We start from the raw sequence: 57,671 nt of genomic DNA on the forward strand, positions 1-57,671 counted from the left end.
ACCTGGGTAACCGCGAGCCCAACGTGCAGATCTACAGCATCGATGTGCGCGGCGACCGCTCGCTGACCTTGCGTCACCAACAGCACGACCGCAAACCCCTGGGCGAATCCACCGAGGAAGTACTCAAGCACCTGCACCGGTTGTGGGGCTTCGATATTCACCTGGAAACCCTGCAGGGCGACCAGGTGATGAAAACCCATCACGTGCCTCCGCGCACCGATCACAACGACAACGACTACGGCCGGCTGGACCTGGCCGTCGTTCATCTCTGAAACAGCAAAGCCTCCATTGGCCAGGCACAGGCGGTATCCTGTGCCCCTAATGGAGGCTTTTTCATGAAAATCTACAAAGTCGGCGGTGCGGTGCGGGATCGCCTCTTGGGTATCCCGGTTACCGATATCGACCGAGTCGTGGTGGGCACGACGGCCGAAGAGATGCTCGCCAAGGGCTACAAGCCGGTGGGTTCTGACTTTCCGGTGTTCCTCGACCCAAAAAACGGTGACGAGTACGCCCTCGCCCGCACTGAACGCAAAAGCGGCCGGGGGTATGGCGGCTTTGTGTTTCACGCCAGCCCCGAGGTGACGCTGGAAGAAGACCTGATCCGCCGTGACCTGACGATCAACGCCATGGCGGAAGACGATGACGGCAACTTGACCGATCCTTATCACGGTCAGCGCGATCTTGAAGCTCGCACGCTTCGCCATGTTTCTCCGGCGTTCGCCGAAGATCCGCTGCGTGTGTTGCGCGTTGCACGCTTCGCCGCACGTTACGCATCACTGGGTTTTACCGTCGCACCAGAAACACTTGAACTGATGCGCCAGCTCAGCGAATCCGGCGAACTCGAGGCGCTGACGCCTGAGCGCAGCTGGAAAGAAATCTCCCGCGCGCTGATGGAAGACCAACCCCACGTGTTCATCCAGGTACTGCGCGACTGCGATGCGCTGAAAACCTTGATGCCAGAAGTGAACGCGCTGTTCGGCGTCCCACAACCCGAGGCCCATCACCCGGAAATCGACACCGGCATTCACACCTTGAGCGTCCTGGAACAGGCGGCCTTGCACCAACAGCCCCTGACCGTACGCTGGGCCTGCTTGCTGCACGACTTGGGCAAAGGCACGACGCCTGTGGATAAGTTGCCGCAGCACATCGCCCATGAACATCGGGGCTTGAAGCTGATCAAGGCAGTCAATGAGCGCTTCAAGGTGCCAAGGGATTGCCAGGAATTGGCGTTATTGGTGGGCCAGTACCACACCCATGGCCATCGCGCGCAGGAGCTGAAAGCCTCGACCTTGCTGGAGTTGCTGCAAAGTTTCGACGTTTACCGTCGGCCACAGCGCTTTGAGGAATTCATCGTCGCTTGCGAGATGGACGCCCGAGGCCGCAAGGGCCTGGAGCAGAGAAGTTATCCACAAGCGGATTATTTACGCGGGGCGGCGAAGGCAGCTCGCGAGGTTGCCGTTGCGCCGCTGCTGGAGAAAGGCTTCAAAGGCCCGGAGCTGGGCGAGGCACTTAAGCGCGAACGGCTCAGGGCCCTGAAAGCCTACAAGGAACAGCACACCCTATAGGAGTGTGCCTGGTGTCAGCTGCTGGCCCTTCCATTCAAACCCGACAGGCGCCAGCACCTGGTCAATTTGTGCATCGCGCCATAGCTCGGCCAGGGTCTTGCCCACCTCCGGGTGCACACGCTCCGGCGCCATCAGAGACAGCGGCCAAAGCACAAAGGCGTTCTTGAGAATTTCCGCACGCGGCAGGATCAAACCATCGAAATTGCCCACCAGATCGCCATACAACAGCACATCGATATCCAGCGGCAAGCCCTTGCGATCCGGCGCATAGCGACCATTGTCGGCCTCGATGAATTTCAACCGGCGGTCCAGCTCCATCAACGGCAGGTCGGTGTGGGCCGACACCACCAGATTGAAGAACGGACCGCTCTTGATGCCCACCGGCTGGCTTTCGAACACCGCCGAACAGCGCAGATCGGTCAAGAAACTCGCCAGCGCATCCAGGCCAGCGCGCAGATGAGACTCGCGCTCGATATTGCTGCCTAGGCCGAGGTAAACCTGAGTTAGCGACATCCGCGCTCGATCTCCACGCCCACACCCTTGGCAGCCGGCACGGCGCCTGGCTTGGTCAGCTTGAGGTGCAACCAGGGAATCTGGAATTCACTCATCAATACTTCGGCCAGGCGTTCGGCAAAGGTTTCCACCAGCTGGTACTGGGATTGCTCGGCAAAGGCCTGGATACGCGCGGACACACTGGCGTAATCCAGCGCCAACGTCAGGTCATCACCGGCCGCGGCCGGGCGGTTATCCCAGGCGAAGCTCAGGTCCAGGCGCAGGCATTGGCGGATTCCGCGCTCCCAGTCGTAGGCCCCGATGACGGTGTCGACTTCCAGGCCTTCGATAAACACTCTGTCCAAGCACTCTTCTCCGCAGCACGACAAGGGCGCGATGCCCCGTTAGAATCAGGGCGTCCTCGCCCGGAATAGTTAGCATGTTTTGGTTACTGGCGATTTTCGCCTACCTGCTCGGCTCGCTGTCCTTCGCTATTTTGCTCAGCCGCCTGACGGGAAATCCCGACCCGCGAATGAGTGGCTCAGGCAATGCCGGCGCCACCAATATGTTGCGCCTAGCTGGCAAGAAACTCGCCGTACTGACGCTGCTCGGCGACCTGTGCAAGGGCTTGTTGCCCGTACTGATCGCCAGCCTCGCCGGCCTGACCCTGCAACAGCAGGCCTGGATCGGCGTATGCGCGGTCCTCGGCCATCTGTTTCCCTTGTACTTCCGCTTTCGCGGTGGCAAAGGCGTCGCCACGGCAGCTGGCATGTTGCTGGGGATCTACCCGCCAGCGGCCTTGCTGGCCGTACTCGCCTGGCTGCTCACCTTCTACCTGACCCGCACCAGCTCGCTCGCCGCGCTGATCGCCACCCCGCTCACCCTGCCACTACTGGCCTGGCAAGAACCGGCGGCACTGCTGCCGATGAGCGTGCTGACGCTGCTGATCGTCTGGCGCCACCGGGGCAATTTACGCGACCTGTTTGCCGGGCGCGAACGGCATTTTTAAATACAGTCGATGCGCCCGGCCCATTTCGCGGCCTTACAACGGCGACAACTGCTCCATCGGCCAGCGCGCCTGCACGCTGATTGCCAGGCTTTCGTGCTGCCCAGCCTGCAAACGCTGGCAACCGGCATAGGCAATCATCGCGCCGTTGTCGGTGCAGAACTCGGGGCGCGCGTAGAACACGTCGCCCTTCATGTCGCCGAGCATTTTTTCCAGCGACGTACGCAAGGCCTTGTTGGCGCTGACGCCGCCTGCAATCACCAGACGCTTCATGCCCGCCTGTTTCAGGGCGCGCTTGCACTTGATGGTCAAAGTCTCCACCACGGCCTGCTGGAACGCCAGCGCGATGTCGCAACGGGCTTGCTCGCTGTCGTCTCCGGCGCTGACGCTGTGCTGCCAAGTGTTCAGCGCGGAGGTTTTTAAACCACTGAAGCTGAACATCAGGCCAGGGCGATCACACATCGGGCGCGGGAAGGTGTAGCGGCCCGCCACGCCTTTTTCGGCGAGACGCGCGATTTCCGGGCCACCGGGATAATTGAGGCCCATCATCTTGGCGGTCTTGTCGAAAGCTTCACCGGCAGCGTCGTCCAGGGACTCACCCAAAAGGGTGTATTGACCAATGCCATCCACCTGAACCAACTGCGTATGGCCGCCCGAAACCAACAATGCGACGAACGGGAACTCTGGGGGTGTTTTTTCCAGCATCGGCGCCAATAAATGGCCTTCCATATGGTGTACGCCGAGGGCCGGAATGCCCCAGGCAAACGCCAGCGCCTGGGCGCAAGAAGCCCCAACCAGCAGGGCTCCGACCAATCCGGGGCCTGCGGTGTAGGCGATGGCGTCGATCTCGGTCGGCACGCAGCCGGCTTCATCCAGCACCTGACGGATCAGGGGCAGCATGCGTTTGACGTGATCACGGCTGGCCAGCTCCGGAACCACGCCACCATAGGCGCGGTGCAGGTCGATCTGACTGAACAGCGCATCGGCCAAGAGCCCGCGTTCACTGTCGTAAAGTGCGACACCGGTTTCGTCGCAGGAGGTTTCAAGTCCCAGTACTAGCATGGGTTTGCGCCTTGTAGAGGCTGAATTCGAAGGCGCGCATAATAGTCGTCACTCCCCCTCCCGACTAGCGGTTTTCGATCAGAGGCTTTGCATTCCGGGCAATGAGGGGTTAACATCCGCAACCCTTAAAAACCGACGACCTCAGCCGCGAATTTTTTGCGACGAGAACGTTGATCCCGGTAATGAAAGAAGGTAGCTCTGGATGCCAGCCGTCAAAGTTAAAGAGAACGAACCCTTCGACGTAGCTCTGCGTCGTTTCAAGCGCTCCTGCGAAAAAGCCGGTGTACTGGCTGAAGTTCGTAGCCGCGAATTTTACGAGAAGCCAACTTCTGAGCGTAAGCGTAAAGCAGCAGCCGCTGTTAAGCGTCACGCCAAGAAAGTTCAGCGCGAACAGCGCCGCGCCGTTCGTCTGTACTAATACACAGACGTTCGTAGCAAGCTTCTGCCAAGCCCGGCCCTCAGCCGGGCTAATGGCATTTGCGGATATCGCTTGATGCTTCACTGTTGACGCCGCAGACGCGACCGAGACAACTGCTTCACACGTCAGGACTGGCTCTTTTGCCAGCGGTGCACGTCTTCTGACGAGCCTATCAAGGCTACTGACGAGCACACTTATTCTTCAAACAGGCGATCAACTGTATCGACTGTGCCCGACGATGAGCTTCCGAGGCCGCCATTGGCCAAGACCGGATGCCGGGGCAACATTTCCATGCCAAAAACCTGATTGAAACTAACGTCAGTGAATGAACGGCAGATACACTTCCTGAATGCCCAAGCAGACAACTGATGATCGAGCCGCGCAACGCGTGCGCTTGAGCAATCATTGGGCCCTCATTGACACGCAGTGATGACGAGAACGCCATGGCCGGGCTGATTCCCCAGAGCTTTATTGACGACCTTCTGAACCGCACCGACATCGTCGATGTTGTCAGCTCGCGCGTGCAACTGAAAAAAGCCGGCAAGAACTACACCGCCTGCTGCCCGTTCCATAAAGAGAAAACCCCATCGTTCAGCGTCAGCCCGGACAAGCAGTTCTATTACTGCTTCGGCTGCGGCGCGGGCGGTAACGCCCTGGGCTTTCTCATGGACCACGACAACCTGGACTTCCCCCAGGCGATCGAGGACCTGGCAAAAGCGGCGGGCATGGAAGTCCCACGCGAAGAAAGTGGCCGTGCGCACAAGCCGCGCCAACCCACCGATTCGCCGCTGTACCCGCTGCTGACGGCCGCTGCCGATTTTTACCGTCAGGCGCTTAAAAGCCATCCGCAGCGCAAGGCCGCCGTCGACTATTTGAAAGGTCGCGGCCTCACCGGGGAAATCGCCCGCGATTTCGGCCTGGGGTTCGCCCCGCCCGGCTGGGACAACTTGTACAAGCACCTGAGCAGCGACACCCTCCAGCAAAAGGCCATGATCGACGCCGGCCTGCTGGTGGAAAACGCCGAAACCGGCAAACGCTACGACCGCTTCCGCGACCGCGTGATGTTCCCGATCCGCGACAGCCGGGGCCGCATCATCGCCTTTGGTGGCCGTGTGCTCGGGGACGACAAGCCCAAGTACCTGAACTCCCCGGAAACCCCAGTATTCCACAAGGGCCAGGAGCTCTACGGCCTGTTCGAGGCGCGCAAGAACAACCGCAATCTCGATGAAATCATCGTGGTTGAAGGCTATATGGACGTGATCGCGCTCGCCCAACAGGGCCTGCGCAATGCCGTCGCCACACTCGGCACCGCGACCAGCGAAGAACACATGAAACGCTTGTTTCGCGTGGTACCCAGCGTGCTGTTTTGCTTCGACGGCGACCAGGCGGGCCGCAACGCCGCCTGGCGCGCACTGGAGGCAACTCTTTCCAGCCTGCAAGATGGACGGCGCGCGCGCTTCCTGTTCCTGCCCGAAGGCGAAGACCCGGACACCCTGGTTCGCTCTGAAGGCACCGATGCATTCCGCGCACGCATCAATCAACACGCTCAACCGCTGGCAGACTACTTCTTCCAGCAACTGACCGAGGAAGCCGACCCGCGCTCCCTGGAAGGCAAGGCCCATATGGCCACCCTTGCGGCGCCGCTGATCGACAAGGTCCCCGGCGCCAACCTGAAATCACTGATGCGCATGCGCCTGCAGGAAATCACCGGGCTAAGCGGCGAAGCCGTCAGCCAGCTGGTGCACAACGCGCCGCATGATGCGCCGCCACCGGCCTACGACCCAGGCATGGACTACGACGCCATGCCGGACTATTCCGATTTCCATCAACCGCAGGAGGCTTACGCGCCCCAGCAGGAGTGGACACCGAAAAAGTCTGGCAACGACGGCAAGAAATGGGAAAAGAAACCGTGGAGCAAGAACGGCAAGCGCGGTGATCGCGACGAGCCCTATGCCCCACGAACGCCGGTTGCTGTAGAGGCGCCGACGCTCATTGCCCTGCGCACGCTCATCCACCACCCGCAATTGGCGGAAAAGGTCGAGAGCGCCGATCACTTTGCCAACGCAAGTAACACTTATGCCCAGGTACTGATCGCCTTGATCGAGGCGGTACAGAAAAATCCTAAGCTAAACTCCATTCAGTTGATGGCGCGTTGGCATGGCACCGAACAAGGCCGGTTATTGAAAGCACTCGCAGAAAAGGAGTGGCTAATTGACGGCGATAACCTTGAACAACAGTTTTTAGACACCATTACTAGGTTATCCGCGGGTCAGCACACGCAGACCCTCGACGAACTCATCAAGAGAGCAAGGCAGCCTGGATTATCGGCTGAAGAGCAAATTCAGATAGCAAAACAGATGCGCGACCTCTTAAAACAGAATGTTTCCGCATCAAACCCGACCTCAGCTGGCGTGTGAGGTCATAGCTCGGGTATAATCCTCGGCTTGTTTTTTGCCCGCCAAGACCTTCAGTGGATAGGGTGTTATGTCCGGAAAAGCGCAACAGCAGTCTCGTATCAAAGAGTTGATCGTTCTCGGTCGTGAGCAGGGTTACCTGACTTACGCGGAGGTCAACGACCACCTGCCTGAGGATATTTCAGATCCAGAGCAGGTGGAAGACATCATCCGCATGATTAACGACATGGGGATCAACGTATTCGAAGCTGCGCCAGATAAGGATTCCCTTATGCTGGCGGACGCCGATACCGACGAGGCTGCCGCTGAAGAAGCGGCTGCCGCGCTGGCTGCTGTGGAGACCGATATCGGTCGTACCACCGACCCTGTGCGCATGTATATGCGTGAAATGGGTACCGTCGAGCTGCTGACACGCGAAGGCGAAATCGAAATCGCCAAGCGTATCGAAGAGGGCATCCGTGAAGTGATGGGCGCAATCGCGCACTTCCCTGGCACGGTTGACCATATTCTCTCCGAGTACACCCGCGTCACCACCGAAGGTGGTCGCCTGTCCGACGTACTGAGTGGCTACATCGACCCGGACGACGGCATTGCGCCGCCAGCCGCCGAAGTGCCGCCGCCAGTCGATGCCAAGGCTGCGAAAGCGGACGACGACTCCGAAGACGACGACGCTGAAGCCAGCGGCGACGACGAAGATGAAGTTGAAAGCGGTCCAGACCCGATCATCGCTGCGCAGCGTTTCGGTGCGGTTTCCGATCAAATGGAAATCACCCGCAAGGCCCTGAAAAAGCATGGTCGCGCCAACAAGCTGGCAATCGCCGAGCTGCTGGCACTGGCTGAGCTGTTCATGCCGATCAAGCTGGTACCGAAGCAATTCGAAGGCCTGGTTGAGCGTGTTCGCAGTGCCTTGGAGCGTCTGCGTGCACAAGAGCGCGCAATTATGCAGCTCTGTGTCCGTGATGCACGCATGCCGCGTGCCGACTTCCTGCGCCAGTTCCCAGGCAACGAAGTAGACGAAAGCTGGACCGACGCACTGGCCAAGGGCAAGGCGAAATACGCCGAAGCCATTGGTCGCCTGCAGCCGGACATCATTCGTTGCCAGCAGAAGTTGCAAGCATTGGAGACCGAGACCGGTCTGACGATTGCCGAGATCAAGGACATCAACCGTCGTATGTCGATCGGTGAGGCCAAGGCCCGCCGCGCGAAGAAAGAGATGGTTGAAGCGAACTTGCGTCTGGTGATCTCCATTGCCAAGAAGTACACCAACCGTGGCCTGCAATTCCTCGACCTGATCCAGGAAGGCAACATCGGCTTGATGAAGGCTGTGGACAAGTTCGAATACCGTCGCGGTTACAAGTTCTCGACTTATGCCACCTGGTGGATCCGTCAGGCGATCACTCGCTCGATCGCCGACCAGGCCCGCACCATCCGTATTCCGGTGCACATGATCGAGACGATCAACAAGCTCAACCGTATTTCCCGGCAGATGTTGCAGGAAATGGGTCGCGAACCGACCCCGGAAGAGCTGGGCGAACGCATGGAAATGCCTGAGGATAAAATCCGCAAGGTATTGAAGATCGCTAAAGAGCCGATCTCCATGGAAACCCCGATTGGTGATGACGAAGACTCCCATTTGGGTGACTTCATCGAAGACTCGACCATGCAGTCGCCAATCGATGTCGCCACCGTTGAGAGCCTTAAAGAAGCGACTCGCGACGTACTGTCCGGCCTCACTGCCCGTGAAGCCAAGGTACTGCGCATGCGTTTCGGCATCGACATGAATACCGACCACACCCTTGAGGAAGTCGGTAAGCAGTTTGACGTGACCCGCGAGCGGATCCGTCAGATCGAAGCCAAGGCGCTGCGCAAGTTGCGCCACCCGACGCGAAGCGAGCATCTGCGCTCCTTCCTCGACGAGTGATACCAAAACCCCCGGCCCAGGCCGGGGGTTTTGTTTTGTCTCGATAAAATCCTGCGCCCCTCCTCCTCCCCCGCAATGCCCGTCTACACTCGAAACATTCCCCGTGCCATAACGAGACCGTTATGCCCAGATTGCCGACTGTGTTGCTGCTGTCGCTGCTGACCTGGACCGCAACGGCTGGCGCGTTGACTCTTACTGATGATGAGCGTGGCTGGCTGGCGGACCATCAGGAGTTGCGCCTCGGGGTGGATGCGTCATGGCCACCCTTTGAATACCGTGACGAGAATGGCCGCTACCAAGGCTTGGCAGCGGATTATGTGCGCCTGATCCAGGACCGCCTTGGCGTGCGCGTCAAATTGATCGAGCCGGCGAACTGGAGTGCGGTACTAGAACAGGCCCGTAACAATCAGCTCGATCTGCTGCCAGGCATCATGTCCACGCCGGAGCGCCAGGGCTATATGGCGTTCACACGGCCTTACCTGGACTTTCCCATCGTCATCCTGGCCCATGAGGGCGGCGCCAAACCACTTACCCTGAAGGACCTCTACGGCTTGAAGATTGCCGTGGTGGAAAATTACGCCCCCCATGAGCTGTTGCGCACCCATCACCCGGATCTCAACTTGGTGGCCATGCCGAATGTCAGCTCGACGCTGCAAGCCCTGGCGACCGATGAAGTGGATGCGGTCGTCGGCGACCTGGCCTCCAGCGTCTGGAGCCTGCGCCAACTCAAGCTCGACGGCTTGTACGTGAGCGGCGAAACGCCCTATCGCTACCAACTGGCGATGGGTGTACCGCGTGACAATAAAATGCTGGTGGGCATTCTGGACAAGGTGCTCGCCGACCTCAGCCCGCAAGAAACCGACGCCATCCAGCAACATTGGGTCGGCAGCTTTACCGATCACCGCACCTTCTGGACCGACCTGCTGACTTACGGCCTGCCCGCAGTGCTCTTGCTGAGTACCGTATTGGCCGTGGTGATTCGGATCAATCGCCGGCTCAGTTCGGAAATCTCCCGCCGTGTAGCCCTCGAACAGGAACTGCGCAGCAGCGAGTACCATTATCGCGGCTTGGTCGAGAGCCTGTCCGCCATAGCCTGGGAAGCCAGTATCACCGACTTCACCTACAGCTATGTGTCGCCCCACGCTGAAGATTTGCTCGGTTACCCGCGTGCGCACTGGCTGATCCCAGGCTTCTGGCGCAACATCATTCACCCCGCCGACCTGATCCGCACCGAAGCCTACTGCTATCGCGAAACCCGTGCCAACCGCGACCACAGCATTGATTACCGGGTGATCACCGCTGACGGCCGTTGCTTGTGGGTGCGTGACATTGTCAGCCTGATCGAACACGGTCATGAGCCGGTTCTGCGCGGTTTGATGATCGATATCAGCGAGGCCAAGCGCACCGAGGAAGCCTTGCAGCTGTCCGAGCAAAAGTTCGCCTCGGTGTTCCAGCAGTGCCCGGACATGCTGGTGATCGCACGACTGTCTGATGGCTGCCTGCTGGAAGTGAACAAGGCGTTTGAAGACCAGATTGGTCTGACGGCCGAACAGGTCGTCGGTAAAACCGCTACCGAGTTGAATATCTGGGGCATCAAGGGCGTCGGTCCCGACCTGCTGCAACGGGTGCAGACCACCAGCATCCGCAACCTGGAAATGCCCTTTCTGCGCAGCAACGGTCAGGCCTTCACCGGGCTGATTTCCGCCGAGCCGTTCCAACTCGACACCACAGAAGCCATCGTCGTGGTAGTGCGTGACATCACCCAACTCAAGGAAACCCAGCAGCAACTGCAAACCTCCGAGGAGAAATTCGCCAAGGCCTTCCACGCCTCCCCCGACGGCTTGTTGCTGAGCCGGCAACGCGATGGCCTGTTGATTGAAGTGAACGATGGTTTCAGCCGGATCACCGGCTTCGCCAGCGCCACCTCCCTCGACCAATCGACCTTGGACCTGGGCATCTGGGTTGACCTCAACGAACGCAAGCACATGCTGGAAATGATGCAGCGCGATGGCTTTGTGCGTGACTTCATCTGCCATATCCGCCGCAGCGATGGGCAGATCCGCCTGTGCGAACTGTCCAGCCGTCCGTTGCCGATTGGCGATGAAGACTGCATGCTGACCATTGCCCGAGACATCACAGAGCGCCAACTGATGCAGGAAAAACTGCAACAGGCCGCCACGGTGTTCGAGAGCACGGCCGAAGGCGTCTTGATCACAGATACCCGCCAGAACATCAGCGCCGTCAACCGCGCCTTCACCGAGATTACCGGCTACAGCGAGGCCGAAGCCCTCGGCCACACCCCGCGCCTGCTGGCTTCCGGCCTGCATGACAGCGCCTTTTACGCCGCCATGTGGCACCAGTTGACTGCCCAGGGCCACTGGCAGGGCGAGATTTCCAACCGTCGCAAGAACGGCGAAGTGTACCCAAGCTGGCTGACGATCAGTGCCGTGCGCAATCGCGACCAGTTGATCACGCACTTCGTCGCAGTGTTTGCCGACATCTCCAGCCTCAAACTTGCCCAGGCCCGCCTCGACTACCAGGCGCACCACGACCCATTGACCGGCCTGCCCAACCGCACGCTGTTCGAAAGCCGGCTGCAAGCGGCCCTCAACGGCCATCAGGAAACCGGCAAACAAGGCGCCGTGTTGTTTCTCGACCTGGACCGCTTCAAACACATCAACGACAGCCTCGGCCACCCGATTGGCGACCTGCTGCTCAAAGACATCGCCGTACGCCTCAAGGAACAACTGCGCGACATCGACACCGTCGCCCGCCTGGGCGGCGACGAATTCATCATCCTGCTCCCCGGCTTGCAGCACGCCAGCGACGCCCAGTACTTGGCGAATAAACTGCTGGCCTGCTTCACACCGCCGTTCCAGGCGGGTGAGCACGAGTTTTTTATCAGCGCCAGCATCGGCACCAGCCTGTACCCCGAGGACGGCACCGACGTTGCCACGCTGGTCAAGAACGCTGACGCGGCGATGTACCGCTCCAAGGCCAAAGGGCGCAACCGGGTCGAAAGCTACACCCGAGACCTCACCGCCCAGGCCAACGAACGCGTGGCACTCGAACACGAACTGCGCCGCGCCATCGAGCGCGATGAGTTGAGCCTCTACTACCAGCCCAAACTAAGCCTGGCGACCCACGAACTGATCGGCGCCGAAGCCTTGATCCGCTGGCGCCACCCCACCTTTGGCGACGTCCCCCCCGAACACTTCATCGCCCTGGCCGAAGAAAACGGCATGATCCTGCAAATTGGCGACTGGGTACTGGAACAAGCCTGCCGGCAAATGCACGCCTGGCAAGGCCACTTCGACGACTTCGGCCCACTGTCGGTCAACCTGGCTGGCGCGCAGTTACGCCACCCCGGCTTACTGGGCCGTATCGAACAGTTGCTGCATGACTACCAACTCGACCCCGGCCGCCTGCAATTGGAAATCACCGAAAACTTCATCATGAGCCAGGCCGAAGAAGCGCTGGAGGTATTGCACCAGCTCAAAGACCTCGGCGTACAGCTGGCCATTGACGACTTTGGCACCGGTTATTCATCCCTCAGCTACCTCAAGCGCCTGCCCCTGGACTTCCTCAAGATCGACCAGTCCTTCGTCCGCGGCCTGCCCGACGACCCCCACGACGCCGCCATCGTGCGCGCCATCATCGCGCTGGGCCACAGCATGCAATTCACCATCATCGCCGAAGGCGTGGAGAACCCCGCACAGCAAGCCTTCCTGGCGGCCGAAGGCTGCGAACAGATGCAAGGCTACATCGTCAGCCTGCCGCTACCGCCGGAGCTTTTTGCTGCTACGTTTCTTCGTATGCGCATTGAGGATTATTCGGATGGCACAGCGGGGAAACCATCGTTATAATCCGCGACCTGTTACAGGGCCTATAGCTCAGTTGGTCAGAGCAGAGGACTCATAATCCTTTGGTCCACGGTTCAAGTCCGTGTGGGCCCACCAATTCGAAAGCCGCGCATTGCGCGGCTTTTGTGTGTCTGGCAGCCTCATTTCGCAAACAACTGCCCAATATCCCTGAACGCCTTGAACTCCAGCGCATTCCCGCACGGATCAAATAGAAACAACGTTGCCTGTTCCCCCACCTGCCCCTTGAACCGAATATGCGGTTCCAGCACAAAACGAGTTTCCCTGGCCTGCAGACGTTCCGCCAATGCATGCCAATCGTCCCAGCCCAGCACCACGCCAAAGTGCGGCACAGGCACGTCGTGGCCGTCTACGGCATTAGTGTGGGCGGCCTCCTGCGAGGTGGTTTTCGGGTGTTCGTGGATCACCAATTGGTGGCCGAAGAAGTTGAAGTCGACCCAATGGTCGCTGGAGCGACCTTCTTCCAGGCCGAAGACGTCGCTGTAGAAGTGCCGCGCGGCGGCCAGATCGAATACCGGAATTGCCAGGTGAAAAGGCGCAAGTGTCATCAGGTCAAACCTCTATGGGCGTTAAGTGCATCGAGTTTAGCCTTGCTCCTGACGATGAAAAGACGATAGTTTTTGCGTCGAGCTCAAATTATTTCGATCAATCGAGAGGCCCATGCTGCGCGAACTGAAAACCTTTATTGCGGTAACCCGGCACGGTACGTTTGCGGCGGCGGGTATGCATATCGGGCTGACGCAGTCGGCGGTCAGTGCACAAATTCGTCAATTGGAGCAGGCCCTCGGCGTGCCGTTGTTCGACCGCACCGGACGCCAGGCCACGCTGAATGCTGCCGGGCTACGCGCACTGCCGCTGGCCAAGGAGATTCTGGAAACCTTCAACCGCATGGCGGTACCGGTGGATGCCAACGAGTACCGGGGCGAGTTGAAAGTCGGCGCCATCACCACCGCGCAAACCGGTTTGCTGCCCCAGGCGCTGGTGCGTTTGCGCCAGGCGGCGCCGGCGGTGGAGTGCAAGCTGATACCGGGTGTGTCCCTGGATCTGTTGAGCCAAGTAGATGCAGGCGAATTGGACTCGGCCATCATCATCCGTCCGCCCTTCGACCTGCCCAAGGAGTTGCATGTGCAGGTGCTGCGCAAGGAGCCGTTTGTGCTGATCGTGCCTGACAGGCTAGCGGGTGATAACCCTCTGCAACTGCTCGCGACGCAGCCTCACGTGCGTTATGACCGGGCCTCATTTGGTGGTCGGTTGGTCAGCCGATTCCTGCGTGAGCAGAAGCTTGACGTGCAGGTGGCGCTGGAGTTGGACGAGTTGGAGGCCATCGTCAAGATGGTCGAGTGCGGCCTGGGTGTATCGCTGATTCCTCAGGCCGGGTTGTGGCTGGAACGCTCGCCCAAGGTACGAATTATCCCACTGGGCAGCCTGACCTTTTACCGCGAAATCATCCTGCTCAGCCGCTACAACCAGCGCCAACTCCCTGTACCGCAACTGTTTGCCCGCTGCCTGCTCGCGGACGCCAGCCTGTAAGATGCCTGTTTATTGCCCCCGTTTCGGAGCCCTCACCTTGCCCGCCCTAGATGAAATCGATCGCCAACTGATCGCCGCCTTGCAGATCAACGCCCGCGAAAGCGTGGCCATGCTCGCCCGGCAGTTGGGCATCGCGCGCACCACGGTGACCTCTCGCCTGGCGCGCCTGGAGAAAACCCAGGTGATCACCGGCTATGGCGTGCGCCTGAGCCAGCGGGTGTCGGACGGAGGTTTGCAAGCCTACGTGGGCATCACCGTGCAACCGCGCTCTGGCAAAGAGGTGTTGCGCCGGTTAAGCGCCATGGCCCAGGTGCAGCAGCTGTGCGCTGTGAGTGGCGAGTTCGATTACGTCGCCTGGCTGCGCACGGATTCGCCTGAGCAGTTGGACCAATTGCTCGACCAGATCGGCAGCGTGGACGGCGTGGAGAAAACCACGACTTCGATCATCCTCAGCAACAAATTGGATCGCGGTCAGCCAGTTTGACCACAAGCTTCGTCACTCTGACTAAAAATAGATCAATCCGACGACACATTGCGTCTTATTAACGTACGCAACGCCCCCTAAACTGGCTGCCATCTTTTCCTATACTCAGCGGGTCGTGCCCCGCCGGGTATCCAGCAAGGTCAGCCATGAACACGTTCAACAAAAACAATCGCCACCCTGCAGACGGTAAAAAGCCCATCACCATCTTTGGCCCAGACTTTCCGTTTGCCTTTGATGACTGGATCGAACATCCGGCCGGCCTCGGCAGCATCCCCGCCGCCAACCACGGTGCCGAAGTGGCGATCGTCGGCGCCGGGATCGCGGGCCTGGTGGCCGCCTACGAGTTGATGAAGCTCGGTCTCAAGCCGGTAGTATACGAAGCCTCGAAAATGGGTGGCCGCCTGCGCTCCCAAGCCTTCGAAGGTGCCGAAGGCATCATTGCCGAGCTGGGCGGCATGCGCTTTCCGGTGTCGTCCACTGCGTTCTACCACTATGTCGATAAGCTGGGGCTGGAAACCAAACCTTTCCCCAACCCACTGACCCCGGCGTCCGGCAGTACGGTCATCGACCTTGAAGGCCAGACCCACTACGCGCAAAAACTCTCCGACTTGCCGGTGCTGTTCCAAGAAGTGGCGGACGCCTGGGCCGATGCCCTGGAAGCCGGGTCGCAGTTCGGCGATATCCAGCAGGCCATCCGCGACCGTGACGTGCCGCGCCTCAAGGAGCTATGGAACAAACTGGTGCCACTGTGGGATGACCGCACCTTCTACGACTTCGTCGCGACCTCCAAGGCGTTCGCCAAGCTGTCATTCCTGCACCGCGAAGTCTTCGGCCAGGTCGGTTTTGGCACTGGCGGCTGGGACTCAGACTTCCCCAACTCCATGCTGGAAATCTTCCGTGTGGTGATGACCAACTGCGACGACCATCAACACTTGGTGGTCGGCGGTGTGGCCCAGGTGCCGATGGGCATCTGGCGCCATGTACCGGAGCGCTGCGCCCACTGGCCGGCCGGCACCAGCCTGAGCTCGCTGCATCGCGGCGCGCCACGGGCCGGGGTGAAGCGCATCGCCCATGCCGCCGATGGCCGTTTCGCCGTCACCGACAACTATGGCGACACCCGCGAATACGCCGCAGTGCTGACCACCTGCCAAAGCTGGCTGCTGACCACTCAGATCGAATGCGACGAAACCCTGTTCTCGCAAAAGATGTGGATGGCCCTGGACCGCACGCGCTACATGCAATCGTCGAAAACCTTCGTGATGGTCGACCGCCCGTTCTGGAAAGACAAAGACCCTGAAACCGGCCGCGACCTGATGAGCATGACCCTCACCGATCGCCTGACCCGTGGCACCTACCTGTTCGATAACGGCGACGACAAGCCAGGGGTGATCTGCCTGTCTTATTCGTGGATGAGCGACGCCCTGAAAATGCTGCCGCAGCCCATCGACAAACGCGTAAAACTGGCCCTCGACGCCCTGAAAAAGATCTACCCGAAAGTCGATATCAAGGCGCGCATCATCGGTGACCCGATCACCGTGTCATGGGAAGCCGACCCGCATTTCCTCGGGGCCTTCAAAGGCGCGCTGCCGGGCCACTATCGCTACAACCAGCGCATGTATGCGCACTTCATGCAGAAGGACATGCCCGCCGAACAACGTGGGATTTTTATCGCCGGTGATGATGTGTCGTGGACCCCAGCCTGGGTCGAGGGCGCAGTACAGACTTCGCTGAATGCGGTGTGGGGCATCATGACCCACTTCGGTGGCAGCACTCACCCAGAGAACCCTGGGCCGGGTGACGTATTCGATGAAATCGGGCCGATCGCCCTGGCCGACTAAGGAGTTGAACATGCGCGTCGCCCTGTACCAATGCCCACCGTTGCCGCTGGATGTGGCCGGCAACCTCAAGCGCCTGCACACTTTGGCGCATGAGGCGTCCGGCGCCGATGTGCTGGTGCTGCCGGAGATGTTCCTCACCGGCTATAACATCGGCGCCGAGGCGGTTGGCGCCTTGGCCGAAACGCAGGATGGACCGTCGGCACAGGCGATCGCCGAACTGGCCAAACGTGTAGGGCTGGCGATTCTGTACGGTTACCCGGAGCGGGCCGAGGATGGCCAGATCTACAATGCTGTGCAGTTGATCGACGCCCACGGCCAGCGCTTGTGCAACTACCGCAAGACCCACCTGTTTGGCGATCTGGACCACTCGATGTTCAGTGCCGGCGGCGATGATTTCCCGCTGGTGGAGCTCAACGGCTGGAAGCTGGGTTTCCTGATCTGCTATGACCTGGAGTTCCCGGAAAACACCCGGCGCCTGGCCCTCGCCGGTGCCGAACTGATCCTGGTGCCCACCGCCAATATGGTGCCGTTCGACTTTGTTGCCGACGTCACCGTGCGGGCACGGGCGTTCGAGAACCAATGCTATGTGGCCTACGCCAACTATTGCGGGCATGAAGGCGAGATCCAGTATTGCGGGCAAAGCAGCATCGCCGCGCCGAATGGCCAGCGCATTGCCCAGGCGGGCCTGGATGAAGCCTTGATCGTCGGGGAGTTGGATCGTCAGTCGATCCTGGATGCCCGTGCCACCAATCACTACTTGCAGGACCGTCGCCCAGAGTTATACGGCGTGCTGCACAAGCCCTGATCCAGCCGGTTTGTTAGCATAGGCACATCCCACGTTTCGGAAGTGCCCATGCCTGCGCCGGCCCCCCCTCATCAGCTTCACCTGACCCTCGCCAATGGCTTGCGGGTTTCCTTGCAGCATGCGCCACGCCTGAAACGTTGCGCCGCCGTTTTGCGCGTAGCCGCAGGCAGCCATGACGTGCCGCTGGCTTGGCCGGGGTTGGCGCATTTCCTGGAGCATTTGCTGTTCCTGGGCACCGATCGTTTTCCCACGAACGAAGGGTTGATGGCCTACGTGCAACGTCATGGGGGTCAGATCAATGCCAGTACCCGTGAGCGCACCACGGAATTTTTCTTTGAGCTGCCAGTTGCACTGTCTGCCGGTGGATTGGAGCGTTTGGCTGACATGCTGAGCCACCCGCGCCTAGCGCTGGAGGACCAGTTGCGTGAGCGCGAGGTGCTGCACGCCGAGTTTGTCGCCTGGTCCCGCGATGCCAAGGCGCAGCAGCAGGTCGCGTTGCTGGAAGGGCTGGCGGCGGATCATCCGCTGCGGGGTTTCCATGCAGGCAACCGCGACAGCCTGCCGGTGGAGCGTGAGGCATTTCAGCAGGCGTTGCAGGAATTCCACACACAGTTCTATCAGAGCGGGCAGATGACCTTAAGCCTGGCGGGTCCGCAGTCACTGGAAGCGTTGGAAGCCTTGGCACAGTCGTTCAGCGAGCAACTCACCTCAGGACCGCTACGCCCACAATCCGCTCCACCGGCATTGATGCAGGGCGATGCGCGGAGCTATCAGCACACCACCCACCATCACCTGCACTACGTCATCGCCTGCAATGCGCCACGGGAAGCATTGGCGTTTCTCTGCACCTGGCTTAACGCCTCGGCACCCGGCGGATTGCTGGCTGAATTGAAGACGCGGCAACTGGCGGCTACCCTGCAGGCGTCTGTGATTTATGACTTCGTCGGGCAGGCTGTGTTGGATATCGACTTCACCACCCCAGGCGAATCGGCTACGCAAATCGAGGCGTTGCTGCACGACTGGTTGAGCTTTTTCGCACACAGCGACTGGACCTCACTGCGGGAAGAGTTCGCGCTGCTGGCCGCTCGTCAACAGCAGGTCCAAGGCGCCCTGGCCTTGGCTCGAAACGACAGCAAAGGCCTGTCGGAACAGGACGTCGTCGCCCTCAAGGCCCTGCTTGATTCGCTGCACCTGCCGCCCTCCGAGCACTCATGGCAACTGCCACCGAACAACCCATTCCTGCGCCCACCGGCCAAGGAAGAACGCGCCGGCCTGATTCGCGGCCAGACCAGCGCTCACCGGGGCTTGCGCACCTTTGCGCAGGATCGCTCCCGTGGACGTAGGGAAGTGTCGGCGCTGGCATTCAGCCAGGCATTGGCAGGCGACGGTGATGAGGGTGCGCTGTATCTGCAATGGCGATCAGCCCCCTCCGGCCTGGAAAACGCTTTGCAGCCGTTACGCGAGCATGCCCGTCAGGCGGGCGTCGAATTGTCGTTCGAAAGCCTGGGCCAAGACTGGCAGGTGAAAATGATTGGGCTGCAGGAGCCCATGCCGGCCGTGCTGGACGCGTTGGCGCAAAGCCTGAATCAACCGCAAGAAGCCCCACCCGCCTTACCGCCGATGATCGCCATCCGTGAATTGCTCAAGGCGCTCCCCGCGTGCTGCAACGGTCACAATCCCGAATCGGCATCCTGGCCTACTTCGCGCTGGCACGGCCTGGGACTGGGTTTCTCCCCAGCGCATGAAGCCGCGATCAAGAGCGCAGCGGCCCGTCTGCCAGGGCAGCCTGCACACCTCGATCATGTTCTGGCCTCTCTCAGCGGCCAGCGTATCTGGCATGAGATTAAAACCGACGCTGATGAAGCCGCACTGCTGCTGTTTTGCCCAACGCCAAGTCAGTCCCTGGCGGATGAGGCCGCCTGGCGACTGCTTGGCCATCTGCTCCAAGGCCCGTTCTACCAGCGCCTGCGCGTCGAGTTGCAAATCGGCTATGCCGTGTTCAGCGGCATCCGACAGATCAACGGCCAGACCGGCCTGTTATTCGGCGTGCAATCCCCCAGCGTGTCGTTGGAAGGCATCGTTGATCACCTGCACGTATTCCTGAAACAACTGCCAGCCCTGATCGATAGCAGCGCCGACTTGGGCAACATGGCTTTGGCACAGCAATTCTCAGCACAGGAACTGCCCAGCGCCCAAGCCGCCGAACTGCTGTGGCACGCCCATGTGGCGGGCCATCCGTCGGGTTATCTGGATCAATTGCAATCCTACATCCAAACCTGCGCCCGCGAAGCGTTACAGCTCACCGCCCAGCAATTGAACGACGCCGCAGGCGGCTGGCGTTGCGTGGCCAACGGCCCGCGTATCTCGAAAATCTGGCAAGCGGCAGACTGATCATTGCCGCCCCTGCAAAAGGCTTTTTCCACCAAGACAGCGCTAACTTGAAAAGAATTGCGTAACATTCCTACGCACACATCTGAACATCTCCGACTGGAGGTGGACTATATGTATTACTTGGTAGTAAACGTCCCATCCATTCGTAGGAGTAAGAATATGACCTGGTCCAAACCTGCTTACACTGATCTGCGCATCGGTTTCGAAGTCACCATGTACTTCGCCAGCCGTTAATCCGCTGGGTAATACAACGCCTCGGTTCGCCCGGGGCGTTTTTGTTTTGAGCTTGATGGAGCTGCCATGTTTGTCCAGATTCTAGGTTCCGCCGCCGGCGGTGGGTTCCCGCAGTGGAACTGCAACTGCGTGAACTGCGCGGGTTTTCGTGATGGCAGCCTGCGGGCCCAAGCGCGTACCCAGTCGTCCATCGCGATCTCCGACGACGGTGTGAACTGGGTCCTGTGCAACGCCTCGCCGGATATCCGCGCGCAACTCCAGGGCTTTGCACCGATGCAACCCGGCCGCGCCCTGCGGGACACCGGCATCAGCGCAATCATCCTGATGGACAGCCAGATCGACCACACCACCGGCCTGTTGAGCCTGCGCGAAGGCTGCCCGCACCAGGTGTGGTGCACCGACATGGTCCATGAAGACCTGAGCACCGGCTTCCCGCTGTTCACCATGCTCACCCACTGGAACGGCGGCCTGGCCTGGAACCGCATCGAGCTGGACGCCAGCTTCACCATCCCGGCCTGCCCCAACCTGCGCTTCACCCCACTGCCACTGCGCAGCGCCGCACCGCCCTACTCGCCGCACCGCTTCGACCCGCACCCCGGCGACAACATCGGCCTGATCGTCGAAGACCTGCGCACCGGCGGCAAACTGTTCTACGCGCCGGGGCTGGGCAAGGTCGACGCGCCATTGCTGGAGATCATGGCCGGCAGCGACTGCCTGCTGGTGGACGGCACGATGTGGGACGACGACGAAATGCAACGCCGTGGCGTGGGCACCCGCACTGGCCGCGAAATGGGCCATCTGGCGCAAAACGGCCCCGGCGGCATGCTGGAAGTGCTGGAGAAATTGCCCGAGCAGCGCAAAGTGCTTATCCACATCAACAACACCAACCCGATCCTCGATGAAGACTCCCCCGAGCGAGCGGAACTGGTGCGACGCAATGTCGAAGTGGCTTACGACGGCATGAGCATTGAATTGTAGGAGCGACCGACATGACTGACACGCCATTGACCACCACCGAATTCGAAGCCGCCCTGCGTGCCAAGGGCGCCTTCTACCATATCCATCACCCGTACCACGTGGCGATGTACGAAGGCCGCGCGACTCGCGAGCAGATCCAGGGCTGGGTTGCCAACCGTTTCTACTATCAGGTGAACATCCCCCTGAAAGACGCCGCGATCCTGGCCAACTGCCCAGACCGCGAGATCCGCCGCGAGTGGATCCAGCGCCTGCTCGACCACGACGGCGCCCCCGGTGAAGACGGCGGTATCGAAGCCTGGCTGCGCCTGGGCCAGGCTGTGGGCCTCGACCCGGGCCAACTGCGTTCGCAGGAATTGGTACTGCCCGGCGTACGATTCGCGGTAGACGCCTATGTCAACTTCGCCCGCCGCGCCAGTTGGCAGGAAGCCGCCAGTAGCTCGCTGACCGAATTGTTCGCGCCGCAAATCCACCAATCGCGCCTCGACAGCTGGCCGCAGCATTACCCGTGGATCGACCCGGCCGGTTATGAATATTTCCGCACCCGCCTGGGCCAGGCCCGTCGTGATGTGGAGCACGGCTTGGCGATCACGTTGCAGCACTACACCACCCGTGAAGGCCAGGAACGCATGCTGGAAATTCTCCAGTTCAAACTGGATATTTTGTGGAGCATGCTGGACGCCATGAGCATGGCCTACGAACTCAAACGCCCGCCGTATCACAGCGTGACCGACCAACGGGTGTGGCATAAAGGGATCCCCCTATGAGCTTTGATCGCAGCAAGAAACCCACCTGGCGCCAGGGCTATCGCTACCAGTACGAGCCCGCGCAAAAAGGCCATGTGCTGCTTTATCCCGAGGGCATGATCAAGCTCAACGACAGCGCTGCGCTGATCGGTGGTTTGATCGACGGCGAGCGCGACGTGGCGGCGATCATCGCTGAGCTGGATAAACAGTTCCCCGGCGTGCCAGAACTCGGTAAAGACATCGAGGACTTCATGGAGGTCGCCCGTGCAGAGCACTGGATTACCCTTGCCTGAAAAACCGCCGGTTGGCTTGCCGCTGTGGCTACTGGCCGAGCTGACCTACCGCTGCCCGTTGCAATGCCCGTATTGCTCCAACCCGTTGGACTTTGCCGAGCAGGGCAAGGAGCTGAGTACCGAGCAATGGTTCAAGGTGTTTCGCGAAGCCCGCGAGATGGGGGCCGCACAATTGGGGTTTTCCGGCGGTGAGCCGTTGGTGCGTCAAGACTTGGCCGAGCTGATCGCCGAAGCGCGCAGGCTGGGGTTCTACACCAACCTGATCACCTCCGGCATCGGCCTGACCGAACAGAAAATCAGCGACTTCAAGAAAGCCGGCCTGGACCATATCCAGATCAGCTTCCAGGCCAGCGACGAACAGGTGAACAACCTGCTGGCCGGCTCGAAAAAAGCCTTCGCGCAAAAGTTGGAAATGGCCCGTGCGGTGAAGGCACATGGTTACCCGATGGTGCTGAACTTCGTCACCCATCGGCACAATATCGACAAGATCGACCGCATCATCGAGCTGTGTATTGCGCTGGAAGCGGACTTCGTCGAACTCGCCACCTGCCAGTTCTACGGTTGGGCCCAGCTCAATCGTGTCGGACTATTACCGACCCAGGCGCAACTAGTGCGCGCCGAACGCATCACCAACGAATACCGCGCCAAGCTGGAAGCCGAAGGTCACCCGTGCAAGTTGATTTTCGTCACCCCGGATTACTACGAGGAACGCCCGAAAGCCTGCATGAACGGCTGGGGCAGTATCTTTCTGACGGTGACCCCGGACGGTACCGCCCTGCCCTGTCACGGCGCCCGACAGATGCCGGTGCAATTTCCCAACGTGCGCGACCACAGCATGCAGCACATCTGGTACGACTCGTTCGGCTTCAACCGCTTTCGCGGCTACGACTGGATGCCCGAGCCATGCCGGTCATGCGATGAAAAGGAAAAGGACTTCGGCGGCTGCCGATGCCAGGCCTTCATGCTCACGGGGGACGCAAGCAATGCCGACCCGGTGTGCAGCAAGTCCGAGCAGCACGGCATCATCCTGCAAGCGCGGGAAGAAGCCGAACACGCCACCCAGACCATCGAGCAGTTGGCCTTTCGCAACGAGCGCAACTCACGGCTCATCGCAAAAGGCTGACGGCCTCAGCGCTTGGCGATGATGTACACCGCGTGGATGATGCCCGGGAAGTAACCGCACAAGGTCAGCAGAATATTCAGCCAGAACGCGCCGCCGAAACCCACTTGCAGGAACACACCCAGTGGCGGCAGCAGAATGGCGATGATGATACGAATGATGTCCATGGGTAAGCTCCAGAAAATCGGCTCGTGTGAGCCGTGTAGCTAATCGACCTTGGGCGTTCGTGAGGGTTCAGTGGGATCTGGCGTTGGGCCATCCTTCATTACACGCTCAAAAAAACGCCCCCAGCCAAAAGAATCAGGCCGGAGGCGCCGCGTAGACCGCGAGACGGTTCAGGAGTAGGGGGTTAAACGGCGATGCCCTTGCGGCATTGCAGTTGGGCGGTACGCACGCGGGAGAAGGCGCGGGCCAGGCGCAGGAGCATTTCGTCGATGTTGCTTTTGCTCACAGTCAGGGCCGGGGTGAAGCGCAGGCAGTTGGGTTGCGGAGCTTGGAGGATCAGACCTTCGTGCAGCGCCGCTTTTACAACAGCATCCGCAGAATCATCCGACAACGTAAGGCCCCACATCAGGCCGTGACCACGCAATTGACCGTGGTCGTAGCGGTAGGCCAGGCGCGCAAGACCTTCGCCCAGGTACACGCCGGACTCACGCACGTGATCCATAAAGCCGGGCTCCAGCACGGAGTCGAGTACTGCCAGCCCGGCCGAAGCCATCAGCGCATTACCGTGGTGAGTACCTCCCAACTCGCCCACGTCGAAGCAACAGGCTTTGCCCCGTGCCAGCAGCGCTGCAAGGGGCACCCCGCCGCCCAGGCCTTTGCCGAGGGTGATGATGTCGGCACGTACGCCGTATTGCTGCTCGGCGAGCAAGGTGCCGCAACGGCCCAGGCCGGTTTGCACTTCGTCGAGGATCAGCAGGATCCCTAGTTCACGGCACAAGCGCTCGACGCCTTTGAGGTAATGCTCGGTCGCAGGGATGACGCCCGCTTCGCCCTGGATCGGTTCGAGCAGGATCGCGACAGTTTGCGCGTCGACGGCCGCATGCAGCGCCGGCAGGTCGTTGAAGGGCACATGGCTGAAGCCGGGCAATTGCGGTTCGAAACGGTTTTCTGGACCACCCGCCGACGCCGACATCGCTGCAAAACTGCGGCCGTGGCAACCAGCGCTGGCACTGAGGATGCGATACGCTCCCCCGCGATGCAGCTGGCCCCATTTGCGCGCCAACTTGATCGCGGCTTCAACGGCTTCCGCACCGCTGTTAAGCAGGTATGCCTGATCGCTGCCGGTGCGATGGCACAGGCGTTCAGCAAGGTTGAGTTGAGCGCGGTTATGCAGGCCGTTGCCGGGGTTGATCAGCGCCTGGGTCTGGTCAGACAGCGCCTTGATCAGCGCCTGAGGGCTGTGGCCGAGGCTGTTGGCCGCGTTGCCCTGACTGAAATCCAGGTAGGCACGGTCGTCGCTGTCCCATAGCCAGGAACCCTGGCCGCGTACGAAAACTTGCGGCGGGCGAGCGACGGAGGGCATCAGGGATTCGCTGGAAGACGTATCGCCGGGCGCCTCGAGAATCAAATCGTCCAGGCTCGGCGCGGGGCGACGGAACAGATTCATAGCTCACCCCCAATAGCAATCGGACCTTGGTCGGTGCGATACGCCTGTGCTGCCTTGAGGTTTTTTGCCTTGCCTATGTAAACGCTATCAACATAAACGCTGTTCATTGCCCGATCCGGCCCTGTAAGCCCTGCGAATAGGCGCTAGACTAGGCGCCTCAAGGGCCAACAGCCATTTCGTTTTTCCAGCTTTTTCGATAAGTAAGTCTTATGGATTTCAAGCAACTGCGTTATTTCGTCGCGGTGTATGAGGAGGGCCACGTAGGCCGTGCCGCCGAGCGTCTGTCGATCTCCCAACCGGCGCTGTCCCAGCAGATTCGCCAACTGGAACAGAACCTGGATGTGAGCCTGTTCGAACGCAGCAGCAAGCGCCTGCTGCCGACACTGGCGGCGCACACGCTGTACAACCACGCGCTGCCATTGATCGACGGCATGCAACAGGCGGTTGAAGCCTTGCGCAACTTCAAGGGTCAGGCGATGCGCACGCTGGCTATCGGCGTGCTGCAAACCGTGCACACCAGCCTGGTGCCGCAGATGCTGGAGCGCGTGCGCAAAGCCCAGCCACATCTGGTGGTACAGATCTACGAATTGACCGGGCTTGAGATCGAGCGCCGACTGCTCAACGGCTCGCTGGATATCGGCATCAGCTACTTGCCGCCGCGCCAGCCGGGGCTGCATGGCGTGTTGCTGTATGAAGATGAACTGAAGGTGGTCATCCCCGAGGATCACCCGTTGCGGGAATTCAAGAAAGTCTCGCTGAAGCAGGCGGCGGAGCTGCCGATGTTGCTGCTGGGGGAAGAGTTCCAGGTCCGGCAGATCTGGCAAGGACAGCTGTCCAACCTCGGAAGGCGCCCACAAGTACAGGCGGAGTTGAACACCATGGTGGGGATTCTCGACAGCCTGCCCCACACAAAACTGGCGACGGTGCTGCCGGGCCGCTCTCAGGACGAACACAACAGCCAGTCGCTGCTGTGGAAACCCTTGAGTGAACCCAGGGTGCCGCTGAAAGTCGGCCTGGTGTGCCGCGATGTGCAGCGCCAGCAAGCGACGGTGGCGTTGCTGCGCACCCTGCTGGAAGACGTGATGAACGCCCCGCAGGCGCAGCCCTGAACTCAAGAGGCTGACTTTTTCGCGGGCAAAAGAAAACCCCGCCGAAGCGGGGCTTTGCAGACTGTTTCCCTGACATCCATTTCACTCCGCCGTCCTGGCAGAATCCTACGTGTCCGTGTTGTTGCTTTGCGCTTCCTGCGCGACGTCCATGTGAAGTAGATTATCCGTGGATCCAATCTGGCGATAGAGGACGATTAGCAGCACGTCATGTAAGAGAATGCTTACACGCCCTCCAAGCCCTTAGAACAGGGTCTCATCCAGCAGGAACAGCGATTCGCTACCGGCTTTTACCGACGCACTCAGCGAGTGGATGCGTGGCAACAAGCGCGCGAAGTAGAAGCGTGCAGTGCCCAATTTGCTGGCGTAGAAGTCTTCTTCAGATTCCTTGCCCAACGCAGCCTTGGCCATGCGCGCCCACATGTAGGCGTAGGCCATGTAGCCAAAGGCGTGCAAATACTCCACCGACGCCGCGCCGATTTCATTCGGGTTGGTCTTGGCGCGGTCCAGCACCCAGGCCGTCAACTCATCCAGGTTATCTACTGCTGCGCCCAGCGGCTTGGTGAACTCCGTCAACTCGGCACCCGCCGAGGCAATGAAAGCACGGATCTCATCGGCAAACAGGGTGTAGAACGCCCCGCCGCTGCCGACGATCTTGCGCCCCATCAAGTCCAGTGCCTGGATGCCGTTGGTGCCTTCGTAGATCTGGGTGATGCGCACATCACGCACCAGTTGCTCCTGGCCCCACTCGCGAATGTAGCCATGGCCGCCGAACACCTGTTGGCCGAGCACAGTGGTTTCCAGGCCCAGGTCGCTCAAGAACGCCTTGGCTACCGGGGTCAACAGCGCGACGAGGTTATCGGCACGCTCACGCGCAGCAGCGTCGTCGCTGAACTTGGCGATGTCCAGCTGCGTCGCCACATAGGTGGAGAACGCCCGGCCACCTTCGTTCGCGGCCTTCATGGTGAGCAACATGCGGCGCACGTCGGGGTGCACGATGATCGGGTCGGCCACTTTGTCTTTGTGCTGAGCCCCGGTTGGCGCACGGCTTTGCACGCGGTCGCGCGCATAGTCGATGGCGTTCTGGTAGGAACGCTCGCCGGATGCCAGGCCCTGGATGCCTACACCCAGTCGCTCGTAGTTCATCATGGTGAACATCGCCGCCAAGCCCCGGTTCGGTTCGCCCACCAGGTAACCCACGGCCTCGTCGAAGTTCATCACGCAGGTCGCCGACGCCTGGATCCCCATCTTGTGCTCGATGGAACCACAACTCACGGTGTTACGTGCGCCCAGGCTGCCGTCGGCATTGACCATGAACTTCGGCACCAGAAACAGTGAGATGCCCTTGGGACCGGCCGGTGCGTCCGGCAGCTTGGCCAGCACCAGATGGATGATGTTGTCGGTGAGGTCGTGTTCACCGCCGGTGATAAAGATCTTGGTGCCGCTGACTTTGTAGGAACCGTCCGCCTGTGGCTCGGCCTTGGTGCGGATAATCCCCAGGTCAGTACCGGCATGGGCCTCGGTCAGGCACATGGAGCCAGCCCATTCGCCGGAATACATCTTCGGCAGATAAGCGGCTTTCAGTGCTTCGCTGGCGTGGGTGTTGATCGACACGCAGGCGCCGGAGGTGAGCATCGGGTACAAACCAAACGCCAGGCTGGACGAGTTGATCATCTCTTCAACCTGGGCCGACACCGCCTTGGGCATGCCCATGCCGCCAAACATCGGGTCACCACCTACACCCACCCAGCCGCCTTCGGCATAGGTTTTGTAGGCCTGTGGAAAACCATCCGGCGTAAACACTGCGGTGTTGTCCCAGCGGCAACCCTGTTCATCGCCACCGCGGCTAAGCGGGGCGATGGATTTGGCGGTGACTTTGCCGGCTTCTTCGAGGATGGCCTCTACGGTTTCGGCGTCAACGGTGTCTGCCAATGCCGGCAATTGGGCCCAGGTGGTGGCGACCTCAAAGACTTCGTTGAGGACGAAGCGCATATCACGCAGCGGCGCTTTGTAATCAGCCATGGCAAACCTCGTGAGAACGTGAAAAGTAATTCGGTAAGAGTCGGTTTTACAGGCTCAGAGTGTACCCGAACAACTTTTCAGACACATAGGGTCCACTTGTGACTGATTGGTATTTTTAAGTCATTACAGCGCAAATGCCTCCGCAGGCAGACTCATCAGGCATTCGCTGCCCGCTTCCACCGCAGCGCGGTGGGTGGCGGTACGTGGCAGCAGGCGCTTGAAATAGAAGTCGCAGGTCGCAAGCTTGGCCTTGGAAAAATCCGAGTCCGGTTGCTCAAGGGCAGCCAGCGCCATACGCAGCCACAGGTAGGCAAGGATCACGTAGCCGCTGTACATCAAATAATCCACGGCCGCCGCACCCACTTCATCGGGGTTCTTCATCGCGGCCATGCCGACTTTAGTGGTCAGTTCGCCCCACTCTCCGTTCAGCTGGCTAAGCTGCGCCACATAGGCCTTGAGCTGCGGATGCTCGGCATTCGCCGCGCACAACTTATGCACAATCTTGGTAAAGCCACGCAGCAACTTGCCCTGGCTGCCCAGCACCTTGCGCCCCAGCAGGTCGAGGGCCTGAATGCCGTTGGTGCCTTCATAGATCGGCGCAATCCGCGCATCGCGAGCCAGTTGTTCCATGCCCCACTCGCGGATGTAACCGTGACCGCCGAAGATCTGCATACCGTGGTTGGTCACCTCAAGGCCGGTGTCGGTCATGAAGGCTTTGCAGATCGGCGTGAGGAACGCCAGCAGGTCTTCAGCGTCCTGACGCTGGGTGGCGTCGTTGCTCAGGTGCGCGGTGTCGAGCAACTGTGCGGTGAAGTAGGTCAGTGCGCGATTGCCTTCGTTGAAGGCCTTCATGGTCAGCAGCATGCGGCGCACATCGGGATGCACGATGATCGGGTCGGCGGCTTTATCCGGAGCCTTGGCACCGGTCAGCGAACGCATCTGCAGGCGGTCGTTGGCGTATTTGATCGCGCCCTGGAAGCTCGCCTCACCATTGCAAAGGCCCTGCATGCCGGTGCCCAGGCGCGCGTGGTTCATCATGGTGAACATGCAGTTGAGGCCTTTGTTCGCCTCACCGATCAGGAAGCCCTTGGCGCCGTCGAAGTTCAGCACACAGGTGGCAGAGCCCTTGATGCCCATCTTGTGTTCGATGGAGCCGCAGTGCACCGCGTTACGCTCACCCGAATCCGCATGGAACTTGGGCACGATAAACAGCGAGATGCCCTTGGTGCCCGCCGGTGCGTCCGGCAGTTTGGCCAAGACCAAGTGGATAATGTTGGCGCTCATGTCGTGCTCGCCGGCCGAGATGAAGATCTTGCTGCCGGTGACCGCATAGCTGCCGTCCGCCTGGGGCACGGCGCGGGTCTTGATCAGGCCCAGGTCGGTGCCGCAATGGGCTTCGGTGAGGCACATGGTGCCGGTCCATTCGCCGGCGGTGAGTTTGCTGAGGAACGTGTCTTTCTGCTCGGCGGTGCCGTGGGCGTGGATCGCCGACATCGCGCCGTGGGTCAGCCCTGGGTACATGCCCCAGGAGGTGTTGCTGGAGCCGATCATCTCGCTGAGCACCAGGCCCAGCGACGACGGCAAGCCCTGGCCGCCGTAGGCCGGGTCTGCCGCCACGCCGTGCCAGCCACCCTCCACGTACTGGGCGAAGGCTTCCTTGAAACCCTTGGGCGTAGTGACGACGCCATTGTCGAAATGGCAGCCTTCTTCGTCGCCGCTGCGGTTGAGCGGCGCGAGTACGTTTTCGCAGAATTTGGCGCCTTCTTCGAGAATCGCGCTGACCATGTCCGGGCTGGCATCGGTCGCGCCCAAGGCGGCGTAATGGCCGTGGAAATCAAACACGTTGTCGATCAGAAAACGCATGTCACGAAGGGGGGCTTTGTAGTCAGGCATGGCAATGTCTCCGTCAGCAGATGGTTTCAACCTACTGCCGGGCATTGCCTCGGACAATCACTGTAGCGCTGCTGAATACAGCGCCATCACTCAACCGGCAGCGCCCTCTGTGCGCACCGCGCCACGACGGGTTTGCCCGGCGGCGACCACACAGTTGCGTCCGGCGCCCTTGGCGGCGTACAGCGCCTGGTCGGCGGATTTGAGCACCTCTTCGGGCGTGCGCTGCTCGGGCCTGGCGCTCGGCCACGCCGATGCTGATGGTCACCGAAACACTCGAGGCACCACTGCCCGCACGGCGCTGACGGCCTTGGTGATCGTCCTGGGGGCGGTCCGAATTGCGCAGCTTGATATCGTAGTCCGCGATGATCTCGCGGATCTCCTCCAAGTGCGGCATGCATTCTTCCACCGTCTTGCCGGCGAACACTACGGCAAACTCCTCACCACCATAGCGATAAGCGCGCCCGCCACCGTTGACCTTGGACAGCTTGCTCGCCACCAGGCGCAGCACCTGGTCGCCGACATCATGGCCGTGGGTGTCGTTGAAGCGCTTGAAGTGGTCGACGTCGCTCATCGCCAGCACGTAGTTGCGCCCCAACCGCTGCATGCGCTCGTTCAGCGCGCGACGCCCCGGCAAGCCAGTGAGTTCATCGCGAAAGGCCATTTGATAAGCCTCATGGGCCACACCGGCTGCGATCATCAGCATCACCTGGCTACACATGATGTTCAGGGTGAACGGCAGGATGAATGTCTGCGGCAACATCCAGAACAGCCCCAGCAAACCCACCAGTTGCGCCGCGTGCAGCGGACGTGGCTGATACCAGTACTGCGCCGCCAGGGTCAGGAAGCCGATCAGGAACATCGGGTATGACAGCTGGATCAGGCTCATCCAGCTGCCATGCAGCGCCGGCCAGCGAATCTCCGCCAGCCAATTGAGCACCGCCTGGGGATAACTCTGCTCCAGCGCCAAGGCCACGCTGCCGATCGCCAGCAACACCGCGCCACGGGCGACGAAGTCGCGGAACAGGTGGGTCTTCTCCTGCCATAGCGCGTAGATGCTGAACAACAACGGCAGCAACAAACAACACAGATGAAACACCACCGCCGCGTCTTCGCGCACGCGGCCGTTGTCGCGGTAAAAATCGGTCTGTGTATCCAGCAGGAAGTAGGCGATGTACACCGTGATCATCAGGAACAGTTCACGCTGACGGCGATACACCGCGCAGTACGAGCCACCGAGCAACAGCACCAGGGTCGGCAACACATTGAACAGCGACGTGAAGAAGACGTTGAGGTCCTTGACGTACGCAGCCGAGAGCCCGGCCAGCAGAAGCAGCAACGAAGGTAAAAAGTGACTGAAACGTACAGCGGACACGCGCGACAAGGGTAAAACTCCGACCCGCAAAAAAATGATGGCACTGTGCCTTTATGCCGACAGTTAAGCACAACCTGGCACGCATGTATCACATTGCCATCACTGTAACGGCAGCCAGCGGTAATCCCTGAGCGCTTTACTGTGGTTTTTTATCGCCCACAAAAAAGCCGCCGCTCCCATGAAGAAGCGGCGGCTCTTGAAGTGAACCCGGTAAGGCTTAGTAAGCCAGGCCGAAGTCTTCTTCTTTCATGTCCATCAGGTTGTTGGCGCCCGACAGCATGGTGGCTTTATGGGCCAGGGTACGCGGCAGGATGCGCTGGAAGTAGAAGCGCGCAGTCTGCAGCTTGGCGGTGTAGAACGCCTCTTCGGTGGTGCCGGCAGCCAGTTTTTCGGCAGCCAGGCGCGCCATGTCGGCCCAGAAGTAAGCCAGGCACGCGTAACCGGAGTACATCAGGTAATCCACCGAGGCGGCACCCACTTCTTCGCGGTCTTTCATCGCGGCCATGCCGACCTTCATGGTCAACTCGCCCCACTCTTTGTTCAGAGCCGCCAGCGGTGCAACGAACTCTTTGACCGCTTCGTTGCCTTCGTTGGCCTGGCAGAACTTGTGCACGATCTTGGTGAAGCCCTTGAGCGCTTCGCCCTGGGTCATCAGCACTTTACGGCCCAGCAGGTCCAGGGCCTGGATGCCGGTGGTGCCTTCGTACAGCATCGAAATGCGGCTGTCGCGAACGTTCTGCTCCATGCCCCACTCGGCGATGAAGCCGTGGCCGCCGTAGATCTGCACACCGTGGTTGGCCGATTCAAAACCGACTTCGGTCATGAACGCCTTGGCGATTGGAGTCATGAAAGCCAGCAGGCCGTCAGCCTGTTTCTTGGCTTCGTCGTCGGTGCCGTATTTGACGATGTCCACTTGCTTGGCGGTGAAGTACACCATCGCACGGTTGCCTTCGGCGAAGGCTTTCATGGTCAGCAGCATGCGGCGCACGTCGGGGTGCACGATGATCGGGTCGGCGGCTTTGTCCGGCGCTTTCGGCCCGGTCAGGGAGCGCATTTGCAGGCGATCGCGAGCGTACTTCAGGCCGCCCTGGAAGCCGATCTCGGCGTGGGACAGGCCTTGCAGCGCGGTACCCAGGCGAGCAGTGTTCATAAAGGTGAACATGCAGTTCAGGCCTTTGTTCGCCGGGCCGATCAGGAAACCGGTGGCCGCGTCGAAGTTCATCACGCAGGTGGCGTTGCCGTGGATGCCCATCTTGTGTTCAAGGGATCCACAGGTCACGGCGTTGCGCGCGCCAATCGAACCGTCAGCGTTCGGCAGGAACTTCGGCACGATGAACAGCGAGATACCTTTGGTACCGGCCGGTGCATCCGGCAGGCGGGCCAGTACGATGTGGACGATGTTGTCGGCCATGTCGTGTTCACCGGCCGAGATGAAGATCTTGGTACCGGAGACTTTGTAGGAACCGTCGGCCTGAGGCTCGGCCTTGGTGCGCAGCATGCCCAGGTCGGTGCCGCAGTGTGGCTCGGTCAGGCACATGGTGCCGGTCCATTCACCCGACACCAGCTTGGTCAGGTAAGCCTCTTGCTGCTCGGGAGTACCGTGCTCGGAGATGGTGTTCATCGCACCGTGGGACAGGCCAGGGTACATGCCCCACGACCAGTTGGCGGCGCCCACCATTTCGCTCACGGCCAGGCCCAGGGATTCCGGCAGGCCTTGGCCGCCGTGCTCCACGTCGTGGGCCAGGCTTGGCCAGCCGCCTTCGACGAATTGTTTGTAGGCTTCTTTGAAACCGGTTGGGGTTTTAACGCCCGACTCACTCCAGGTGCAGCCTTCGATGTCGCCCACGCGGTTCAGCGGTGCCAGTACTTGCTCGCAAAACTTGGCGCCTTCTTCAAGGATGGCGTCAACCATGTCCGGGGTAGCGTCCTGGCAAGCCGGCAGGCTCTGATAGTGCGCTTCATAGCCAAGCAGTTCGTCACGAACGAAGCGAATATCACGCAAGGGGGCCTTGTAGTCAGGCATAGCGATAAACCTCTGCTGATGTATCTGGAATGAACAACCGCGTGGAATTGTTGTGGCGGTCAAACAGGTGTTTGAAACATACGTTTACCACCTGGGGATGTCAAGCGTCGTCCGGATGCCGTTTGTCATGACATGAATCAAAGGCGCGCACGGCGACGCCTGCGGCGGGTTGCCACAAGGAGTTCAGAAGGGAATCAAGAATTGTGCAAGCACAACCGACCTCAGTAAGAGGCCGGTGGGAGTCAGAGGGGGTTAAGCGTAGGTGTCGATCAGGGTGCCGAGCATCTCATCCGAAGCCTTGGCGACTTTGGCGCCGAGCTCCACTTGAAATTTGCCTTGGGCCATTTCGACCATGTTGCTGGCCGAGTTGGACGGCTGGGCGCGGTCGTTGGCTTGCAGACGGTCGCTTTGCGCATCCGAGGGCTGGGTCGTCGCAGCGCTGGCGATTTTGCCGGCCGCCTGGTCGACACGGCTCTGCCCGGTCTGAATGCTGCTCAGGCCCGAATAAAACGCGCTGCTTCCGGAGATTTCCATGGCGTAAGCCTGCCTTTAGAGAATCGTGAACCGTGATTGAAGCAGAGTTGCCCGCAAAACGCCCGTCAAAAACACTAATGGCATAATGCCTTAGCGATAGCCAAAATCAGTCAAGCAAGTCCAGCTGCAAGTATTCCGCCACCGCTTCAGCCCCCGCCTGCTTGAGTTTCGGCACACGGCCCAGACAGGGCGCAGGCAGCCGTTCGGCCAGGGTGGCGAGGTTCTCTTCCAGACGGGAGGTCTTGGGGTCGATGATATTCGCCACCCACCCGGCCAGCTGCAAACCGTCACGGGCGATGGCTTCGGCGGTGAGCAAGGCATGGCTGATGCAACCCAGGCGCACGCCCACCACCAGGATCACCGGCAGCTTGAGCGCCATGGCCAAATCCGACAGGTTCGCCTGATCGGCCAGAGGCACCCGCCAACCGCCTGCGCCTTCAATCAAGGTGAAATCTGCTTCGCGCGCCAGAATCTGCTGCATGGGCTTGAGCAACGATTGCACGGTCAGAGAGACGCCCGCCTCCCGCGCCGCCAAATGCGGCGCGATGGCCGGCTCGAACGCCACCGGGTTGACCTCGGCATACGTCAGGGGCAACGAACATTCGGCCAGCAACGCCAGTGCATCGGCGTTGCGCAAGCCTTTGGGCGTGACCTGGCAGCCGGAAGCCACGGGTTTGCCGGCGGCAGTGCTTCTGCCGGCTTGTCGTGCTGCGTGCAGCAGGCCAGCAGCGACGGTGGTCTTGCCGACATCGGTGTCGGTGCCGGTGATGAAGTAGGCGGCGCTCATAGAGGTTTCTCCAGTACGGCATACACCACTTGGTAAGTCGCCGGCAGGCCCTGGGCCTGGCGGAACCGCTCATACGCCTGCACCAGTGCAACAATCCGCGCGCGCCCCGTCAACCCTCCCGGCCGGCCGGGGTTGAGGTTGTGCGCACCCAGGGCCTTCAATTCATGGGTGAGGCTGCGCACGTCCGGGTAATGCAACACGTGGGCGCGGCGCTCCAGGCTCACTACCCGCAAGCCGCTGGCTGCGCACAGATGCTGATAAGCCTCGAACGTACGAAAGCGGTTGACGTGAACCAGGCCATCCGCCGCGCGCCAGCTTTCGCGCAGCTCTTCCAGGGTGCCCACACACAGGCTGGCAAAAGCGAACGTGCCACCCGGTTGCAGCACGCGGTAGGCCTCGCTGAGCACCGCCTCAAAGTTGGCGCACCACTGCACCGCGAGGGAGGAGAAGATCAGCGCCACGCTGTCAGCTTTAAGCGGCAAGCGCTCGGCATCGCCTGCGACGAAGTGCTGCGCCCCCCCCAGCGGACGCGCGTGATTGAGCATGCCTTCGGCGATGTCCAGTGCAATGCCTTGGCTGGCGGGCAAACGTTCGGCCAGCACGCGGCTGAAATAACCGGTGCCGCAGCCCATGTCCAGCCAGCGTTGCGGCGCAATGTCGGCCGGCAAGCGTGCCAGCAATTGGCTGCCCACTGCGCGCTGCAACTCGGCAACGCTGTCGTAACTGGCGGCTGCGCGGGAAAAGGACGCCGCCACCTGGCGCTTGTCCGGCAAGGCAGCCGGCAGCGGGGCGTGGGATAAATCAGTCATCGACGCACTCATGCAAAAAAGCCTGGATGGCCCCCGCGACACCGTGGGGGTCTTCCAGAAGAAACGCGTGGCCGGCCTGTTCAATCAGGCCGATTTCAACATCGGGCAGCAACGCCAGCAGGTCGCTGGCGGCTTCGGCGGGGACCAACCCGTCCAGCCCGGCGAACAGGTGCAACTGCGGGCCGCGATACGCCAGCAAGGCTTCGCGGGTGTCGAGTTGGGCGAGCAGTTCGAGGCCGGGCATCAGCACACTGGAAGGCGAATTCGGCGCGCCACTGACCAGCAAGCGCGATAACCCACGCGGGTCTTCGGCGCCTTTGGCACACAACAAACCGAAGCGCTTGAGGGTCACTTGGGAGTCGGCGTGGCAACCGGCGAGAAACGCATCGAAGGTCTCGGCGGGCATCGCACTCGGCCAACCTTCATGGGCGACAAAACACGGATTGCTCGCCAGCGTCAGCAAGCCGCAGCAACGTTCGCCACGCCGCGCCGCCAGCTCCGAAGCGAGCATGCCACCCAGCGACCAACCGCCCAGCCAGGCGTTGTCCGGCAGCGTGGCGTCGAGTTCGTCGAGCCATTCATTCAGGTCGCTGGAATCCAGTGCGGGCAACGGCTCGATCTGCACCTGCAGGTGTTCGTCCAGGCCTTGCAATGCAGCGGCCAACGGTTCCAGCGGCGATACACCGAGGCCCCAGCCCGGCAGCAATATCAGTCGATCACGCATGGTCGGGCTCCGTGGCGCCTAACAAGCGGAAACATTCTTCCAATGCGTTTAACAATAGCTGCACCTGCGCCTCGGTGTGGGCCGCCGTCAAGGTCACGCGCAAACGCGCGCTGCCGGCCGGCACAGTGGGTGGGCGAATGGCGGTGACCATCAGGCCGCGCTCGCGCAGCATCTGCGACAGGCGCATGGCCTTGGCGCTGTCGCCGATCACAATCGGCTGGATCGGCGTGAAGCTGTCCATCAGGTCCAGCCCGAGCTGCTCGGCGCCGTGACGGAACTGGCGGATCAGGTCGTTGAGGTGCTCGCGTCGCCAATGTTCGGTGCGCAAAAGCTCCAGGCTTTTCAAGGTGGCGCAGGCCAGTGCCGGCGGTTGGCTGGTGGTGTAGATGTACGGGCGCGCGAACTGGATCAGGCTTTCGATCAGTTCTTCACTGCCCGCCACAAAAGCGCCTGCCGTGCCGAACGCCTTGCCGAGGGTGCCGACCAGTACTGGCACGTCGTCCTGGCTCAGGCCGAAGTGCTCGACGATACCGCCGCCGTTGGCACCCAGTGGGCCGAAACCATGGGCATCATCCACCATCAACCAGGCGCCCTTGGCCTTGGTTTCACGGGCCAGCGCGGGCAGGTCAGCCAGGTCGCCGTCCATGCTGAATACGCCATCGGTGACCACCAGGGTATTGCCGGTGGCTTTCTCCAGGCGCTTGGCCAGGCTTGCAGCGTCGTTATGCAGGTAGCGATTGAAACGCGCCCCCGACAGCAAGCCCGCATCCAGCAACGAGGCATGGTTGAGCCGGTCTTCCAGCACCGTATCGCCCTGCCCCACCAACGCCGTGACCGCACCGAGATTGGCCATGTAGCCGGTGGTAAACAGCAGCGCACGCGGACGGCCGGTAAGGTCGGCCAGCGCTTCTTCCAGCTCATGGTGCGGCGCCGCATGCCCGACCACCAAGTGCGAAGCACCGCCGCCCACGCCCCAGCGGGACGCACCGGCGCGCCAGGCTTCAATCACTTGCGGGTGATTGGCCAGGCCCAGGTAATCGTTATTGCAGAACGCCAGCAGCGGCTTGCCGTCCACCACCACTTCCGGGCCTTGGGGGCTGTCGAGCAGCGGGCGCTGGCGATAAAGGTGTTCGGCACGGCGGGCAGCGAGGCGCGCGGCGAGATCGAAAGACATCCCTCACACCACAGCGTTATAGAACTGCTCGCTGCTCTTCTGCTCCACCAACGCCTGCTCGATCGCCGCCTGATGCACTTCATCCGCGTGTTCTTCACGAGCTTCCGGGAGGATGCCCAGGCGCGAGAACAGTTGCATGTCCTTGTCAGCCTGCGGGTTGGCGGTGGTCAGCAATTTGTCGCCGTAGAAAATCGAGTTGGCGCCGGCGAAGAACGCCAGGGCCTGCATCTGCTCGTTCATTGCCTCACGACCGGCCGACAGGCGTACATGGGACTGCGGCATCAGGATGCGCGCCACGGCGAGCATGCGGATGAAGTCGAATGGGTCGATGTCTTCGGCGTTTTCCAGCGGCGTACCGGCCACTTTCACCAACATGTTGATCGGCACCGACTCCGGATGCTCCGGCAGGTTGGCCAGTTGGATCAGCAAATTGGCGCGGTCGTCGAGGGACTCGCCCATGCCGAGGATGCCACCGGAGCAGATCTTCATCCCCGAATCCCGCACGTAGGCCAGGGTTTGCAGGCGCTCGCTATAGGTGCGGGTGGTGATGATGCTGCCGTAGAACTCGGGCGACGTATCCAGGTTGTGGTTGTAATAGTCCAGGCCGGCCTGGGCCAGGGCTTCGGTCTGGTCCTGGTCGAGGCGGCCAAGGGTCATGCACGTTTCCAGGCCCATGGCCTTCACGCCTTTGACCATCTGCAGCACGTAGGGCATGTCTTTGGCCGACGGGTGCTTCCAGGCGGCGCCCATGCAGAAGCGGGTCGAGCCGATAGCTTTGGCGCGGGCAGCCTCTTCGAGGACCTTCTGCACTTCCATCAGCTTCTCTTTTTCCAGGCCAGTGTTGTAGTGGCCCGACTGCGGACAATATTTGCAATCTTCCGGGCAGGCGCCGGTCTTGATCGACAGCAGCGTCGACACCTGGACACGGTTGGCGTCGAAATGCGCGCGGTGCACGGTCTGCGCCTGGAACAGCAGGTCATTGAACGGCTGTACGAACAGTGCCTTGACTTCGGCGAGGGACCAATCGTGACGCAAAGTGGCGGTGGTGCTGGCGCTCATGGGCGATTCCTTGATTATGCTTTGGCAAGCGCTGCGGGAAGGGCAATACCCACAGGCACGACACGGATGCTCGGCATATTTAAGGAAGATTCATGCACTGTCAACCAGCCTACAAACACCAGGTTTACATCTGGTTAAAAAACACCCAAACCTGTTTAATCTGCGATGAGGCCACGCAATCAGCCGACTCTGTGTGCAACGTCTGCGAAACCGAGCTGCCGTGGCTGATAGAACACTGCAACCTGTGCGCCCTGCCCTTGCCGATGGAGGGGTTGATCTGCGGCCAATGCCAGAAACATCCGCCGGCCTTTAAACAGGTGATCGCGCCCTGGACCTACAGCTTTCCGGTCGACAGCCTGATCAGCCGCTTCAAGCACCAAGCGCGCTGGCCCCTGGGGCAGATGCTGGCGCGGCTGTTGGCGCAGCATATGCAACATCGCTTCGACAACACCGGACTCACACGCCCCGACTGCCTGCTGCCGGTACCCATGGCCCGCAAGCGCCTGCGTGAACGCGGCTATAACCAGGCCTTGATGCTGGCGCGCTGGCTCAGCCACGACTTGCACATTCCCTACGATGAACACCTGTTGTTACGCCCCCATGAAACCGTGGCGCAACAAGCCCTCGATGCCAAGACCCGACAACGCAACCTGCTCGGCGCTTTCGCCCTGGCGCCCGACGCACGGGTGCAAGGCCGTCACTTCGCGCTGGTGGACGACGTACTCACCACTGGCGCGACCGCCCACAGCCTGGCGCGGTTGTTGATGAATGCCGGCGCACGACAAGTCGATGTGTACTGCGTGGCCCGCACGCCCAAACCGGGCAGTTGACTTGACTCCGGCCACCCTTGCCCGCAACGTTCGGCTTATCCCATCGAAGCGTATGCCCATGTCTCTGCCAACGTCCCTCAGTCAACACATCATCCGCCGTCCCCAGCGCATTGCCTTGCTGGCGCACATCGCTGAGCAGGGCTCCATCACCCGCGCGGCAAAGAGCGCGGGCTTGAGCTACAAAGCGGCGTGGGATGCCATCGACGAGTTGAACAACTTGGCGCAAAAGCCCTTGGTAGAACGCAGTGTCGGCGGTAAAGGCGGCGGCGGCGCCAGGTTGACGGTCGAAGGTGAGCGTGTGTTGCGTCTTTACCAGCGCCTGCAAGTGGTGCAGGCCGAAGTGCTGGGCTCGGACGAAGCCGCCAGCGATTTCAATCTACTGGGCCGCTTGATGCTGCGCACCAGCGCACGTAACCAACTGCATGGCCAGGTCGTCGCCATCGAGCAGCATGGCCGCAATGATCTGATCCGCCTGCAACTGGCCGGGGGGCTGACCCTGGCTGCGCAGATCACCCACGACAGCACCCAGCGACTGGAGCTGGAAACCGGCGTGGAAGTGGTCGCACTGATAAAGGCCGGCTGGCTGGAATTGCTCGCACCCGATGCCTTCGCAACAACTGGACACAATTGCATGAGCGGCATCGTCGACGCCATTCTCGACGCAGAGGACGGGCCCAGCGAAGTGCGTGTCACCCTGCCCAGCGGCCAGGTTTTGTGCGCCCTGGCGCAGCCCGCCACGCTCAAGGCGCTGCGCGTGACCGAAGGCAAAGCGATCCAGGTTCAATTTGCGCCGAGTAATGTGCTGCTCGGCACGCCGGTGTAAGGGGTCCGCTATTTAAACTGCAACAATTTCGTCACGCCCGCTCCTTATGGTGTCTGCAAAAACCGCAGGGAGCCTGAGATGAGCCTATTAGAAGAAAACCAAGCCACCGACCTTGAGCAAATGGTCGGCCTCACCCGCCGCCGCTTCATCGGCGCCGGTGCCCTGTGCGGTGCCGCGATGTTCCTGGGTGGCAACCTGCTGAGCCGCAGCGCTCTCGCCGTCAACGCCGCCAGCGCCAGCCCGTTGCTGGGCTTCACCAGCATCGCCGCCGCCACCAGCGACGCCATCACCTTGCCGCCGGGCTACAGCGCGTCGGTGCTGATCAGCTGGGGCCAGCCGCTGAGCAAGAACGCGCCGGCCTTCGACCCGTCCGGCAACGGCACGGCCAAGGCCCAGGAACAGCAGTTCGGCGACAACAACGACGGCATGAGCCTGTTTGCCTTCCCCGGTGACGACAACCGCGCGCTGATGGCGATCAACAACGAATACACCAACTACCGCTACCTCTTCGCCCACGGCGGCGCGCCGCAATCGGCCGAAGACGTGCACAAGGCCCAGGCCAGCGAAGGCGTGTCGGTCATCGAAGTGCGGCGCAAGGGCGACACCTGGCAGTTCGTGCAGGACTCGCGTTACAACCGCCGCATCCACGGCAACTCGCCGATCCGCCTCAGTGGCCCCGCCGCCGGCCACGACTGGCTGAAAACCAGCGCCGACAAATCCGGCAAAAAAGTCCTGGGCACCTTCCAGAACTGTGCCAACGGCAAGACGCCATGGGGCACTTATCTGACGTGTGAAGAGAACTTCACCGACTGTTTCGGCAGCAGCAACCCACAACAAACCTTCGATGCCGGGCAGAAACGCTATGGCGTGGTCGCCGCCAGCAAAGACATCAACTGGCATCAGCACGACCCGCGTTTCGATATGGCCAAGAACCCCAACGAACTCAACCGCCACGGTTGGGTGGTGGAAATCGACCCGTTCGACCCGCAATCCACCCCAGCCAAACGCACAGCCCTGGGCCGCTTCAAGCACGAAAACGCCGCCCTGGCCGAAACCCGCGACGGCCGCGCCGTGGTGTACATGGGCGACGATGAGCGCGGCGAGTTCATCTACAAGTTCGTCAGCCGCGACAAGATCAACCACAAGAACCCCAAGGCCAACAAAGACCTGCTCGACCACGGCACCTTGTATGTGGCGATCTTCGACGCGGGCGACGGCAACGCCGACCACCCCAAGGGCAAGGGCCAATGGGTCGAGCTGACCCACGGCAAAAACGGCATCGACGCCAGCACCGGCTTCGCCAGCCAGGCCGAAGTGCTGATCCACGCGCGCCTAGCCGCCAGTGTGGTGAAAGCCACGCGCATGGACCGCCCGGAATGGATCGTGGTCAGCCCCACCGACGGCCAGGTCTATTGCACCCTGACCAACAACGCCAAGCGCGGTGAAGAGGGCCAGCCGGTGGGAGGCCCCAACCCGCGTGAGAAAAACGTCTACGGCCAGATCCTGCGCTGGAAGGCCGACGCCGATAACCACGGCGCCTCGGAATTCACCTGGGACCTGTTCGTGGTGGCCGGCAACCCTGGCGTGCACGCCGGCACGCCGAAGGGTGGTTCGTCGAACATCAACCCGCAGAACATGTTCAACAGCCCGGACGGGTTGGGCTTCGACAAGGCCGGGCGATTGTGGATCCTGACGGATGGGGACTACAGCAACGCAGGTGACTTCGCCGGCATGGGCAACAACCAGATGTTGTGTGCTGACCCTTCCACCGGGGAAATCCGCCGCTTCATGGTCGGACCGGTGGCCTGTGAAGTGACGGGCATCAGCTTCTCGCCGGATCAAAAGACGCTGTTTGTGGGGATCCAGCACCCAGGCGAAACCGGTGGTTCGACTTGGCCGGAGCATCTGCCGAATGGCAAGCCGCGCTCGTCGGTGATGGCGATTCGGCGGGATGACGGCGGTATCGTCGGCGCCTGATAGGGCCTCTGTGGTGAGGGGGCTTGCCCCACTCACCACAACAGCACAGTCACCACCTATCTCAACGTTGGTGGGTTACCATACCCGGCCGGACGCGGCGCCCTGCTGCGCGCAGGAGTTCGCATGGCCCACCCGTTTGAAACACTCACGCCCGACCTGGTGCTCGACGCTGTCGAAAGCATCGGTTTTCTCAGCGATGCTCGCGTTCTGGCGCTCAACAGCTACGAAAACCGCGTCTATCAAGTGGGCATCGAAGACTCGGAACCGCTGATCGCCAAGTTCTATCGGCCGCAGCGTTGGACCAACGAGGCAATCCTCGAAGAACACCGCTTCACTTTCGAACTGGCCGAATGCGAAGTGCCGGTGGTCGCGCCATTGATCCACAACGGCGAAAGCCTGTTCGAACACGCCGGTTTCCGCTTCACCCTGTTCCCCCGCCGTGGCGGCCGTGCGCCGGAGCCGGGTAATCTCGATCAGCTGTATCGCCTTGGGCAATTGCTCGGACGTTTGCATGCGGTGGGCTCCACCCGCCCGTTCGAACACCGCGAAGCCTTGGGCGTGAAGAACTTCGGTCACGACTCACTCACCACCTTGCTTGAAGGCAATTTCATTCCCAAGAGCCTGCTGCCGGCCTACGAGTCCGTGGCCCGCGACCTGCTCAAGCGTGTGGAAGAGGTGTACAAAGCCACGCCGCACAAGAACATCCGCATGCACGGCGATTGCCACCCCGGCAACATGATGTGCCGCGACGAGATGTTCCATATCGTCGACCTGGACGACTGCCGCATGGGCCCGGCGGTGCAAGACCTGTGGATGATGCTCGCCGGAGATCGTCAGGAATGTCTGGGACAGTTGTCGGAACTGATGGACGGCTACCAGGAATTCCATGACTTCGACCCGCGTGAACTGGCGCTGATCGAACCGCTGCGTGCCTTGCGCCTGATGCACTACAGCGCCTGGCTGGCACGGCGTTGGGACGACCCGGCGTTCCCCCACAGCTTCCCGTGGTTTGGCAGCGAGCGGTATTGGGGCGATCAGGTGTTGGCATTGCGCGAACAATTGGCCGCCTTGAATGAAGAGCCATTGAAGCTGTTTTGACGGACAAATATCCTTACAATCGCGCTTTGTTAGCTGCCTAAGCAAGGATTCTGCAATGCAAGCCGCCAACCCCCGCAAGGGGTACATCCTGGGCCTGAGCGCCTACGTCATCTGGGGTCTGTTCCCGCTCTACTTCAAAGCCATCGCCAGCGTGCCCGCCGCCGAGATCATCGTGCACCGCGTTTTGTGGTCGGCGTTGTTCGGCGGTTTGCTGTTGATGGTGTGGAAGCATCCCGGCTGGTTCCGCGAGTTGCGCGACAACCCCAAGCGCCTGGCGATCCTGGCCCTCAGTGGTTCACTGATTGCGGGTAACTGGCTGACGTATGTGTGGTCGGTGAACACCGGGCGCATGCTGGAAGCGAGCCTGGGTTACTACATCAACCCATTGGTGAACGTGGTGCTGGGCATGCTGATCCTGGGTGAGCGCCTGCGCCGCTTGCAGTGGGTCGCCGTCGGGCTGGCGGCCGTGGGTGTGGCCCAACAGGTGTGGCAGGTCGGCAGCTTGCCGTGGGTGTCGCTGGTGCTGGCGTTGACCTTTGGCTTCTACGGGCTGATTCGCAAGCAGGCGCCGGTCAAGGCGCTGCCGGGGCTGGTGGTGGAAACCTGGATGCTGGTGCCGATTGCAGTTGCCTGGTTGCTGTTCAACCCGACCGCCCATAGCGCGCAGATGGCGTTCTGGAGTACGTCCGAAGCCTGGTGGCTGGTGGCGGCCGGCCCGGTGACGCTGATCCCGCTGGTGTGTTTCAACGCCGCCGCACGGCATTTGCCCTACACAGCGTTGGGCTTTTTGCAGTACGTCGCGCCGACCCTGGTATTGCTCGAAGCCGTGCTGCTGTTCGGCGAACACCTGGCACCGAGCACGCTGACCGCGTTCGCCTTCATCTGGGCGGGGCTGGTGGTGTATAGCGTGGATATCTGGCTCAGCGTGCGCAAACGTTGATCAAATAACGTACAAACCTCTGCAGGCTACAGGGCGCGTGGCTTGCAGACATCCACCCCAAGGTTATCCACAACCTGGTCCCCGCCATTTGTGCACAAGCTTTTGAAATTGCTCGTTTTTTGCTCAAACAGCGAAGAACCCCGGCCGGCGTGGGCTGGCGAGGGGTCTCTACAGGTTATCCACAGGCCCATGCAAGATTTCCATGCATAACCCTGTGGGCAGATTATTCCTCGTCATTTATTCCTCGTGGTGCAGTTCCACCATCAAGTCATCGGCCAGGGTTTCCAGGGACAGCTGCAAGGTGTCCAGGGATAACGCGGTCGGCACCTGCAACAGCGCCTCGGCGGTAAACAACGGATCGCCGCTCATGGGGGCCGGGCGCACATCGGTGCTCAGGCTCTCCAGGTTCACGCCCTGCTGGCTCAGCAGCGCGGTGATCTCGCGCACAATGCCCGCACGGTCATTGCCCACCAGCGTCATCATGATCGATTTGGACGCCGACGCTTGCCCACTACTGCCCTCGCCCACCAGCACGCGAATGCCATGGGTGGATAAATCCTCCAACGCCCCGACCAACGCCTGACGGTGCTCTGTAGGCACGCTGACCCGCAGGATCCCGGCAAACTGCCCGGCCATGTGCGCCATGCGGCTTTCCAGCCAGTTGCCACCGTGGGCGGCGATATTCTGCGCGATGCGCTCGACCAGGCCGGGTTTGTCGGCAGCGATAATTGTGAGTACAAGATGGTCCATGGCAACGCCCTCTGGAATTCAATCTACAAGGTGGACCCGAAGGCCCTCGATAACAAATCGTGTACCATTTTTATATTTATCTGGAACAATCCAATAGTTTTTTGAGAACATCCGGTTCTCCGCTGTGACCGTACGACCAAAGTGGGTCGCTAAACGACGTATTTAGTCTAATTTTCACAACCGCAAGTCATCATGTAGTATGCGCAACCTGGCACTACATAATGAAAATCTAAAAAGCGCTTAAGCTGTGCAGAGTGAGGCAAGCAATGACTGAACACGTTCAAGTCGGTGGCCTGCAGGTCGCCAAAGTCCTGTTCGACTTCGTGAACAACGAAGCCATTCCCGGCACCGGCATTACTGCCGACCAGTTCTGGGCCGGTGCCGACAAGGTCATCCATGACCTGGCCCCGAAGAACAAAGCCCTACTCGCCAAACGCGACGATTTCCAAGCGCGGATCGATACCTGGCACCAGACTCATGCCGGCCAGGCGCACGACCCGGTGGCCTACAAAGCCTTCCTGCAAGACATTGGATACCTGCTGCCAGAAGCCGTGGACTTCCAGGCCACGACCCAAAACGTCGATGACGAGATCGCCCGCATGGCCGGCCCGCAGCTGGTAGTGCCGGTGATGAACGCCCGCTTCGCCCTCAACGCCTCGAATGCGCGCTGGGGCTCGCTGTACGACGCGCTGTATGGCACCGACGCCATCAGCGAAGCCGACGGCGCCGAAAAGGGCCAGGGCTACAACAAAGTGCGTGGCGACAAGGTCATCGCCTTCGCCCGCGCCTTCCTCGATGAGGCCGCACCGCTCAGCGCCGGCAGCCACGTCGATTCCACCGGCTACAAGATCGTCGACGGCACGCTGATCGTCAGCCTCAAGGGCGGCAGCAACAGCGGCCTGCGCGACGACGCACAGTTGATCGGTTTCCAGGGCCCTGCGGCCGAGCCGATTGCGATCCTGCTGAAACACAACGGCCTGCACTTCGAAATCCAGATCGACGCCAGCACCCCGGTCGGGCAGACCGATGCCGCCGGCGTCAAAGACGTGCTGATGGAAGCCGCGCTGACCACCATCATGGACTGCGAAGACTCCGTCGCCGCCGTCGATGCCGATGACAAAGTGGTGATCTACCGCAACTGGCTCGGCCTGATGAAGGGCGACCTGGCCGAAGAAGTGGCCAAGGGCGGCAAGACCTTCACCCGCACCATGAACGCCGACCGCGTTTATACCGGCGTGGATGGCCAGGACGTGACGCTGCACGGTCGCTCGCTGTTGTTCGTGCGCAACGTGGGTCACCTGATGACCATCGATGCGATCCTCGACAAAGACGGCAACGAAGTGCCGGAAGGCATCCTCGACGGCCTGGTCACCAGCCTCGCCGCGACCCACAGCCTCAACGGCAACAACAGCCGCAAGAACAGCCGCACCGGTTCGGTGTACATCGTTAAGCCGAAGATGCACGGCCCGGAAGAAGCTGCGTTCACCAACGAGCTGTTCGGCCGCATCGAAGACGTGCTGAAGCTGCCGCGCAACACGCTGAAAGTCGGGATCATGGACGAGGAGCGCCGCACCACGGTCAACCTCAAGGCCTGCATCAAGGCGGCCAGCGAGCGCGTGGTGTTTATCAACACCGGCTTCCTCGACCGTACCGGCGACGAGATCCACACCTCCATGGAAGCCGGCGCGATGGTGCGCAAGGCCGCGATGAAGGCGGAAAAATGGATCGGCGCCTACGAAAACTGGAACGTCGATATCGGCCTGAGCACCGGTCTGCAAGGTCGCGCGCAGATCGGTAAAGGCATGTGGGCCATGCCCGACCTGATGGCGGCGATGCTCGAACAGAAAATCGCCCACCCACTGGCCGGCGCTAACACCGCCTGGGTGCCGTCGCCTACAGCGGCAGCCCTGCACGTGTTGCATTATCACAAGGTTGACGTATTCGCCCGCCAGGCCGAACTGGCCAAGCGCGAGCGTGCGTCCGTGGACGACATCCTGACCATTCCTCTGGCCAGCAATACCGATTGGTCCGACGAAGAGATCCGCAACGAACTGGACAACAACGCCCAAGGCATCCTCGGTTATGTGGTCCGTTGGATCGACCAAGGCGTCGGTTGCTCGAAAGTGCCGGACATCAACGATGTGGGCCTGATGGAAGACCGCGCCACCCTGCGCATCTCCAGCCAGCACATCGCCAACTGGCTGCGCCACGGCATCGTCAACCAAGACCAGGTGATGGAAAGCCTCAAGCGCATGGCGCCGGTGGTGGACCGTCAGAACGCTGGGGATAAGTTGTACCGTCCACTGGCACCGGATTTCGACAGCAACATCGCGTTCCAGGCAGCGGTGGAGCTGGTGATTGAAGGGACCAAGCAGCCGAATGGCTATACCGAGCCGGTGTTGCATCGTAGGCGTCGGGAGTTCAAGGCCAAGAATGGCCTGTAAATGAAAAGAGCCCCGGTCGAGAGACCGGGGCTTTTTTCATTGCAGGCCAAGTCAGTCCGAATTGTTCACGAACGTCCCATTGATTACGACCTCAGTGCTACCGGACCCAAATCGAACATTCAGCAAGATGCCGGTGTGCTGATAGCTTGTACCGAATTCAGGACGAACAACAGACAAGAAAATCTGCCCCGACACAGGGCTGGAATGCAGCACGCCGTTGAGATCTCGATACGTCATATTCGCCCAACCGCCCGGGTTTGGAGCGACCTCGAATACATGGATGCCATTCGGAACGTTGTGTCCATAGTCGATCTGAATACGCTCTGGGTCGGCTCCCAATATGGCAGTCCATGACAAATACCCGAAAACCTCATTGGCGACGAAAAAGCGCGGTGTATTTTGTTCAAGTACGAGGACGTAGGAATTACCCGTCTGCGCTTTGGCCCTGGCCTCATTTAGATCTTTGTCTTCTACTTCAAATGGCTTGGTACTCATGACGAACTCCTGTTCAAAGGGTTTCGAGGCACCAGTCTTGCAAAGTGCTCTCCATACCACTGAACAATAATTCCGCCTACACGCCTACTGTCATAAATGACAGTCCCGACAGACGTTACCTACTGCGCCATCCCCAACTCCCGCTTCACCATCTTCGCCAACTTCACGCTATCAATTGGCTTCAACAAAAAATCCACCACACTCAAATGCATCGCATCGATCACGTCCGGCGCTTCGGCATCCCCCGACATGATGATGATCGGTAGCGCCGCACGGGTGGACTCACGCACTTGTCGGATGAGTTCCAGGCCATTGCTGGGCGCCATGCGCAGGTCAGTGATCAGCAAACCGATGGAGCTGCTCGACTTCAACAAATCCCACGCCGCCTCACCACTGTCGGCGGTCATGCAGCGAATACCGTCCAGCCCCAGGATTTCCGCCAGCAGTTCGCGTGCGTCCTTGTCGTCGTCGACGATCAACACGCGTTGTGGCGGTAAATCAGGCTCCAGCATCACGGCGCTCAGCGCCTCGCGCTCGGCATCACTCAAAATATCGTGGTCGGACATACGGTTCTCAGCAGTTCTCATCAATCTCCCAGCACACTCGTCAGACATCTGCGGAAGGGCGATCAATGTGCACTTCGTCGGAAAGTTTGCCTAGTGGGCGTTCTACGGGTTTTGGACGATAGTCATGTAAGGTTTTTCCCTAGGTGTGTGCCGTTTGTATCGACCTAGACTTACGTCCAATGGGCACCCGCTGCGCAGGAGTCGACCATGAGGGACGATAACGACAAAAAAACTGCGGTCATTGTTATGAGTAAAGCTGATGCCTTCGCCCAGGCGGGGAAAACTGCTGTGTTGCAAAATATCCACGGCACCCTGCAGTTCCTGCAACGCTTCCCGCCGTTCAACCAGATGGAAAACGCCCACTTGGCGTTTTTGGTGGAACAGTGCCAGTTACGCTTCTATGGCCCCGGCGACAGCATCCTCAAACCGTCGGGCGGGCCGGTGGAGCACTTTTATATCGTCAAGCAGGGCCGGGTGGTCGGTGAGCGGCCAGACAGCGCCGAAACCACGTTTGAAATCACCACTGGCGAATGCTTCCCCCTCGCCGCACTGTTGGGCGAACGCGCGACGCGCACCGAGCACAAGGCCGCCGAAGACACCTTCTGCCTGCAACTGAACAAACCGGCGTTCATCAAGCTGTTTGCACTCTCCAGCCCGTTTCGCGATTTTGCCCTGCGCGGCGTCAGCAGCCTGTTGGATCAGGTGAATCAGCAGGTGCAGCAAAAAGCCGTGGAAACCCTCGGCACTCAATATTCCCTGAACACGCGGCTCGGTGAATTGGCCATGCGCCACCCCGTCACGTGCAGCCCCGCCACGCCGCTGCGCGAAGCCGTCACGCTGATGCATGAGCAACAGGTCGGCAGCATCGTGATCGTGGATGAACACAAGGCGCCCCTGGGGATTTTCACCCTGCGCGACCTGCGCCAGGTGGTGGCCGATGGCACCAGCGATTTCAGCCAGGCCATCGAAGGGCATATGACCCAGGCACCGTTCTTCCTGACGCCGGACCACAGCGCCTTCGACGCCGCGATCGCCATGACCGAGCGGCATATTGCCCACGTCTGCCTGGTCAAGGACCAGCGCCTGTGCGGCGTGGTGTCCGAGCGCGATCTGTTTTCCCTGCAACGGGTGGACCTGGTGCACCTGGCGCGCACCATCCGCAATGCGCCGAAGGTGGACAATCTGGTGGCGATTCGCGGCGAGATCGGCCAGTTGGTCGAACGCATGCTGGCCCATGGTGCCTCGTCCACCCAGATCACCCACATCATTACGCTGCTCAACGATCACACCGTGTGCCGGGTGATCGAGCTGACCCTGGCCGAAAAAGGCGACCCCGGCGTGCCCTTCAGTTGGTTGTGCTTTGGCAGCGAAGGCCGCCGCGAGCAGACCCTGTACACCGATCAGGACAACGGCATCCTGTTTGATGCCAAGGACGCGGCCGAAGCCGCGGCGATCCGAGGCCGGTTGTTGCCGCTGGCGCAGCAGATCAACCAGAGCCTGGCGCTGTGTGGGTTCAGCCTGTGCAAAGGCAACATCATGGCCGGCAACCCGGAGCTGTGCCTGTCACGGGCGGAATGGGCGCGACGGTTTGCAGCGTTTATCCGCGAAGCCACGCCGGAGAATCTGCTGGGTTCCAGCATCTATTTCGATCTGCGTGTGGTGTGGGGCGATGAACGCGGCTGCGAGCAATTGCGCCAAGGTATTCTCGACCAGGTGGCGGACAACCGGTTGTTTCAACGCATGTTGGCCGAAAACGCGTTGCGCCAGCGGCCGCCCGTAGGACGTTTCCGCGAATTTGTACTCACGCGTAAAGGCGGCGAAAAAGCCACGCTCGACCTCAAGGTGCAGGGCCTGACCCCTTTTGTCGACGGCGCGCGCCTGTTGGCCCTGGCCAATGGCATCCACGCCAACAACACCCTGGAGCGCCTGCGCCAGTTAGTGTTCAAGGAGGTGATCGAGCCCCTGGACGGCGCGGCGTATGAAGAGGCCTACCACTTTATCCAGCAGACCCGCATGCAGCAGCACCAACTGCAAACCCGCGAGAATCAGCCGTATTCCAACCGTGTCGACCCGGACAGCCTCAATCATCTGGACCGGCGCATCCTGCGTGAATCCCTGCGCCAGGCCCAGCGCCTGCAAAGCAGCCTGACATTGCGGTATCAGCTGTGAGCTTGTTCAACTGGCTGCGTAAGAAAGCGCCCGGGCTCGACAGCGCGCAACAGCAGCGCCTGGCGCAACTGCGCAAACCCACACCGCTGGGCGACGTCACCCTGCGCAACCAGCGCTGGGTGGTGGTGGACCTGGAAACCAGCGGCCTCAACCTCAACCGTGACCAGGTGCTGTCGATTGGCGCGGTGGTGATCGAAGATGGCGCGGTGGATTTCTCGCAACTGTTCGAACGCACGCTGCAACGGACCGAAACCAAACTCAGCCCCAGCGTGTTGATCCACGGCCTCGGCCCCAGTGCGATTGCCGCCGGCAGCGATCCGGTCGATGCGTTACTGGACTTCATGGACTTTGTGGGCGACAGCCCATTGCTTGCCTTCCATGCGCCGTTCGATCAACACATGCTGTGCCGGGCGCTCAAGGACAGCCTGGGTTATCGCCTGGCCCATCCGTTTCTCGATGTTGCAGACATTGCCCCGCTGCTGTGCCCGGATGCGCATATTCGCGAGGCCGGGTTGGACGACTGGATCAACCACTTCCACCTGCATGTGGGCGAGCGCCACCACGCCAGCGCCGATGCCCTGGCCACGGCGGAGCTGATGCTGATCCTGTTCAGCCGCGCGCGCCAGCAACACATCGACACGACACAGGCGTTGCAAGAGCGTTTGAGCCAATGGAAACGGCGTCAACACGCGCCATCGTTTTAATGTCATCTCCCGACAGACGCCAATTGCGCCCACTCCACGGCTCTGACACAATCGCGAATAATTCTCGTTAGTTTAAACATCGCGTTTACCAGGTGATGCCTTGTCGTCGATCCAGAACCCACACAGTGAGCTTGTTGGCGCGTTGTATCGCGACCATCGTGGCTGGCTGTTGGCCTGGCTTCGACGCAACGTGGCCTGCCCAAGCCGCGCCGAAGACCTGAGCCAGGACACCTTCATGCGCCTGCTCGGCCGTGATGAGTTGCGTGAACCCCGCGAACCAAGGGCGTTCCTGGTGGCAATCGCCAAGGGCTTGTTGTTCGACTACTTCCGTCGCGCGGCCCTGGAACAGGCGTACCTCACTGAACTGATGCTGATCCCGGAAAGCGAACACCCGTCGCCGGAAGAACAGCAACTGATCCTCGAAGACCTCAAGGCCATCGACCGCCTGCTCGGCAAGCTGTCGAGCAAGGCCCGCGCCGCCTTCCTCTATAACCGCCTCGACGGCATGGGCCACGCCGAAATCGCCCAACGCCTCGGCGTGTCGGTACCCCGCGTGCGCCAGTACTTGGCCCAGGGCATTCGCCAGTGCTACATCGCGCTGTATGGCGAGCCGCTGTGACGGTGATCAGCTCCAAACCCGTCTCGGCCCGCGTGCTGGATGCGGCGATTGCGTGGCAGCTGTCCCTCGACTCGGGCGACGGCAGCGTAATTGAGCGTGAAGAATTCGATAAATGGCTGGCCAGCGACGAAGAACACGTCCGCGCCTGGCGCCAGTTGGGCATGCTCGACCAGCGTTTCAGCGTAGCCTCGGGCCCGGCGCGGGCGGCGTTGCTGCAATCGCGTGAAGGCATTCGCCAGCGCGTGCGCAAGCTGGGCAGTGGCCTTGCCAGCATCGCGCTGGTGATTGGCCTGGCGCTGTTTGCCGGTGAACGCTATGTGCCGATCCACTATTGGCTGGCCGACCAACGCACCGCCACCGGCGAGCAGCGCACGCTGAAGCTGGCGGACGGCACGCTGATCAACCTCAACACCCACAGCGCCATCGACGTGCGTTTTGACGAAAAACGCCGACTGATCGTGTTGCAGGAAGGCGAAATCCTGGTCGAGACCGGCCACAACGATGCGCGGCCATTCTATGTGCAAACCCGCGACGGCAGCCTGCGGGCGCTGGGTACGCGGTTTATCGTCAGGCGCGAAGACGACGCTACGCGCTTGAGCGTGCTGCAATCGGCCGTGGCCGCCCAGCCCGAAGCGCTGAATCAGGAACAGATCTTCAAGGAAGGCCAGCAAGTGCTGATGCGCAGCGATGGTCTCGGCCCTGCGCTTGCCGTCACCCCCGCCACCGACGCCTGGACGCGCGGCATGCTGGTAGTCGACAACGCGCGCCTGGGCGATGTGGTTGCGGAGCTCAGCCGTTACCGCACCGGTTACCTGGGGGTGGATAAACACGTCGCTGACCTGCGCATCACTGGCAGCTTCCCGCTGCACGACACCACGCTGGCGCTCAACGCGCTGCTGCCGACGCTGCCGGTGCAGATCGAGCAGCACACGCCGTGGTGGGTGACCGTGATCGGCAAGGCACCCGCGGCCAAATAAAAAATATTTTCATCCTGCCCTATCACTTTTCGATTCTCGTTCGGCACCTAGGCAATTGCGAAATATTTCCATTCAGGAGCCGCCCTATGTCCCGCACGCTAGACACCTTGTTGCGCCCCAGCCTGTTAGCCGTGGCGATTGCCCTCAGCGCCCCGCTGGCCAGCACTTCGCTGATCGCCGCGGAACAGGCGTCCAGCGTGCGCACCTACAATCTGCCGGCGGCCCCCCTGGCCACCACCCTGAACCAGATCGCCAGCCAGGGCGGCCTGGCGCTGACCCTCAGCCCGGCCTTGGCGTCGGGCAAGACCTCGGCGCCGGTCAAGGGCCAGTTCGATGCTCCGGGCGCGCTGCGTGAAGCACTGCGTGGCACGGGGTTGCAGCTTGAGCAGAGTACGGCGGGGACCTACACCCTGGTGGCGATTCCAGAAGGCGTCGTGGCGTTGCCGACCACCAACATCACCGGCCAGGACAGCTATGAAAGCGCCTGGGGCCCGGTCGACGGTTACCTGGCCAAGCGCACCGCCGCCGGCACCAAGACCGACACCGCGCTGGTCGAGGCACCGCGTTCGATCTCGGTCGCCACCCGCGAGCAGATGCAAGACCGCAACGTGCAAAACCTGGATGACGCCGTCAAGTACATGCCGGGCATCGTGTCCGCCAGCTACGGCAGCGACACCCGCTACGACTGGATGCGTGTGCGCGGTTTCGAACCCACCCAGTTCCTCGACGGCCTGCCGCTGCCGCGTGGCGTGTACGCCAACCCGAAGGCTGAGACCTGGAACCTCGACCGCCTCGCCCTGCTGCGCGGCCCGGCCTCCTCGGTATACGGCCAGACCCCGCCGGGCGGCCTGTTAGACATGGTCAGCCGCCGTCCCAGCGAGGAGTCGAGCCACGCCGTCCAGGTGCAATACGGCAGCGATAACTACCGTCAGATCAACTTCGCCAGCACCGGCAAGATCGACGATGACGGCCAGTTCCTCTACGGCCTCAGCGGCGTGGTGCGCGACGCCGGCACTCAGGTCGACCACATCGACAACAAGCGCTACAACCTTGCGCCAAGCCTGACGTGGAACATCGATCCGGATACCAAGCTGACCTTCTTGTCGCAGTTCACGCGGGACGATACCGGCACGACCAGCCAGTTCATGCCGATCCAGGGCACCAAGATCAAGTCGCCGCTGGGTGACGTTTCCCACCACAAGAACCTGGGCGACCCGGACTACGAGTTCTACGATCGCACCTACTACGCGCTGGGCTATGCGTTCGAACACCGTTTCAACGACACCTGGCAGTTCAAGCAGAACCTGCGCTACACCAAGTCGGAACTGGACTTCCGGCAGTTGACCGTCGGCTCCTATGCATTTTCCCCGGCAAATGCCGCGGGCGATATCAGCCGCTCGACCACCAACGTCAACGAAAGCATTGGCCAGTTCGCGGTGGATAACAATTTCCAGGCGGATTTCGCCACGGGCGACGTTATCCACACCCTGTTGCTCGGCCTGGATCACCAACGCACCGACACGTCCTACCGTGCGATTTACGGAACCGCGTCAAACATCAACATCTTCAACCCGATCAACACCACGCCGACGCTGCGCCCAACCGGCGTGCGGCCTTTCTACGACTACAACCAGAAAACCGTGCAAACCGGCCTCTACGTGCAGGACCAGATGGCCTTGGACAAATGGCGCCTGACCCTGGGCGGGCGTGAAGACTGGGTGCATCAGGGCACCACGTACTTCAACGATAACGACGCGACCAACACCGACCGCATCAAGCATTTCAGCGGCAACGCGGCGCTGAGCTACGTGTTCGACTCGGGCTTCGTACCGTACTTGTCCTACGCCGAGTCCTTCCAGCCGGCGAGCAACGCCGATACCAATGCCACCAAGACCTTCAAACCGACGGAAGGCAAGCAGTGGGAAATGGGCGTCAAGTATCAGCCGCCCGGCTCCAACACGTTGCTGAGCGCAGCGGTGTACGACCTGACCCAGAAAAACGTGCAGGTCACGACGCTCGGCGCAGGGGGCCAGCAAATCAACAGCCAGACCGGCGAAGTGAAGGTCAAGGGCCTGGAGCTGGAAGCCGTGTCTGACGTGACCGAGAACCTCAAAGTCATCGCCGCCTACACCTTGGCCAAATCCGAGGTGCAAAAGGGCATCTACAAAGGCAACCGCCTAACGTTGATGCCTAACCAGCAAGCCTCGCTGTGGACTGACTACACGTGGCACACTGGCCCGCTCGATGGCTTCGGCATCGGCTTCGGCGCGCGCTACACCGGCAACACCTACGGCGACCAGGCCAACACCTGGCTCGGCAAGGCCAACGCCTATACCGTGTTCGACGGTTCGGTGCATTACGACCTGGGCCGCCTGGACAACAGCCTCAAAGGCGCATCGGTCAAGTTGAATGCCACCAACCTGTTCAACAAGGACTACCTGTCGACCTGCGATGGCAACTACTGCTACTTCGGCGACCAACGCAGCGTCGTCGCCAGCGCCACCTACCAGTGGTAATCGGCTGAGTTAACCCCAGGCCGCCCCCGTGGGCGGCTTTGGTGTGTCTGAAGGTTGAAAAAATGAAAAGCAAAACCATCCGCCGCTGGTCCTTCATCCACACTTGGACCAGCCTGATCTGCACGGTATTCCTGCTGCTGCTCGCGCTCACTGGCCTGCCGTTGGTGTTTCACCATGAGATCGATCATCTGCTGGGCAACGAGCCGGAACTGGCGCAAATGCCTGCTGACACGCCGCAGCTCAACCTCGAACAACTCGTCAGCGCCGCCCAGGCCCATCGCCCCGGCGATGCCCTGCAATACCTGGCCTGGGACGAGGATGACAAGAACGGCGTGATCGCGATCATGGCCGCCACCGCTGGCACCGAGCCCAACGCGTCCCACACCTTCATGCTTGATGCGCGCACCGGTGAAGCCGTGGAAACCCCGGCGGCCAACGGTGGATTCACCTTGTTTCTGCTGCGCCTGCACGTGGACATGTTCGCCGGCCTGCCGGGCAAGTTGCTGCTGGCGTTCATGGGCATTCTGTTTGTGCTGGCGATTATCTCGGGCACGGTGCTGTACCTGCCGTTCATGCGTCGCCTGAAGTTCGCCACGGTGCGCCAGGACAAATCCACGCGCCTGCGCTGGCTCGACCTGCATAACCTGATCGGCGTGGTCACCCTGACCTGGGCCTTGGTGGTGGGCGTGACCGGCGTGATCAGCGCCTGCGCCGACCTGATCATCGCCGCCTGGCGCCAGGACAGTCTAAGCGCCATGATCGAGCCCTACAAAAACGCCCCGCCGCTGACCCAGCGCGCACCGGCTACCGAACTGCTGACCATCGCCGCCAAGGCCGCCCCCGGCATGGAGCCGGACTTCATCGCCTTCCCCGGCACGCGCTTTTCCAGCGAGCACCACTACGCCGTGTTCATGAAGGGCAGCACCCACCTGACCTCGCACCTGCTCACGCCGGTGCTGATCGACGCCAGCACCCTCGCTGTCACCGCCATCGCCAAACGGCCGTGGTACATGGACGCCATGGGCATGTCCCAGCCGCTGCACTTCGGTGACTACGGCGGCATGCCGATGAAAGTCCTTTGGGCAGCGCTGGATGTGCTGACCATCATCGTGCTGGTCAGTGGGATTTACTTGTGGATGGTGCGGCGCAAGGCGGGCAAGGCATGAAGCCGCGTCAATCGAACTTCTGGAAAGTGTTTGGTATCCCGCTGGGGATCGGCCTGCTCAGCGCGGCCGGGTTGTTTGCGGCGTTGCTGGGGGACGGGCTGTGGGATTCGCTCAGTTGGGTCGGCTTGGGCATTCCCGCTGCAATTGGCACTTGGGCCTTGCTCAAGCGGTGAGATAGATTAGCCCGGCCCTTTCTTGAGGAATGCCCATGTCCGCTCCCAGCATGACCTTGTTCCACAACCCCGCTTCCCCCTTCGTGCGTAAGGTGCGCGTGCTGCTGGCTGAAACCGGCCAGCAGGACCGCGTCGCGCTGCACGGCTGCATGCCGACCCCGGTCAACCCGGATGCGCAGGTGGTGCAAGGCAACCCCGTGGGCAAGATCCCGGCCCTGCGCCTGGCCGATGGCACGGTATTGCACGACAGCCGGGTGATCCTCGATTACTTCGATCACCAGCACGTCGGTAACCCACTGATTCCCCGCGACGGCTCGGCCCGCTGGCGCCGCCTGACCCTGGCCTCGATGGCCGACGGCATCATGGATGCCGCCGTGTTGGTGCGCTACGAAACGGCCCTGCGTCCAGCCGAAAAGCACTGGGACCAGTGGCTCGATGAGCAGCGCAACAAGATCCGCCGCAGCCTCTCTGAATTGGAGGCGGATGCGATTGCCGAACTGACCAGCCACTTCGACATCGCCGCCATCAGCGTGGCCTGCGCCTTGGGTTACCTCGACTTCCGCCATCCGGACATGCAATGGCGCCTGGATAACCCGCAGCTTGCCGCCTGGTATGCCGAGGTCAGCCAGCGGCCTTCGATGCAACAGACCCAACCCCCGGTGTAAGATTTTACTGTGGCGAGGGAGCTTGCTCCCGTTGGACTGCGTAGCAGGCCCATTCTTTGGGGCCGCTTCGCGGCCCAGCGGGAGCAAGCTCCCTCGCCACAGAAAATAGCTGATTAATCCGTAGCACCAATTTTTCCCGCTCCAGCCTATCCTCCCGCAACCCGATCATTGCACCGCCTCCAGGTCAAACTCCAAAGGCTCAACCGCCTTGCGCTTGCCCACGCCATACCAATCCAACTTGCGTGTCAGCACCATCACCGTGCCCAGCAGGCCGAACAGCAGCAACGAGCCCATCAGCAACGCGTAATCCTCGGCACTCAACAGCCCGTACAACAAGCCATACAACGCCGCCAACCCCGCTGAAAACCCCAGCCCGTGAGCGACGCTGCGCAGCACGTGGCACACATAGAAGCCAATCAACAACACACAGGCGCTGGCAGAGATGAGGTAAGCCAGGGCGAACCCGATG

Annotated in this window: 51 protein-coding genes, 1 tRNA gene and 2 pseudogenes (2 of these 54 only partly in view); 33 read left to right on the forward strand and 21 right to left on the reverse strand. The window is 61.1% G+C overall.

The features are described 5' to 3' along the window. Positions 1 to 272, forward strand: partial view of a SpoVR family protein gene (locus AYR47_RS04100; RefSeq protein ID WP_033898111.1) — the final stretch only. It extends 1,294 nt beyond the left edge of the window; the window shows 272 of its 1,566 coding nt (coding positions 1,295–1,566); its start codon lies beyond the left edge, outside the window; its stop codon occupies positions 270 to 272. A 63-nt stretch (positions 273 to 335) separates the two neighbouring features. Then, a complete protein-coding gene (locus AYR47_RS04105; RefSeq protein ID WP_033898110.1) occupies positions 336 to 1,565 on the forward strand; it encodes a multifunctional CCA addition/repair protein in 1,230 nt (409 codons plus the stop codon). Here the strand turns inward: AYR47_RS04105 and folK are convergent. Together folK and folB are read right to left on the reverse strand one after the other, a co-directional pair. Then, positions 1,560 to 2,078: a 2-amino-4-hydroxy-6-hydroxymethyldihydropteridine diphosphokinase gene (folK, locus tag AYR47_RS04110; RefSeq protein WP_033898109.1), complete on the reverse strand. Its 519-nt coding sequence runs from the start codon at positions 2,076 to 2,078 to the stop codon at positions 1,560 to 1,562. The two genes, AYR47_RS04105 and folK, sit on opposite strands and share 6 nt — an antisense overlap. After that, complete coding sequence (gene folB / locus AYR47_RS04115) at positions 2,069 to 2,422, reverse strand: dihydroneopterin aldolase (protein WP_015886183.1); 354 nt, start codon at positions 2,420 to 2,422, stop codon at positions 2,069 to 2,071. The genes folK and folB overlap by 10 nt, the downstream gene beginning before the upstream one ends. A gap of 74 nt (positions 2,423 to 2,496) precedes the next feature. Between folB and plsY the strand changes: the two genes are divergently transcribed. Further along, positions 2,497 to 3,066: a glycerol-3-phosphate 1-O-acyltransferase PlsY gene (gene plsY, locus AYR47_RS04120; RefSeq protein ID WP_016977867.1), complete on the forward strand. Its 570-nt coding sequence runs from the start codon at positions 2,497 to 2,499 to the stop codon at positions 3,064 to 3,066. A 33-nt stretch (positions 3,067 to 3,099) separates the two neighbouring features. Here the strand turns inward: plsY and tsaD are convergent, their stop codons facing one another. Continuing rightward, positions 3,100 to 4,125 (reverse strand): tRNA (adenosine(37)-N6)-threonylcarbamoyltransferase complex transferase subunit TsaD, encoded by a 1,026-nt coding sequence (tsaD, locus tag AYR47_RS04125; protein WP_017739515.1) that lies wholly within the window; start codon positions 4,123 to 4,125, stop codon positions 3,100 to 3,102. A gap of 202 nt (positions 4,126 to 4,327) precedes the next feature. Here tsaD and rpsU point away from each other — a divergent pair, with 202 nt between their 5' ends. From rpsU to AYR47_RS04150, 5 genes are all read left to right on the forward strand, one after another. Continuing rightward, on the forward strand, positions 4,328 to 4,543 hold the full coding sequence (gene rpsU / locus AYR47_RS31775) for a 30S ribosomal protein S21 (RefSeq protein WP_002551877.1): 216 nt from the start codon (positions 4,328 to 4,330) through the stop codon (positions 4,541 to 4,543). 443 nt (positions 4,544 to 4,986) lie between these two features. Further along, positions 4,987 to 6,960, forward strand: coding sequence for a DNA primase (dnaG, locus tag AYR47_RS04135; RefSeq protein ID WP_033898107.1), 1,974 nt, complete (start codon positions 4,987 to 4,989; stop codon positions 6,958 to 6,960). A 67-nt stretch (positions 6,961 to 7,027) separates the two neighbouring features. Further along, the gene (gene rpoD / locus AYR47_RS04140) at positions 7,028 to 8,878 is read left to right on the forward strand and encodes an RNA polymerase sigma factor RpoD (protein ID WP_033898106.1); all 1,851 of its coding nucleotides are present in this window, start codon (positions 7,028 to 7,030) and stop codon (positions 8,876 to 8,878) included. Positions 8,879 to 9,000: 122 nt separating this feature from the next. Beyond that, on the forward strand, positions 9,001 to 12,744 hold the full coding sequence (locus tag AYR47_RS04145) for a bifunctional diguanylate cyclase/phosphodiesterase (RefSeq protein WP_061434363.1): 3,744 nt from the start codon (positions 9,001 to 9,003) through the stop codon (positions 12,742 to 12,744). Between the two features lie 16 nt (positions 12,745 to 12,760). Further along, positions 12,761 to 12,837, forward strand: a tRNA-Ile gene (locus AYR47_RS04150). A 44-nt stretch (positions 12,838 to 12,881) separates the two neighbouring features. On the opposite strand, the gene AYR47_RS04155 is transcribed toward AYR47_RS04150, so the two are convergent. Further along, positions 12,882 to 13,307 (reverse strand): VOC family protein, encoded by a 426-nt coding sequence (locus AYR47_RS04155; RefSeq protein WP_061434364.1) that lies wholly within the window; start codon positions 13,305 to 13,307, stop codon positions 12,882 to 12,884. Positions 13,308 to 13,419: 112 nt separating this feature from the next. On the opposite strand from AYR47_RS04155, the gene AYR47_RS04160 reads away from it, so the two are divergent. The 10 genes from AYR47_RS04160 (at position 13,420) to pqqE (ending at position 23,178) form a co-directional block, all read left to right on the forward strand. Continuing rightward, positions 13,420 to 14,289, forward strand: coding sequence for a LysR family transcriptional regulator (locus tag AYR47_RS04160; protein WP_061434365.1), 870 nt, complete (start codon positions 13,420 to 13,422; stop codon positions 14,287 to 14,289). Between the two features lie 37 nt (positions 14,290 to 14,326). Beyond that, entirely contained in the window at positions 14,327 to 14,773 is a 447-nt protein-coding gene (locus tag AYR47_RS04165; protein WP_033898102.1) for an Lrp/AsnC family transcriptional regulator, read from the forward strand. A gap of 146 nt (positions 14,774 to 14,919) precedes the next feature. Continuing rightward, the gene (locus AYR47_RS04170) at positions 14,920 to 16,611 is read left to right on the forward strand and encodes a flavin monoamine oxidase family protein (protein WP_033898101.1); all 1,692 of its coding nucleotides are present in this window, start codon (positions 14,920 to 14,922) and stop codon (positions 16,609 to 16,611) included. A 10-nt stretch (positions 16,612 to 16,621) separates the two neighbouring features. After that, positions 16,622 to 17,416: a carbon-nitrogen hydrolase family protein gene (locus tag AYR47_RS04175; protein WP_061434369.1), complete on the forward strand. Its 795-nt coding sequence runs from the start codon at positions 16,622 to 16,624 to the stop codon at positions 17,414 to 17,416. 48 nt (positions 17,417 to 17,464) lie between these two features. Beyond that, a complete protein-coding gene (gene pqqF / locus AYR47_RS04180) occupies positions 17,465 to 19,807 on the forward strand; it encodes a pyrroloquinoline quinone biosynthesis protein PqqF (protein WP_061434371.1) in 2,343 nt (780 codons plus the stop codon). Between the two features lie 159 nt (positions 19,808 to 19,966). Continuing rightward, a complete protein-coding gene (gene pqqA, locus AYR47_RS31780) occupies positions 19,967 to 20,041 on the forward strand; it encodes a pyrroloquinoline quinone precursor peptide PqqA (RefSeq protein ID WP_003194766.1) in 75 nt (24 codons plus the stop codon). Positions 20,042 to 20,107: 66 nt separating this feature from the next. Next, a complete protein-coding gene (gene pqqB / locus AYR47_RS04185; protein WP_033898097.1) occupies positions 20,108 to 21,019 on the forward strand; it encodes a pyrroloquinoline quinone biosynthesis protein PqqB in 912 nt (303 codons plus the stop codon). An 11-nt stretch (positions 21,020 to 21,030) separates the two neighbouring features. Then, a complete protein-coding gene (gene pqqC / locus AYR47_RS04190) occupies positions 21,031 to 21,783 on the forward strand; it encodes a pyrroloquinoline-quinone synthase PqqC (protein ID WP_033898096.1) in 753 nt (250 codons plus the stop codon). Further along, positions 21,780 to 22,055: a pyrroloquinoline quinone biosynthesis peptide chaperone PqqD gene (gene pqqD, locus AYR47_RS04195; protein WP_033898094.1), complete on the forward strand. Its 276-nt coding sequence runs from the start codon at positions 21,780 to 21,782 to the stop codon at positions 22,053 to 22,055. The genes pqqC and pqqD overlap by 4 nt, the downstream gene beginning before the upstream one ends. Beyond that, entirely contained in the window at positions 22,048 to 23,178 is a 1,131-nt protein-coding gene (gene pqqE / locus AYR47_RS04200; RefSeq protein ID WP_050587907.1) for a pyrroloquinoline quinone biosynthesis protein PqqE, read from the forward strand. Before pqqD ends, pqqE begins: the two co-directional genes overlap by 8 nt. Before the next feature lie 5 nt (positions 23,179 to 23,183). Here pqqE and AYR47_RS31785 read toward each other — a convergent pair whose 3' ends face one another. Together AYR47_RS31785 and AYR47_RS04205 are read right to left on the reverse strand one after the other, a co-directional pair. Beyond that, entirely contained in the window at positions 23,184 to 23,342 is a 159-nt protein-coding gene (locus AYR47_RS31785) for a YqaE/Pmp3 family membrane protein (RefSeq protein WP_003194776.1), read from the reverse strand. A gap of 182 nt (positions 23,343 to 23,524) precedes the next feature. Next, positions 23,525 to 24,787 (reverse strand): aspartate aminotransferase family protein, encoded by a 1,263-nt coding sequence (locus AYR47_RS04205; protein WP_061434373.1) that lies wholly within the window; start codon positions 24,785 to 24,787, stop codon positions 23,525 to 23,527. Positions 24,788 to 24,996: 209 nt separating this feature from the next. On the opposite strand from AYR47_RS04205, the gene AYR47_RS04210 reads away from it, so the two are divergent. After that, on the forward strand, positions 24,997 to 25,896 hold the full coding sequence (locus AYR47_RS04210) for a LysR family transcriptional regulator (protein WP_016977852.1): 900 nt from the start codon (positions 24,997 to 24,999) through the stop codon (positions 25,894 to 25,896). Positions 25,897 to 26,136: 240 nt separating this feature from the next. Here the strand turns inward: AYR47_RS04210 and AYR47_RS04215 are convergent, their stop codons facing one another. The 10 genes and pseudogenes from AYR47_RS04215 to bioB all read right to left on the reverse strand — a co-directional run bounded on the left by AYR47_RS04215 (position 26,137) and on the right by bioB (position 38,290). Beyond that, positions 26,137 to 27,915 (reverse strand): acyl-CoA dehydrogenase C-terminal domain-containing protein, encoded by a 1,779-nt coding sequence (locus AYR47_RS04215; protein WP_061434375.1) that lies wholly within the window; start codon positions 27,913 to 27,915, stop codon positions 26,137 to 26,139. 123 nt (positions 27,916 to 28,038) lie between these two features. Further along, a complete protein-coding gene (locus AYR47_RS04220; RefSeq protein WP_061434376.1) occupies positions 28,039 to 29,808 on the reverse strand; it encodes an acyl-CoA dehydrogenase C-terminal domain-containing protein in 1,770 nt (589 codons plus the stop codon). A 90-nt stretch (positions 29,809 to 29,898) separates the two neighbouring features. Continuing rightward, positions 29,899 to 31,189, reverse strand: a pseudogene (locus tag AYR47_RS04225) (diguanylate cyclase). A 208-nt stretch (positions 31,190 to 31,397) separates the two neighbouring features. Next, a complete protein-coding gene (locus AYR47_RS04230; protein ID WP_016977848.1) occupies positions 31,398 to 33,203 on the reverse strand; it encodes a phenylacyl-CoA dehydrogenase in 1,806 nt (601 codons plus the stop codon). Between the two features lie 252 nt (positions 33,204 to 33,455). Further along, positions 33,456 to 33,737 (reverse strand): hypothetical protein, encoded by a 282-nt coding sequence (locus AYR47_RS04235; RefSeq protein WP_033898084.1) that lies wholly within the window; start codon positions 33,735 to 33,737, stop codon positions 33,456 to 33,458. A gap of 106 nt (positions 33,738 to 33,843) precedes the next feature. Beyond that, positions 33,844 to 34,524 carry a dethiobiotin synthase gene (bioD, locus tag AYR47_RS04240; RefSeq protein WP_016977846.1) on the reverse strand — a complete coding sequence of 227 codons (681 nt, stop codon included), beginning with the start codon at positions 34,522 to 34,524 and terminating at the stop codon, positions 33,844 to 33,846. Beyond that, positions 34,521 to 35,333: a malonyl-ACP O-methyltransferase BioC gene (bioC, locus tag AYR47_RS04245; RefSeq protein ID WP_061434378.1), complete on the reverse strand. Its 813-nt coding sequence runs from the start codon at positions 35,331 to 35,333 to the stop codon at positions 34,521 to 34,523. Before bioC ends, bioD begins: the two co-directional genes overlap by 4 nt. After that, the gene (locus AYR47_RS04250; RefSeq protein WP_061434380.1) at positions 35,326 to 36,057 is read right to left on the reverse strand and encodes an alpha/beta fold hydrolase; all 732 of its coding nucleotides are present in this window, start codon (positions 36,055 to 36,057) and stop codon (positions 35,326 to 35,328) included. The genes bioC and AYR47_RS04250 overlap by 8 nt, the downstream gene beginning before the upstream one ends. Next, entirely contained in the window at positions 36,050 to 37,231 is a 1,182-nt protein-coding gene (gene bioF / locus AYR47_RS04255) for an 8-amino-7-oxononanoate synthase (protein ID WP_061434383.1), read from the reverse strand. The genes AYR47_RS04250 and bioF overlap by 8 nt, the downstream gene beginning before the upstream one ends. A 3-nt stretch (positions 37,232 to 37,234) precedes the next feature. Further along, positions 37,235 to 38,290: a biotin synthase BioB gene (gene bioB / locus AYR47_RS04260; protein ID WP_016977842.1), complete on the reverse strand. Its 1,056-nt coding sequence runs from the start codon at positions 38,288 to 38,290 to the stop codon at positions 37,235 to 37,237. 92 nt (positions 38,291 to 38,382) lie between these two features. Here bioB and AYR47_RS04265 point away from each other — a divergent pair, with 92 nt between their 5' ends. The 5 genes from AYR47_RS04265 (at position 38,383) to rarD (ending at position 43,958) form a co-directional block, all read left to right on the forward strand. After that, the gene (locus AYR47_RS04265) at positions 38,383 to 39,120 is read left to right on the forward strand and encodes a ComF family protein (RefSeq protein WP_061434385.1); all 738 of its coding nucleotides are present in this window, start codon (positions 38,383 to 38,385) and stop codon (positions 39,118 to 39,120) included. Positions 39,121 to 39,178: 58 nt separating this feature from the next. Beyond that, positions 39,179 to 39,943, forward strand: coding sequence for a TOBE domain-containing protein (locus tag AYR47_RS04270; protein ID WP_061434387.1), 765 nt, complete (start codon positions 39,179 to 39,181; stop codon positions 39,941 to 39,943). A 78-nt stretch (positions 39,944 to 40,021) separates the two neighbouring features. Further along, positions 40,022 to 41,920: a PhoX family protein gene (locus tag AYR47_RS04275; protein ID WP_061434389.1), complete on the forward strand. Its 1,899-nt coding sequence runs from the start codon at positions 40,022 to 40,024 to the stop codon at positions 41,918 to 41,920. Positions 41,921 to 42,043: 123 nt separating this feature from the next. Continuing rightward, a complete protein-coding gene (locus AYR47_RS04280) occupies positions 42,044 to 43,018 on the forward strand; it encodes a serine/threonine protein kinase (RefSeq protein WP_016977838.1) in 975 nt (324 codons plus the stop codon). A gap of 55 nt (positions 43,019 to 43,073) precedes the next feature. Continuing rightward, entirely contained in the window at positions 43,074 to 43,958 is an 885-nt protein-coding gene (gene rarD / locus AYR47_RS04285) for an EamA family transporter RarD (protein ID WP_033898075.1), read from the forward strand. A 237-nt stretch (positions 43,959 to 44,195) separates the two neighbouring features. Here the strand turns inward: rarD and AYR47_RS04290 are convergent, their stop codons facing one another. Continuing rightward, a complete protein-coding gene (locus AYR47_RS04290) occupies positions 44,196 to 44,708 on the reverse strand; it encodes a glycine cleavage system protein R (RefSeq protein ID WP_033898074.1) in 513 nt (170 codons plus the stop codon). A gap of 266 nt (positions 44,709 to 44,974) precedes the next feature. Here AYR47_RS04290 and AYR47_RS04295 point away from each other — a divergent pair, with 266 nt between their 5' ends. Then, on the forward strand, positions 44,975 to 47,152 hold the full coding sequence (locus AYR47_RS04295) for a malate synthase G (RefSeq protein WP_061434391.1): 2,178 nt from the start codon (positions 44,975 to 44,977) through the stop codon (positions 47,150 to 47,152). 51 nt (positions 47,153 to 47,203) lie between these two features. Here the strand turns inward: AYR47_RS04295 and AYR47_RS04300 are convergent, their stop codons facing one another. Further along, a complete protein-coding gene (locus AYR47_RS04300) occupies positions 47,204 to 47,647 on the reverse strand; it encodes a hypothetical protein (protein WP_033898072.1) in 444 nt (147 codons plus the stop codon). Positions 47,648 to 47,766: 119 nt separating this feature from the next. Beyond that, positions 47,767 to 48,213, reverse strand: a complete 447-nt coding sequence (locus AYR47_RS04305; RefSeq protein WP_025857000.1) for a response regulator — start codon at positions 48,211 to 48,213, stop codon at positions 47,767 to 47,769. Positions 48,214 to 48,459: 246 nt separating this feature from the next. Between AYR47_RS04305 and AYR47_RS04310 the strand changes: the two genes are divergently transcribed. The 8 genes from AYR47_RS04310 to AYR47_RS04340 all read left to right on the forward strand — a co-directional run bounded on the left by AYR47_RS04310 (position 48,460) and on the right by AYR47_RS04340 (position 57,202). Further along, positions 48,460 to 50,382 (forward strand): putative nucleotidyltransferase substrate binding domain-containing protein, encoded by a 1,923-nt coding sequence (locus AYR47_RS04310; RefSeq protein WP_208603925.1) that lies wholly within the window; start codon positions 48,460 to 48,462, stop codon positions 50,380 to 50,382. Next, on the forward strand, positions 50,379 to 51,086 hold the full coding sequence (locus AYR47_RS04315; RefSeq protein ID WP_061434395.1) for a 3'-5' exonuclease: 708 nt from the start codon (positions 50,379 to 50,381) through the stop codon (positions 51,084 to 51,086). The genes AYR47_RS04310 and AYR47_RS04315 overlap by 4 nt, the downstream gene beginning before the upstream one ends. A gap of 100 nt (positions 51,087 to 51,186) precedes the next feature. Next, complete coding sequence (locus AYR47_RS04320; protein WP_016977831.1) at positions 51,187 to 51,705, forward strand: RNA polymerase sigma factor; 519 nt, start codon at positions 51,187 to 51,189, stop codon at positions 51,703 to 51,705. Next, positions 51,702 to 52,682 carry a FecR domain-containing protein gene (locus AYR47_RS04325; RefSeq protein WP_061434397.1) on the forward strand — a complete coding sequence of 327 codons (981 nt, stop codon included), beginning with the start codon at positions 51,702 to 51,704 and terminating at the stop codon, positions 52,680 to 52,682. The genes AYR47_RS04320 and AYR47_RS04325 overlap by 4 nt, the downstream gene beginning before the upstream one ends. 86 nt (positions 52,683 to 52,768) lie before the next feature. Continuing rightward, positions 52,769 to 55,198, forward strand: coding sequence for a TonB-dependent siderophore receptor (locus AYR47_RS04330; protein WP_061434399.1), 2,430 nt, complete (start codon positions 52,769 to 52,771; stop codon positions 55,196 to 55,198). Between the two features lie 62 nt (positions 55,199 to 55,260). Then, positions 55,261 to 56,364: a PepSY-associated TM helix domain-containing protein gene (locus AYR47_RS04335; protein WP_061434401.1), complete on the forward strand. Its 1,104-nt coding sequence runs from the start codon at positions 55,261 to 55,263 to the stop codon at positions 56,362 to 56,364. Next, positions 56,361 to 56,537 (forward strand): hypothetical protein, encoded by a 177-nt coding sequence (locus AYR47_RS32665; protein WP_098467484.1) that lies wholly within the window; start codon positions 56,361 to 56,363, stop codon positions 56,535 to 56,537. Before AYR47_RS04335 ends, AYR47_RS32665 begins: the two co-directional genes overlap by 4 nt. Before the next feature lie 35 nt (positions 56,538 to 56,572). Continuing rightward, positions 56,573 to 57,202, forward strand: coding sequence for a glutathione S-transferase N-terminal domain-containing protein (locus tag AYR47_RS04340; RefSeq protein ID WP_061434403.1), 630 nt, complete (start codon positions 56,573 to 56,575; stop codon positions 57,200 to 57,202). Here the strand turns inward: AYR47_RS04340 and AYR47_RS33305 are convergent. Both AYR47_RS33305 and creD read right to left on the reverse strand, forming a co-directional pair. Then, a pseudogene (locus tag AYR47_RS33305) lies at positions 57,202 to 57,304 on the reverse strand (N-acetyltransferase); the annotation flags it as partial. The gene AYR47_RS04340 and the pseudogene AYR47_RS33305 sit on opposite strands and share 1 nt — an antisense overlap. A gap of 63 nt (positions 57,305 to 57,367) precedes the next feature. Next, positions 57,368 to 57,671: the final stretch of a cell envelope integrity protein CreD gene (gene creD, locus AYR47_RS04345; RefSeq protein WP_061434404.1), read on the reverse strand. It continues 1,070 nt past the right edge of the window; only the last 304 of its 1,374 coding nucleotides appear in the window; the start codon falls outside the window, past its right edge; the stop codon is at positions 57,368 to 57,370.

Source organism: Pseudomonas azotoformans, assembly GCF_001579805.1.
Taxonomy (GTDB): Bacteria; Pseudomonadota; Gammaproteobacteria; order Pseudomonadales; family Pseudomonadaceae; genus Aquipseudomonas; species Aquipseudomonas azotoformans_A.

Coding starts and splice junctions, on each gene's coding strand:
- AYR47_RS04105 (WP_033898110.1), top strand. CDS start 336: ATGAAAATCTACAAAGTCGGCGGTGCGGTGCGGGATCGCCTCTTGGGT.
- folK (WP_033898109.1), bottom strand. CDS start 2,078: ATGTCGCTAACTCAGGTTTACCTCGGCCTAGGCAGCAATATCGAGCGC.
- plsY (WP_016977867.1), top strand. CDS start 2,497: ATGTTTTGGTTACTGGCGATTTTCGCCTACCTGCTCGGCTCGCTGTCC.
- tsaD (WP_017739515.1), bottom strand. CDS start 4,125: ATGCTAGTACTGGGACTTGAAACCTCCTGCGACGAAACCGGTGTCGCA.
- rpsU (WP_002551877.1), top strand. CDS start 4,328: ATGCCAGCCGTCAAAGTTAAAGAGAACGAACCCTTCGACGTAGCTCTG.
- dnaG (WP_033898107.1), top strand. CDS start 4,987: ATGGCCGGGCTGATTCCCCAGAGCTTTATTGACGACCTTCTGAACCGC.
- rpoD (WP_033898106.1), top strand. CDS start 7,028: ATGTCCGGAAAAGCGCAACAGCAGTCTCGTATCAAAGAGTTGATCGTT.
- AYR47_RS04145 (WP_061434363.1), top strand. CDS start 9,001: ATGCCCAGATTGCCGACTGTGTTGCTGCTGTCGCTGCTGACCTGGACC.
- AYR47_RS04155 (WP_061434364.1), bottom strand. CDS start 13,307: ATGACACTTGCGCCTTTTCACCTGGCAATTCCGGTATTCGATCTGGCC.
- AYR47_RS04160 (WP_061434365.1), top strand. CDS start 13,420: ATGCTGCGCGAACTGAAAACCTTTATTGCGGTAACCCGGCACGGTACG.
- AYR47_RS04170 (WP_033898101.1), top strand. CDS start 14,920: ATGAACACGTTCAACAAAAACAATCGCCACCCTGCAGACGGTAAAAAG.
- AYR47_RS04175 (WP_061434369.1), top strand. CDS start 16,622: ATGCGCGTCGCCCTGTACCAATGCCCACCGTTGCCGCTGGATGTGGCC.
- pqqF (WP_061434371.1), top strand. CDS start 17,465: ATGCCTGCGCCGGCCCCCCCTCATCAGCTTCACCTGACCCTCGCCAAT.
- pqqB (WP_033898097.1), top strand. CDS start 20,108: ATGTTTGTCCAGATTCTAGGTTCCGCCGCCGGCGGTGGGTTCCCGCAG.
- pqqC (WP_033898096.1), top strand. CDS start 21,031: ATGACTGACACGCCATTGACCACCACCGAATTCGAAGCCGCCCTGCGT.
- pqqD (WP_033898094.1), top strand. CDS start 21,780: ATGAGCTTTGATCGCAGCAAGAAACCCACCTGGCGCCAGGGCTATCGC.
- AYR47_RS31785 (WP_003194776.1), bottom strand. CDS start 23,342: ATGGACATCATTCGTATCATCATCGCCATTCTGCTGCCGCCACTGGGT.
- AYR47_RS04205 (WP_061434373.1), bottom strand. CDS start 24,787: ATGAATCTGTTCCGTCGCCCCGCGCCGAGCCTGGACGATTTGATTCTC.
- AYR47_RS04210 (WP_016977852.1), top strand. CDS start 24,997: ATGGATTTCAAGCAACTGCGTTATTTCGTCGCGGTGTATGAGGAGGGC.
- AYR47_RS04215 (WP_061434375.1), bottom strand. CDS start 27,915: ATGGCTGATTACAAAGCGCCGCTGCGTGATATGCGCTTCGTCCTCAAC.
- AYR47_RS04220 (WP_061434376.1), bottom strand. CDS start 29,808: ATGCCTGACTACAAAGCCCCCCTTCGTGACATGCGTTTTCTGATCGAC.
- AYR47_RS04230 (WP_016977848.1), bottom strand. CDS start 33,203: ATGCCTGACTACAAGGCCCCCTTGCGTGATATTCGCTTCGTTCGTGAC.
- AYR47_RS04235 (WP_033898084.1), bottom strand. CDS start 33,737: ATGGAAATCTCCGGAAGCAGCGCGTTTTATTCGGGCCTGAGCAGCATT.
- bioD (WP_016977846.1), bottom strand. CDS start 34,524: ATGAGCGCCGCCTACTTCATCACCGGCACCGACACCGATGTCGGCAAG.
- bioC (WP_061434378.1), bottom strand. CDS start 35,333: ATGACTGATTTATCCCACGCCCCGCTGCCGGCTGCCTTGCCGGACAAG.
- AYR47_RS04250 (WP_061434380.1), bottom strand. CDS start 36,057: ATGCGTGATCGACTGATATTGCTGCCGGGCTGGGGCCTCGGTGTATCG.
- bioF (WP_061434383.1), bottom strand. CDS start 37,231: ATGTCTTTCGATCTCGCCGCGCGCCTCGCTGCCCGCCGTGCCGAACAC.
- bioB (WP_016977842.1), bottom strand. CDS start 38,290: ATGAGCGCCAGCACCACCGCCACTTTGCGTCACGATTGGTCCCTCGCC.
- AYR47_RS04265 (WP_061434385.1), top strand. CDS start 38,383: ATGCACTGTCAACCAGCCTACAAACACCAGGTTTACATCTGGTTAAAA.
- AYR47_RS04270 (WP_061434387.1), top strand. CDS start 39,179: ATGTCTCTGCCAACGTCCCTCAGTCAACACATCATCCGCCGTCCCCAG.
- AYR47_RS04275 (WP_061434389.1), top strand. CDS start 40,022: ATGAGCCTATTAGAAGAAAACCAAGCCACCGACCTTGAGCAAATGGTC.
- AYR47_RS04280 (WP_016977838.1), top strand. CDS start 42,044: ATGGCCCACCCGTTTGAAACACTCACGCCCGACCTGGTGCTCGACGCT.
- rarD (WP_033898075.1), top strand. CDS start 43,074: ATGCAAGCCGCCAACCCCCGCAAGGGGTACATCCTGGGCCTGAGCGCC.
- AYR47_RS04290 (WP_033898074.1), bottom strand. CDS start 44,708: ATGGACCATCTTGTACTCACAATTATCGCTGCCGACAAACCCGGCCTG.
- AYR47_RS04295 (WP_061434391.1), top strand. CDS start 44,975: ATGACTGAACACGTTCAAGTCGGTGGCCTGCAGGTCGCCAAAGTCCTG.
- AYR47_RS04300 (WP_033898072.1), bottom strand. CDS start 47,647: ATGAGTACCAAGCCATTTGAAGTAGAAGACAAAGATCTAAATGAGGCC.
- AYR47_RS04305 (WP_025857000.1), bottom strand. CDS start 48,213: ATGTCCGACCACGATATTTTGAGTGATGCCGAGCGCGAGGCGCTGAGC.
- AYR47_RS04310 (WP_208603925.1), top strand. CDS start 48,460: ATGAGTAAAGCTGATGCCTTCGCCCAGGCGGGGAAAACTGCTGTGTTG.
- AYR47_RS04330 (WP_061434399.1), top strand. CDS start 52,769: ATGTCCCGCACGCTAGACACCTTGTTGCGCCCCAGCCTGTTAGCCGTG.
- AYR47_RS04335 (WP_061434401.1), top strand. CDS start 55,261: ATGAAAAGCAAAACCATCCGCCGCTGGTCCTTCATCCACACTTGGACC.
- AYR47_RS32665 (WP_098467484.1), top strand. CDS start 56,361: ATGAAGCCGCGTCAATCGAACTTCTGGAAAGTGTTTGGTATCCCGCTG.
- AYR47_RS04340 (WP_061434403.1), top strand. CDS start 56,573: ATGTCCGCTCCCAGCATGACCTTGTTCCACAACCCCGCTTCCCCCTTC.